General features: G+C 68.3%; 45 protein-coding genes and 5 pseudogenes. 29 read left to right on the top strand and 21 right to left on the bottom strand.

What is annotated here, in order from left to right; translation table 11 throughout:
* Positions 1–298 precede the first annotated feature (298 nt).
* On the top strand, positions 299–1,225 hold the full coding sequence (locus E6R62_RS32230) for an ADP-ribosylglycohydrolase family protein (RefSeq protein WP_136217017.1): 927 nt from the start codon (positions 299–301) through the stop codon (positions 1,223–1,225).
* Between the two features lie 278 nt (positions 1,226–1,503).
* Here the strand turns inward: E6R62_RS32230 and E6R62_RS32220 are convergent, their stop codons facing one another.
* Positions 1,504–2,436 carry an acyl-CoA thioester hydrolase/BAAT C-terminal domain-containing protein gene (locus E6R62_RS32220; protein WP_136217016.1) on the bottom strand — a complete coding sequence of 311 codons (933 nt, stop codon included), beginning with the start codon at positions 2,434–2,436 and terminating at the stop codon, positions 1,504–1,506.
* A gap of 318 nt (positions 2,437–2,754) precedes the next feature.
* Positions 2,755–3,249 carry a DinB family protein gene (locus tag E6R62_RS32215; RefSeq protein WP_136217015.1) on the bottom strand — a complete coding sequence of 165 codons (495 nt, stop codon included), beginning with the start codon at positions 3,247–3,249 and terminating at the stop codon, positions 2,755–2,757.
* Positions 3,250–3,460: 211 nt separating this feature from the next.
* Here E6R62_RS32215 and E6R62_RS32210 point away from each other — a divergent pair.
* Both E6R62_RS32210 and E6R62_RS41940 read left to right on the top strand, forming a co-directional pair.
* Positions 3,461–4,252 (top strand): annotated as a pseudogene (locus E6R62_RS32210) (EF-Tu/IF-2/RF-3 family GTPase); the annotation flags it as partial.
* Positions 4,253–4,840: 588 nt separating this feature from the next.
* Entirely contained in the window at positions 4,841–4,975 is a 135-nt protein-coding gene (locus E6R62_RS41940; RefSeq protein WP_276615675.1) for a hypothetical protein, read from the top strand.
* 217 nt (positions 4,976–5,192) lie between these two features.
* Here the strand turns inward: E6R62_RS41940 and E6R62_RS32205 are convergent, their stop codons facing one another.
* Positions 5,193–5,954: a metallophosphoesterase gene (locus E6R62_RS32205; protein ID WP_136217013.1), complete on the bottom strand. Its 762-nt coding sequence runs from the start codon at positions 5,952–5,954 to the stop codon at positions 5,193–5,195.
* A gap of 923 nt (positions 5,955–6,877) precedes the next feature.
* On the opposite strand from E6R62_RS32205, the gene E6R62_RS32200 reads away from it, so the two are divergent.
* Both E6R62_RS32200 and E6R62_RS32195 read left to right on the top strand, forming a co-directional pair.
* Positions 6,878–7,147, top strand: a complete 270-nt coding sequence (locus E6R62_RS32200; RefSeq protein WP_240802022.1) for a hypothetical protein — start codon at positions 6,878–6,880, stop codon at positions 7,145–7,147.
* A 270-nt stretch (positions 7,148–7,417) separates the two neighbouring features.
* The gene (locus E6R62_RS32195) at positions 7,418–8,542 is read left to right on the top strand and encodes a hypothetical protein (protein ID WP_136217012.1); all 1,125 of its coding nucleotides are present in this window, start codon (positions 7,418–7,420) and stop codon (positions 8,540–8,542) included.
* 170 nt (positions 8,543–8,712) lie between these two features.
* Here the strand turns inward: E6R62_RS32195 and E6R62_RS32190 are convergent, their stop codons facing one another.
* Positions 8,713–8,991 carry a hypothetical protein gene (locus tag E6R62_RS32190; RefSeq protein ID WP_136217011.1) on the bottom strand — a complete coding sequence of 93 codons (279 nt, stop codon included), beginning with the start codon at positions 8,989–8,991 and terminating at the stop codon, positions 8,713–8,715.
* Between the two features lie 174 nt (positions 8,992–9,165).
* Here E6R62_RS32190 and E6R62_RS32185 point away from each other — a divergent pair, with 174 nt between their 5' ends.
* Both E6R62_RS32185 and E6R62_RS32180 read left to right on the top strand, forming a co-directional pair.
* Positions 9,166–10,227 (top strand): 5-methyltetrahydropteroyltriglutamate--homocysteine methyltransferase, encoded by a 1,062-nt coding sequence (locus E6R62_RS32185; protein ID WP_136217010.1) that lies wholly within the window; start codon positions 9,166–9,168, stop codon positions 10,225–10,227.
* Between the two features lie 59 nt (positions 10,228–10,286).
* Positions 10,287–11,167, top strand: a protein-coding gene (locus tag E6R62_RS32180; protein WP_240802021.1) for an IS5 family transposase whose coding sequence is annotated in 2 segments (ribosomal slippage) — positions 10,287–10,661 and positions 10,664–11,167 — 879 coding nt in all. Because the reading frame shifts where the segments join, the coding sequence is not laid out codon by codon here.
* 199 nt (positions 11,168–11,366) lie between these two features.
* Here the strand turns inward: E6R62_RS32180 and E6R62_RS32175 are convergent.
* A complete protein-coding gene (locus E6R62_RS32175; RefSeq protein WP_240802024.1) occupies positions 11,367–12,995 on the bottom strand; it encodes an RICIN domain-containing protein in 1,629 nt (542 codons plus the stop codon).
* A 490-nt stretch (positions 12,996–13,485) separates the two neighbouring features.
* Here E6R62_RS32175 and E6R62_RS32170 point away from each other — a divergent pair, with 490 nt between their 5' ends.
* Positions 13,486–13,755: a hypothetical protein gene (locus tag E6R62_RS32170; protein WP_136217008.1), complete on the top strand. Its 270-nt coding sequence runs from the start codon at positions 13,486–13,488 to the stop codon at positions 13,753–13,755.
* 448 nt (positions 13,756–14,203) lie between these two features.
* Here the strand turns inward: E6R62_RS32170 and E6R62_RS32165 are convergent, their stop codons facing one another.
* Together E6R62_RS32165 and E6R62_RS32160 are read right to left on the bottom strand one after the other, a co-directional pair.
* On the bottom strand, positions 14,204–15,283 hold the full coding sequence (locus E6R62_RS32165) for a nitronate monooxygenase family protein (RefSeq protein WP_136217007.1): 1,080 nt from the start codon (positions 15,281–15,283) through the stop codon (positions 14,204–14,206).
* Positions 15,280–15,900 carry a flavodoxin family protein gene (locus E6R62_RS32160; protein ID WP_136217006.1) on the bottom strand — a complete coding sequence of 207 codons (621 nt, stop codon included), beginning with the start codon at positions 15,898–15,900 and terminating at the stop codon, positions 15,280–15,282. Before E6R62_RS32160 ends, E6R62_RS32165 begins: the two co-directional genes overlap by 4 nt.
* A gap of 123 nt (positions 15,901–16,023) precedes the next feature.
* On the opposite strand from E6R62_RS32160, the gene E6R62_RS32155 reads away from it, so the two are divergent.
* A complete protein-coding gene (locus E6R62_RS32155; protein WP_136217005.1) occupies positions 16,024–16,617 on the top strand; it encodes a TetR/AcrR family transcriptional regulator in 594 nt (197 codons plus the stop codon).
* Positions 16,618–16,634: 17 nt separating this feature from the next.
* On the opposite strand, the pseudogene E6R62_RS41410 reads toward E6R62_RS32155, so the two are convergent.
* Positions 16,635–16,757 (bottom strand): annotated as a pseudogene (locus E6R62_RS41410) (IS6 family transposase); the annotation flags it as partial.
* A 42-nt stretch (positions 16,758–16,799) separates the two neighbouring features.
* On the opposite strand from E6R62_RS41410, the gene E6R62_RS32145 reads away from it, so the two are divergent.
* The 4 genes and pseudogenes from E6R62_RS32145 to E6R62_RS32125 all read left to right on the top strand — a co-directional run bounded on the left by E6R62_RS32145 (position 16,800) and on the right by E6R62_RS32125 (position 19,619).
* Positions 16,800–17,069, top strand: a complete 270-nt coding sequence (locus E6R62_RS32145) for a DUF6233 domain-containing protein (RefSeq protein ID WP_136217004.1) — start codon at positions 16,800–16,802, stop codon at positions 17,067–17,069.
* 169 nt (positions 17,070–17,238) lie between these two features.
* Positions 17,239–17,472: a hypothetical protein gene (locus E6R62_RS32140; protein WP_136217003.1), complete on the top strand. Its 234-nt coding sequence runs from the start codon at positions 17,239–17,241 to the stop codon at positions 17,470–17,472.
* A gap of 61 nt (positions 17,473–17,533) precedes the next feature.
* A pseudogene (locus E6R62_RS41405) lies at positions 17,534–18,350 on the top strand (IS5 family transposase); the annotation flags it as partial.
* A 201-nt stretch (positions 18,351–18,551) separates the two neighbouring features.
* Positions 18,552–19,619 (top strand): IS110 family transposase, encoded by a 1,068-nt coding sequence (locus E6R62_RS32125; protein ID WP_136217001.1) that lies wholly within the window; start codon positions 18,552–18,554, stop codon positions 19,617–19,619.
* Between the two features lie 121 nt (positions 19,620–19,740).
* On the opposite strand, the gene E6R62_RS32120 is transcribed toward E6R62_RS32125, so the two are convergent.
* The gene (locus E6R62_RS32120) at positions 19,741–20,262 is read right to left on the bottom strand and encodes a hypothetical protein (RefSeq protein WP_136217000.1); all 522 of its coding nucleotides are present in this window, start codon (positions 20,260–20,262) and stop codon (positions 19,741–19,743) included.
* 621 nt (positions 20,263–20,883) lie between these two features.
* Between E6R62_RS32120 and E6R62_RS41400 the strand changes: the two are divergent.
* Positions 20,884–21,416 (top strand): annotated as a pseudogene (locus E6R62_RS41400) (DDE-type integrase/transposase/recombinase); the annotation flags it as partial.
* Positions 21,417–21,435: 19 nt separating this feature from the next.
* Here the strand turns inward: E6R62_RS41400 and E6R62_RS32105 are convergent.
* Both E6R62_RS32105 and E6R62_RS32100 read right to left on the bottom strand, forming a co-directional pair.
* Positions 21,436–21,837, bottom strand: a complete 402-nt coding sequence (locus tag E6R62_RS32105; RefSeq protein WP_206308912.1) for a hypothetical protein — start codon at positions 21,835–21,837, stop codon at positions 21,436–21,438.
* Positions 21,838–22,271: 434 nt separating this feature from the next.
* Positions 22,272–22,475, bottom strand: a complete 204-nt coding sequence (locus E6R62_RS32100) for a DUF6087 family protein (RefSeq protein ID WP_206308911.1) — start codon at positions 22,473–22,475, stop codon at positions 22,272–22,274.
* A gap of 54 nt (positions 22,476–22,529) precedes the next feature.
* On the opposite strand from E6R62_RS32100, the gene E6R62_RS32095 reads away from it, so the two are divergent.
* Entirely contained in the window at positions 22,530–22,859 is a 330-nt protein-coding gene (locus E6R62_RS32095) for a hypothetical protein (RefSeq protein WP_136216999.1), read from the top strand.
* Between the two features lie 9 nt (positions 22,860–22,868).
* Here the strand turns inward: E6R62_RS32095 and E6R62_RS32090 are convergent, their stop codons facing one another.
* Positions 22,869–24,050 (bottom strand): MFS transporter, encoded by a 1,182-nt coding sequence (locus tag E6R62_RS32090; protein ID WP_136216998.1) that lies wholly within the window; start codon positions 24,048–24,050, stop codon positions 22,869–22,871.
* 56 nt (positions 24,051–24,106) lie between these two features.
* On the opposite strand from E6R62_RS32090, the gene E6R62_RS32085 reads away from it, so the two are divergent.
* The gene (locus E6R62_RS32085; RefSeq protein WP_136216997.1) at positions 24,107–25,513 is read left to right on the top strand and encodes a PLP-dependent aminotransferase family protein; all 1,407 of its coding nucleotides are present in this window, start codon (positions 24,107–24,109) and stop codon (positions 25,511–25,513) included.
* A 76-nt stretch (positions 25,514–25,589) separates the two neighbouring features.
* Positions 25,590–25,808 carry a maleylpyruvate isomerase N-terminal domain-containing protein gene (locus tag E6R62_RS32080; RefSeq protein WP_136216996.1) on the top strand — a complete coding sequence of 73 codons (219 nt, stop codon included), beginning with the start codon at positions 25,590–25,592 and terminating at the stop codon, positions 25,806–25,808.
* A 206-nt stretch (positions 25,809–26,014) separates the two neighbouring features.
* Here the strand turns inward: E6R62_RS32080 and E6R62_RS32075 are convergent, their stop codons facing one another.
* Positions 26,015–26,914, bottom strand: a complete 900-nt coding sequence (locus E6R62_RS32075) for a LysR family transcriptional regulator (RefSeq protein ID WP_136216995.1) — start codon at positions 26,912–26,914, stop codon at positions 26,015–26,017.
* A 222-nt stretch (positions 26,915–27,136) separates the two neighbouring features.
* Between E6R62_RS32075 and E6R62_RS32070 the strand changes: the two genes are divergently transcribed.
* Together E6R62_RS32070 and E6R62_RS32065 are read left to right on the top strand one after the other, a co-directional pair.
* Positions 27,137–28,030, top strand: a complete 894-nt coding sequence (locus tag E6R62_RS32070) for a ketopantoate reductase family protein (protein WP_136216994.1) — start codon at positions 27,137–27,139, stop codon at positions 28,028–28,030.
* Positions 28,030–28,713, top strand: coding sequence for a DUF6817 domain-containing protein (locus tag E6R62_RS32065; protein WP_206308910.1), 684 nt, complete (start codon positions 28,030–28,032; stop codon positions 28,711–28,713). The genes E6R62_RS32070 and E6R62_RS32065 overlap by 1 nt, the downstream gene beginning before the upstream one ends.
* A gap of 207 nt (positions 28,714–28,920) precedes the next feature.
* On the opposite strand, the gene E6R62_RS32060 is transcribed toward E6R62_RS32065, so the two are convergent.
* The 3 genes and pseudogenes from E6R62_RS32060 to E6R62_RS41395 all read right to left on the bottom strand — a co-directional run.
* Positions 28,921–29,214 carry a hypothetical protein gene (locus E6R62_RS32060; RefSeq protein WP_136216993.1) on the bottom strand — a complete coding sequence of 98 codons (294 nt, stop codon included), beginning with the start codon at positions 29,212–29,214 and terminating at the stop codon, positions 28,921–28,923.
* Positions 29,215–29,904: 690 nt separating this feature from the next.
* On the bottom strand, positions 29,905–30,192 hold the full coding sequence (locus tag E6R62_RS32055) for a chaplin (protein WP_136216992.1): 288 nt from the start codon (positions 30,190–30,192) through the stop codon (positions 29,905–29,907).
* A gap of 144 nt (positions 30,193–30,336) precedes the next feature.
* Positions 30,337–30,526, bottom strand: a pseudogene (locus E6R62_RS41395) (leucine zipper domain-containing protein); the annotation flags it as partial.
* Between the two features lie 1,748 nt (positions 30,527–32,274).
* Here E6R62_RS41395 and E6R62_RS39945 point away from each other — a divergent pair.
* The 3 genes from E6R62_RS39945 (at position 32,275) to E6R62_RS32040 (ending at position 34,228) form a co-directional block, all read left to right on the top strand.
* Entirely contained in the window at positions 32,275–32,445 is a 171-nt protein-coding gene (locus E6R62_RS39945; protein ID WP_168714249.1) for a hypothetical protein, read from the top strand.
* Positions 32,446–32,640: 195 nt separating this feature from the next.
* The gene (locus E6R62_RS32045; RefSeq protein ID WP_136216991.1) at positions 32,641–33,072 is read left to right on the top strand and encodes a hypothetical protein; all 432 of its coding nucleotides are present in this window, start codon (positions 32,641–32,643) and stop codon (positions 33,070–33,072) included.
* 901 nt (positions 33,073–33,973) lie between these two features.
* A complete protein-coding gene (locus tag E6R62_RS32040; RefSeq protein WP_136216990.1) occupies positions 33,974–34,228 on the top strand; it encodes a hypothetical protein in 255 nt (84 codons plus the stop codon).
* A 224-nt stretch (positions 34,229–34,452) separates the two neighbouring features.
* On the opposite strand, the gene E6R62_RS32035 is transcribed toward E6R62_RS32040, so the two are convergent.
* The gene (locus tag E6R62_RS32035; protein ID WP_136216989.1) at positions 34,453–34,959 is read right to left on the bottom strand and encodes a MarR family winged helix-turn-helix transcriptional regulator; all 507 of its coding nucleotides are present in this window, start codon (positions 34,957–34,959) and stop codon (positions 34,453–34,455) included.
* A gap of 234 nt (positions 34,960–35,193) precedes the next feature.
* Between E6R62_RS32035 and E6R62_RS32030 the strand changes: the two genes are divergently transcribed.
* Together E6R62_RS32030 and E6R62_RS32025 are read left to right on the top strand one after the other, a co-directional pair.
* Positions 35,194–36,099, top strand: a complete 906-nt coding sequence (locus E6R62_RS32030) for an NADP-dependent oxidoreductase (protein ID WP_168714248.1) — start codon at positions 35,194–35,196, stop codon at positions 36,097–36,099.
* A gap of 486 nt (positions 36,100–36,585) precedes the next feature.
* The gene (locus tag E6R62_RS32025; protein ID WP_240802023.1) at positions 36,586–37,056 is read left to right on the top strand and encodes a cupin domain-containing protein; all 471 of its coding nucleotides are present in this window, start codon (positions 36,586–36,588) and stop codon (positions 37,054–37,056) included.
* Between the two features lie 152 nt (positions 37,057–37,208).
* Here the strand turns inward: E6R62_RS32025 and E6R62_RS32020 are convergent, their stop codons facing one another.
* Both E6R62_RS32020 and E6R62_RS32015 read right to left on the bottom strand, forming a co-directional pair.
* Complete coding sequence (locus E6R62_RS32020; RefSeq protein ID WP_136216987.1) at positions 37,209–38,174, bottom strand: alpha/beta hydrolase; 966 nt, start codon at positions 38,172–38,174, stop codon at positions 37,209–37,211.
* Positions 38,175–38,608: 434 nt separating this feature from the next.
* Positions 38,609–39,679 carry an alkene reductase gene (locus tag E6R62_RS32015; RefSeq protein WP_136216986.1) on the bottom strand — a complete coding sequence of 357 codons (1,071 nt, stop codon included), beginning with the start codon at positions 39,677–39,679 and terminating at the stop codon, positions 38,609–38,611.
* 217 nt (positions 39,680–39,896) lie between these two features.
* On the opposite strand from E6R62_RS32015, the gene E6R62_RS32010 reads away from it, so the two are divergent.
* The 4 genes from E6R62_RS32010 (at position 39,897) to E6R62_RS32000 (ending at position 42,756) form a co-directional block, all read left to right on the top strand.
* On the top strand, positions 39,897–40,421 hold the full coding sequence (locus E6R62_RS32010; RefSeq protein WP_136216985.1) for a MarR family winged helix-turn-helix transcriptional regulator: 525 nt from the start codon (positions 39,897–39,899) through the stop codon (positions 40,419–40,421).
* A 383-nt stretch (positions 40,422–40,804) separates the two neighbouring features.
* Entirely contained in the window at positions 40,805–40,903 is a 99-nt protein-coding gene (locus E6R62_RS42275) for a DUF6233 domain-containing protein (RefSeq protein ID WP_368773879.1), read from the top strand.
* Positions 40,904–41,388: 485 nt separating this feature from the next.
* The gene (locus tag E6R62_RS32005; RefSeq protein ID WP_136216984.1) at positions 41,389–41,769 is read left to right on the top strand and encodes a peptidase inhibitor family I36 protein; all 381 of its coding nucleotides are present in this window, start codon (positions 41,389–41,391) and stop codon (positions 41,767–41,769) included.
* An 84-nt stretch (positions 41,770–41,853) separates the two neighbouring features.
* Positions 41,854–42,756, top strand: a complete 903-nt coding sequence (locus E6R62_RS32000) for a hypothetical protein (RefSeq protein WP_136216983.1) — start codon at positions 41,854–41,856, stop codon at positions 42,754–42,756.
* Between the two features lie 46 nt (positions 42,757–42,802).
* Here E6R62_RS32000 and E6R62_RS31995 read toward each other — a convergent pair whose 3' ends face one another.
* Positions 42,803–43,096, bottom strand: a complete 294-nt coding sequence (locus tag E6R62_RS31995; protein WP_136216982.1) for a hypothetical protein — start codon at positions 43,094–43,096, stop codon at positions 42,803–42,805.
* Positions 43,097–43,231: 135 nt separating this feature from the next.
* Here E6R62_RS31995 and E6R62_RS31990 point away from each other — a divergent pair, with 135 nt between their 5' ends.
* On the top strand, positions 43,232–44,110 hold the full coding sequence (locus tag E6R62_RS31990; RefSeq protein WP_136216981.1) for a helix-turn-helix transcriptional regulator: 879 nt from the start codon (positions 43,232–43,234) through the stop codon (positions 44,108–44,110).
* A 19-nt stretch (positions 44,111–44,129) separates the two neighbouring features.
* Here E6R62_RS31990 and E6R62_RS31985 read toward each other — a convergent pair whose 3' ends face one another.
* Positions 44,130–44,375 carry a hypothetical protein gene (locus E6R62_RS31985; protein WP_136216980.1) on the bottom strand — a complete coding sequence of 82 codons (246 nt, stop codon included), beginning with the start codon at positions 44,373–44,375 and terminating at the stop codon, positions 44,130–44,132.
* Positions 44,376–44,557: the final 182 nt, after the last annotated feature.

Here is a 44,557-nt window from a genome sequence, read left to right as displayed (position 1 = left end):
AGGCCGGCCCCTGACAGCACTCGGTATCAGCGGAGCCAGCAACTCCCACTCGGCATCGGTCAGTTCATGGCGACGGATCACGAAAACATGATCCACCATCGAACGATTTTTTGAAGACGGACCCTAGTTCAGAGAAGGTCACTTGACCTCGAGATGGGGCCGTCAACCGTGGATCGGTCGTCGGCCTCGTCAGGGCTCAGGGCTCCTTCACGTCGCTTGTGCGGGCAACGATTCGGTTCGGGGAGCCGGAGAAGGAATAGGCCTGTGCGGCCGTCGGCGCAACGCAGATAGCCTGCGCGTGAAGCGGATTCAGTGGGCCGCTGGGGCGGTCGTCGGCTCAGCGGTGGGTGACGCTCTGGGCGGCCCCTTCGGGTTCGGTCACCCCGGTGCATTCTCCGCGCGGTTTCCCGCGCCTGGTGCCGGTGGCGAGATGTCTGGAGGCGGTGGTTGGGATCCCGGCGAGGCCACTGACGACACGCAGATGGCCGTCCTGGTCGCGGAGTCGCTGTTGGAGCGGGGCGGGCTGGATCGGCCGGACATCTTCGCCCGCTTCCAGCGGTGGGCGGTATCAGAGCCTAAGGACATCGGCTTGCAGACCGAAGACGTCCTGACCAACGGCATGCCCCGGGACCTCGCCGCCACGATCCACCTCCAGGTCAACCAACGAGCAGCGGGAAACGGCTCCTTGATGCGGGCATCGACCTCCGCAGTCCACTTCGCGGCCGCCGGCCAAGAAGCCACCATGGACGCGGCCCGCCGGATCGCCGCCCTCACCCACGGGGACCGCGCGGCCTGGGAAGGCACCGCGATCTTCCACGAACTCATCCGTGTCACGTTCGAGGACACCGACCCCCTCGCCGCGCTCCCGGACATCCTGGCTCTTGTCCACCCCGACCACCGCGGCCGCTACGACACCGTCCTCGCGCCCGACTGGCACCCCGATCAGGCGACCGAGTTCAACGGCGCCGTCTGGCCCTGTCTGGGCTCCGCCGTCTGGGCCCTGCGCACCACCACCAGCTTCGAATACGCGATACGCGCAGCGATCGACCTGGGCGGTGACACGGACACCGTCGCCGCGGTGACCGGAGGCATCGCTGGGGCGTATTACGGGCTCGACGCGATCCCCGCCCGCTGGACCCAGCCGCTCCATGTCCCCCTCCCAGGATTCGACGGACGAGTGCTGTACCTGCCCGACCTGCTCCACCTTGCACTCCGCCTCGGATAGGGGCGGTCGATGAGACAGGTTTGATAGCCCGCAGCAATGCCGTCGGGGCCCTCGTCTAGCAGCAGACGATGGCTGATCATCGTCCCCTGGAGTCTGATTACCCCTGCGGGGTGGGTCGGGGCGTCGGCAGCCCCAGCAGAACCGGGCCGCCGGGCGCTGCCGCGTCGAATTGGCCGATCTTGATTCGGCCCCGGCGAGGCTGATGCGGGGCCCTTCGATCTCGCCGAGCCATGCTTCGTGCTCGGCTTCGCTGATCCGGTCCGGGAGGTTGTCGCGGATCAGGCCCCGCCCTCGGGCTCGACGTCATCACCGCGCTGCACTGGCGTCGCCGAGAGACGACCACCGTCCGGGCCGTGATCTTCACCGCCGAGCACGTCGAGGATGTGGGGCCAGGCTGCTTTGCCCAGGAGCACGTCAGCTTCAGGTGTGCCCCCGTACTTGAAGTGCGGGGACGCCGATGCCGGGCTCTCGCCAGGAAGGCGTGGTCGGTGGCCGGCGTCGGCACGGGCGATCAGACGCACGGTCGCCCCGGCCGCGCGTCGACGCTGAGCTAGCTGTTCGGCGAAGGGAAGCGACGGCCACATCGCGTCGTCGCCGCCCGCGACCAAGACCAGATCGGCTCTGGCCGCTTCCACGGGGATCTCCGCGGGCGGAAGCGAGTGAGCGAAGGTCCGCTCGCTCAGTTCGTACCATCCGCGGATGGCGACGGGGCCGCTGTCCGACTCCGTGGGAGTCCAGGAATCGTCCATCGGGACAAAAGGCAGGGGCCGCTCCTTCCAGGTCCAGGACGAGCGATACGGATGGTGCGCCCCGTCGTGGCCAGGGCCGACGTTGCACCAGACCCGTGAAGTGGGCGACAGGGCGATGGCCACGTCCACGCGCGGGTCGTGCACCGCCGTGAGCAAAGCGGCTTCAGCACCCTTGGAGGTGCCGAGGATTCCGATGCGTTGCGCTCCGTCCAGTTGAAGGAAGTCGACGGCGGCGGTGAAACTCTCCAGGGGAACTTCGCAAATTCCCGGAGACTGCCCGGGTCCGCCGAACCAGCGGATCGCCAAGGCTGTGAAGCCTTGCTGAGCGAGGATGCGCGCTCGCTCACGTTCGATGCGCCCGCTGGATCCTGCCAGGACCAGAACGCCGACGTTACTGCCACGAGCTGGGGCGGTCAGAACGCCTTCCCAAGGATCGGCCAGCTCGCGCTCAGTGATGTCCACGCGCTCCCCCTGTCGTCACAACTCTCAGAAACCCAGCCCAGAACGCGGGGTGCGCCCCCCCAGCTGATGGCTTGGCCACCTTCCTCCCGCCACCAGGCCAGCACCTGGGGATGCAATGGAACCCTCGTGTTGACTTCGAGCACCTTGCCTGGCGCTGCCAGGGAGCGTAGGGCGTGACGATATTCCTCCTCGAAGTCGTACGGGTCATACGCTTCCCGTCTGCGGGCCAGTAGCGGACCGGGTAGTCGATGTGAGCCGAGTTCGGGTCTGTTTGAGACCCCAAGTAGGGAGAGTGTGGGGCACTTGAGGAGCGCAAGATCAAGTCTGCGGGTGGGTTCCGGTGGTGCCGTCGATGAGTTCACGCACGATGTCCATGTGACCCGCATGCCGGGCAGTGTCCTCAAGCATCTGGATGAGGACCCAGCGCAAGGACACCTTGTTGCCATTCCAAGCCGTGCCCAGGTCGTCAAGGTCCAGCTCAGCGATCGTCGCGTCCGCGGCTGCCCGAGCCCGTCCGTAGAAGTCCACGATCTGTTTGGTGGTTTCATTCGTGGTCACGAGCATGTCTTCGGTGAAGGGATCGAACCAGAACGGCTCGGTCTCGCGTCCGAAGGTCGTGCAGAACCACCCGTACTCGACGGTCGCCAGATGTTTCACCAGGCTCAGTAGATTCGTCCCTGATGGAGTCATCGGCCGCCGTAGTGCGTCATCGTCCAGCCTGTCGAGCTTCCAGAGGACCGCATCGCGGTGCCGGTCGAGGCTGGCGTGCAGACTCTGCTTCTCACCCCCGATGAACGGTACATGCTGGATCATGTACGGAACGTAGCAGCGTAGTCTGACAACAGCTCAGCGGTACTACGACCGGGCACAGGTCGAGGTCTGCAGTTTGTGGAGTAGGTGGGCCACTGCGTTCGGGTCGTCGAGGGTGGCGTGTGCGGCGGGGTTGCGGGCCAGGAGGGCGGCCACCTGCCGTCCTCGCCGCCGTATCCGCGCTGGCCGCCCTGACTGCCTGTGGACCCTCCGAGTCGTGGTCTTCCTGAACAAGTGCGACGTGGTCGACGACGAGGAACAGCTCGCGCAGGTGGAGACGGAGGTCCGGGAACTGCTCGCCGAGTACGACTTCGATAATGACGCGCCTGTCGTCCGCGGCTCTGCGCTCAAGGCCCTGGAGGGCGATGAGGAGTGGGAGGCCAAGGTCATCGAGCTGGCCGAAGCTCTGGATGCGTACGTTCCCGAGCCGGAGCCGGCTGTCGACCAGCCATTCCGGATGCCGGTCGAGGACGTCTCCTCGATCTCCGGTCGCGGCACCGTGGTCACCGGCCGAATCGAGCACGGCGTCGTCAAGGTGGGAGAGGAGGTCGAGATCGTCGGGATCAAGGACACGGTCAAGGTGGCGTGTACCGGTGTCGAAAGGTCCGGCAAGGTGCTGGATGAGGGACGAGCGGGCGAGAAGTGCCAGGTGCTGCTGCGGGGCGTCAAGCCCGAGGACATCCAGCGGGGCCAGGTCCTGGCCCAGCCCCACACGATCAAGCCGCACACACAGTTCGCGGCCGCGGTCTACATGCTGAGCACGGAGGAGGGCGGCCGCTACACACCCTTCTTCGGGAACTATCGCCCGCAGTTCCACTTCCACACCGCAGATGTCACCGGCGTCGCCGATCTGCCCACCGGCGTCGAGATCGTAAGGCCCGGCGACAACGCCACCCTGGAGGTTAGGTTGCTTCAACCGGTCGCGATGGAGCCCGGGCTGCGCTTCGTGATCCGTGAGGATGGCCGGATCGTGGGTGCCGGCGTGGTGGCCAGGATCGTCAAGTAACCGACGGGCAGTGCGGGCCGGCCGCGGCGCGGCCGTGGCCGGCCCCCGGCAATGTCCCAGCCTGATGCACGACCCAACTGCCCTGTGCAGCCTCAGATGCGGGATCAACCCTTACGTATGCAGAGTCAGCCGCCCCGGGGCATCTGCCGCAGGCGGGGTCACCACAGGGACGGGACGTGCCTGTGCGGCCACTGGTGGGCGGGTTCGGTGCCATCCCAGCCGCCCATGGGCCGGCCGGGTTCTCCCTCGATCGCGGTCAGGGGCGCGCCCGGGGTGGGCCTGGTCGAGGTGGGCCCGGCCGGCCTCGTGGAGGGTGTCGAGGGGCTCGTGGGGGGCGGCGGCGGGGCCCGGGCGCAGGGACAGGCCGCACCGGGCGTGGAGGAAGGCGCTCTGGGCCAGGGCGAACAGGTGGCTCATGCGCTACCCAACGTCGGGCGTTCGCGGCGGGCACTGTTCCCGCGCCCGCGCCCGCGCCGCCCGGCCCGGCCCGCCGGGCCAGGAAGCCGCCCGTCTTGCCCGTCGCCGCGATCGGGGACCCGGCGCTGTCCGAGGTGCCGGCCGCATTGGGCGGCGGCGCGGGCGGGCGGGATGGACGCCGGCATCGTCAACCGCGAACTGTCCAATGCACTCACGGCGATCGGTTGGCAGGGCCAGGGCCTGGATCGGCGGCGCCCCGACGATCGGGATCGGGCGGTGGCCGGCACCGCCCGGCCTGTCCGGTGATCGTCCGGACCGGCGCTACCCGCCGGGTGAACGGGGTGCCGGCCTGCGCTTCCAGGGCGCCTTGCAAGCCAACCAGATCAACTCACCCATTTTGTCACATGTCGGTGCCGCGCTCTGTGCCTCACGCGCGGGCGGTGAGCCGGCCTCGGGATTGGTAGGCGTCGTTGATCGTGTAGTCGGTGTTCGGTTGCCCGCTGTTGTGGTTGGGGAGCGGGTGTCACGGGCTGTGGTCGCGTCCGTCCCGTGGGGCGAAGGCGGTGAGGGCGTCGGCGTCGGTCGCGCGAGCGTGCAGGAAGTAGTCGGCCCACTCGGTGATTTCGGGGTAGGACGAGTTCTGGCTGAGCTGGGTGGCTGCGGCTTGGAGGTCGAAGTGCGTGGTGCGGAGTTCGACGCCCGGTCCCAGGAGGGCCCAGTGTGCTCCGGTTCGTCCGTAGGGCATGCCGATGCTGCCGGGGTTGATCACGAGTCGGCCGTGGGCGAGGCGGACGAACGGCATGTGTGTGTGGCCGCAGACCACGGTGCGGGTGTCGGTATCGAGTCCGTCGAAGGCTTCCTCCCAGCGGTCGAGGCGGGAGTCGACCAGGACGACCTCCTCGTCATCACGAGGGGTGGCGTGGCAGAACAGCACCTTTCCCAGGCCGTTCACGGACAGGGAGAGTGATCGTGGAAGCGAGCTGAGAAGGTCGAGATGGTCCTCGCGGAGCTGTTCGGCTGCCCAGGGGGCGATCGGATCGGGGATCGTTTCGCGTTGCCCCCGGCGGTATTCGAGGAGTTCGCGGTCGGCGTTGCCGCTGATCCAGATGACGCGGTCGCCGAGGCTGGTCAGCAGGTCGAGGACCTGGGCCGGTTGCGGGCCGGCGGTGATGTCGCCGGTGAGCACGATGTGATCGGCGGTGCTGACGTCTGGTTCGGCGAGTACTGCCTCCAGGGCCGGCAGGACTCCGTGAATGTCGGACAGGACGGCTACTCGGTTCAGCATGGTCACCACTGTGGGGCGAAGGCAGCCGAGTGACGTGATCTTTCGCCCGGCGCGTAGTTCGAGGGGGCCGTTCAGCGTGTGTGGTCGCCGGGTGCGTAGTTTTTCCAGGGGCTCCGGCCTCAGCGGTGATGCGGGTGGTGCTCTTGTCGTGGTAGCCCAGTGACTGGGCGATGACGGGCGCCGGCGGCTGGAGGACGAGCTGGCGGATGGCCGAGGTACGGCCCTTCTCGGCCGGGACGCCGAGTTTGCGGAGGGCGTCGCGCAAAGTGCCTGGGTTCATCGGCTGGCTCGGGCGGCGGCCGGGGAAGAGCCAGGGTGAATCCTGGTTGATGGCAGGGGTATTGCCGGGCAGGTCCTGGAGGCAGTCGAGCAGGAGGGCGGCCACCGGCTCGGGGACGGGGGTGGGAGCTCGTGGCCGAGCTGATGCGGGCATACATGCTCTCCCGCCAGCATCTGCCCTACGCCAGCAGCAGAAGCTCCCACTGGCTCTTCCCCGGCCGCCATCCCGGACAGCCGATGAACCCGGTCAGCCTCCAAGCCCATCTGCGTGAAATCGGCGTCCCGCCACAGCGCGGCAGAGCCTCCGCGATCCAGCTACCTGTCCCTTCGCCGTAGCCATACGAGAACAGGGCCGATTTCGCTGCTGCGGCCAGTGCATTCCGAGCTCGGCGAGGGGCAGGCAGCCGGCGGGCACGGGTCGAGCTTGTGGGTCCCCCGTCGAGTGTGGCGCTGGACAGCGGGCGGGTCGCCGTCGCGCACCGCACGGTGCGCGTCTGCCGGCCCCGCACCGGCTGACTCCCGCGCCGCCGGATCACCGGCTGCACCCGCCCCGGGGGTTCTTCATCCCTTCGAAAGGCGGCCGGCGCATCACCGCCCGGACTCCGGCTTGGTGGTGGTTGGGTGTGGGGGTGGATGCGTGGTGGGTGGATCGGCGTGTGGACGGGGTGGAGCCGAGCGATCGGGATCCGGGGCCGAAGCCAGGGCACGCCTATGTGGAGCTGGTGGGCGGCCCCCTGGACGGGATGCTGCTTGACGTGACGGGCTGGCCCCCTCAGGAGGTCGTGGACGGGGCGGTGTTGATGTCGGAGCACGGCGCGTTCGGGCCGTCCGGCCGATCCGACTACGAGTCGGCCGACGCGGACGCCTGCGCGGGCGGTGTGGGCCGGTTCGTGTGGCGGGGCGACGTCCCGTAGGCGCAGGCGCTTGTCCGGGTGCTGGGCGTCTTCGAGGAGTGGCATGCCCCTGGCGGGGTTCCGGCTTTGGTTGCGGGTGCTGGCTTGGGCCGGGTTTGGGGGCGGCCGGGCGCCGTGAGTGTGACCGGCGTGTGCGCCCCGGCGTACGGGAGCACGACCGCCATACACGTATGGCATATGCCGCTGTGTTTGATCTTCGGGGGCTAGGTTCGGTTGCGGCGTCTCCGGTTTTGGGGGCGTTTCCCAGTTTCGTGAGGGATGTGGTTGTCGATGCCTTTTACTGCTGAGCAGCGTCTGGAGCGGCTCACGGCTTCGCTGTCCGGAACGCCCCGGGTGCAGGGCAAGGAGAGTCGGGCTGAGCGGCGGCTGCGGATGAACCGGCCCGCAAACATCCTGGTCGGGGTGCTGCTGCATGCCGCTGCCCGCCTGGGCGAGGGCCTGCCTCTCACCGACCTGGAACAGAGCCTGATCGACCGTGTGGGCAAGCTCGTGCCCGCAAAGGAGTTGCCCCTCTTCGGGAAGGCGTACCGCGAGGCCTGCGCCAACGGTCCCATCGCCATTCTCCCTGAGGCGATCACCAGCCTGCCCCTGGAGACCGGCTACACCAAGGCCGACCTGGCCGCCGCCATGCCCGCGCTGGTCAAGGAAGTCACCGCCCAGCCCAACGTCAGGATCATCGATGTCAGCGAGATCGATGACAGCAGCCGGATCGACACCGAGGAGTTCACCGCGGCGCTGGCCGAGTACGGCCGCGGTATCACCATCCTCACCGCCCCGCCGCTGCCCGAGGTCTCCCAGGCACCCCTGAGCGCCCGGGTGCGGATGCACAAGATGTACTGCGTGGACAACTCCAAGGAAGTGGGCAAGGACGAGGTCTACTGGGCGGTGAGCGCGGGCAGCGACACCACCAGCAAGACGTCGTTCAAAACCGCGGAGTTCGGATCTGTCCGGAGCGAGAGCTGGTACACGTTCCCCTACACCTACCGCAGCGAGACGTACCTGTTCAACGGCACCGTCGACCAGTATCTGACGGCCGAGATCCAGTGCTGGGAAGCCGACGACAGCGACGGCGGCTTCTACAACGACCTGCGCGACGCCTTGAAGGACTTCGCCGAATGGGCAGTCGGCACGTCCACCAACCTCAACGAGGCCGGCGACGACCATGCGCAGAAGTCCGCTGGCTGGGCTGCATGGCTCGCCATCGGCACGGGCCTGCTCAACGCGATCCTGGGATGGCTCACCAACGACGACGACCTGGTGTGTGAGCGGTCCTTCGGCTTCAGCCGCGCCGCCCTGATCAAACTGAGCAACAGGACCAACGGCGAGGACTCGTGGAGGTTCGACGGCGGCGGGGGCGGCGATCACTGGCTCTACCTGCGCACCGCGATCGACTGAGCCACCAGCCGTACACTGCCCCCTCCCTCCGACAGCTCAACGACTCCGCTGAGATCCCCTACCCGTTTCTCAACGTCAGCCGCGAGATGTTGCAGGTCAACGCGTCGACGGTTCCGGCGGATCTGCCGGAACCGTCGACGCGCTGGTGTGATGAGGGGGTCGGCTCCGGCTCAGGAGCTGGTTTCGAGGATGCGTTTGAGGGTCCCGAGTTCGGTGTCGAGCAGGGCGGCCTGCTCGTCGAAGAAGGCGTCGGTGAAGGATTCGGCGCCGGCGCCGGCGCCGGTGCCGTTGGCGACCACGCGGGCGGGGACCTGCCAGGATGCCTGGTCCTCGACGCAGTCGTGGTCGAGGATGCCGAGTTCGGTGTTGCCGCGGATGCGGAGCCTGGCGGGGCCGTGTGGGGTGGTCATCAGCCACCAGTCCGGCTCGTCGGTGGGGGGTCGGGGCAAACCTGCTCACCTGGTCTCCCCACCCCAGGGCGCTGCTCTGGGACGGAACGTCAGGTCAGCGCAGTCGCCTGTCAGCCGGCCGCGGTCAACCCGGTGACCGGGCCGCCCCCGGTTTCGGTGACCCGGCCCGCGCGCCCCGGTCGAAGGGCGGGCGGGCAACCTAGGTTCGTGGACATGAACATTCCCACCGAACCGATCGGCAGCATCCCCCGGCCGCGCTACGTGCTCGACGGTCTCCAGGACTTCGCGGCGGGGCGGATCGACCAGGACGAGCTCGACCGTCTCCTGGAGAAGGCCCTCAGCGAGACGGTCACGCGGCTGGAGGCCACCGGCTCCCCCGTTGTGGTGGACGGCGACCAGGCCAAGCCCAGCGCTCTCACCTACCCCCTGACGGGCGTGGGCCTCGCCCCGGACGGCGTGGTCATCCCGTTCGACGACGGCCACACCCGGCAACTGCCCAGGCTCACCTCCGGGCCCTTCCGGTACGGGGTCTATGCGGTGTCGTACCTGGCGAAGGCCATGAAGATCACCAGCCGTCCGGTGAAGCAGAGCGTCGTCGCTCCGTCCGCGCTGACCCTGCTGTACCCGGACGACGGCATCTCCGGCTACTCCCGGGAGGCATTCCTCAAGGACCTCATCGACGAGGCGGAGACCGACATCCGCAAGTGCCTGGAGGCGGGCGCAGCCAGTGTGCAGATGGACTGCTCGCTGACACGGTTGGCCTTGAAGCTGGACCCGAGCAAGGCTCTGCTCAGGGACTTCGTCGCCTGCGACAACCAGGTTCTCGGCCGGTTCAGCGCGGCCGACCGGGCCCGCATCGGCGTCCACACCTGCCCGGGCGCGGACCAGGACTCCACCCACAGCCTCGACGTGGACTACACCGAACTGCTGCCCGACCTGTTCACGCTGAAGGCCGGGAACTTCTACCTCCAGATGGCGAGCGAGGCGGACCCGCGCCGCGTCCTGCACGTCGTCGCGGACTCATCGACCGAAGACCAGCGGGTCTTCGTCGGCGTGACCGACCCGCTCGACCCCCGGGTCGAGACCGCGGAAGAGGTGTGCGACCGTGTGCTGATGGCGGCCGAATTCGTCCCTTCCGAGCGCCTCGGCACCTGCGACGACGCCGGCTTCGCCTCCTGGGCCGATGACACTTCGACCTCCCGCGACGTGGCATTCGCCAAGATCGAGGCCCGCGTGCGCGGCACCCGCATGGCCGCGGAGAAGCTCGGGCTCTGAGTTGCCCTGGACAGCGGAACGCGGTGTAGCACTAGGGTCCGTCTTCAAAAGATCGTTCGATGGTGGATCATGTTTTCGTGATCCGTCGCCATGAACTGACTGATGCCGAGTGGGAGTTGCTGGCTCCGCTGATACCGAGTGCTGGCAGGGGCCGGCCTCGGGCGGAGGACCGTCGGGTGATCAACGGGATGGTCTACAAGATCCGGACCGGGGTTTCCTGGCGTGACCTGCCGGAACGTTACGGCCCGTGGAAAACGGTCTACACCCGCTTCCGCCGCTACGCCATCGACGGAGTGTTCACCCGGGCACTGCAGCAGATCCAGGCCCGGGCCGACGCTGCTGGTGACATCGACTGGCTGGTCCAGATCGACTCCACCATTGTTCGCGCCCACCAGCACGCCGCCGCCACCGGCCGAAAAGGGGGAAACACCGGACGGACGAACCGGACGATCACGCCCTCGGCCGATCCCGAGGAGGCCTGACCACCAAAATCCATCTCGCCTGCGACGGCCGCGGCCGGCCCCTGGCCGTACTGCTGACCCCGGGGCAACGGCACGACGGCGTCTGCGCGAGACCTCTGCTCGAACGCATCCGAATACCCCGCACCGGCCCCGGCCGCCCCCGCTGCCGACCGGACCACGTCATCGCCGACAAGGCCTACAGCTCCCGCGGGTTCCGCGCCTACCTGCGACGACGCGGCATCAGACACACGATCCCGGAGAAGAACGACCAGAAGCAGCACCGCCGCAACCGAGGCCGGCGAGGCGGTCGGCCCACAGGCTTCGACCGTGAGATCTACCGCCGCCGCAACACCGTCGAACGCTGCTTCAACAGGCTCAAGGGCTTCCGCGGCATCGCCACCCGCTACGAGAAAACCGCCACCTCCTACGAAGCAGCGGTCACACTCGCATCACTTCTGCTCTGGGCAAGATCGATTTGAAGACGGACCCTAATACTCCAGCCGCATTTGGTCGCGATCAAGTGATGGTTCTGCCGAGGTTTTTGATCCAGCACGAAGGCCCGGACCGCTCAGCGGTCCGGGCCTTCGCCATCTCCTGGTTTCAGTTCGGCTGCCTCCCGCCCGATGCCCGTTTTTGCGCCGTGAGCCGAGATTGCCGGCGTCGACCGGCTGGGTGTGGCTACTTGAGCGGCGTGCCGCCCGAGTTGTGGTTGGCGATCGTCTTGTTGATCAGGTTCCTGCCGTCGGTCTCGGGCGTGGTCTGTTCCGACCAGCCGGCGCCGAACAGGAGGGCGCCGACGTGTGCGTTCGCCACCTGGTCCATGTGCGAGAAGAACCAGTCGACCTTGTCGTCCTTGAAGTGGCCGGGGGTGTTGTTCCCCGCCATGTTGCCCAGGGGGATCTGCCACAGGACCACCGGCTTGCCCACGGACTCGGACATCGTCTTGTAGAACGTGAGGGCAGCGAAGCCCTTCTGGTCGTTCCAGAAGGTGTCACGGCTGCCGTGGGCGGGCAGCGCGTACCAGCCCGCGTCGCGGTCGGTCACGTCGGAGACCAGGAAGTCGGCGTTCGATGCCCCGAGGTCCGCGTAGTCCTTGGTGCACTTCGCGGTGTTCTGCTGCCAGTCGAAGCAGGTCAGGTGCAGTCCCACCCCGGCGTTCGGCGCGTACTTGTGCGCCATCGAGATCAGGCACTGGGCCAGGCCGGAGGCGCTGTTCTCCTGCGATCCGCAGTCCGTCGGGTTCGCCGCCTTGACCTGCGCGGGCACCTGGTGGAGGTTGCCGAGCGACCGGGCGAAGCCCCAGAAGTCGGGCTCGATGTCGATCATGTCCGGCGAGGTGCCGATCTTCTGCAGGAAGAAGCGGTAGTCGTTCAGGTACTTGGTGAGCAGGTCGGCCCGGTTGATGGCGACGACCTCGCCAGGACCGTCGCCCTGGCCCGCCGCGTCTCCGAGGTCACGCAGCGAGTACCAGGTGAAGAGGGTCTTCTGCGGGCGCGGCTTGCCCTGGTACGTCGCCTTGGACGCGCGGTCCTTGTACACGGTCACCTGGGTGCCGGGCGCCGTGGTGTTGCCGGTCCAGCAGCCCCACCAGCCCGACCACTCGGACTTGCAGCGCGAGGCCGTGTAGGCGTCGGACGAGGGCGCGGGCTGGCTGTGGATGTAGGCGTACCGCACGTCGAACGGCGCGGCGTTCGCCGTAGCGTCCTCCATCATGCCGCCGAGGAGCACCGTGCTGCTCCCCATGAGCCGCTTCGCCGAGCTGCCGCCGGGCGTGGCGCTGCTGCCGGAGTTCCCCGCGTTCCTGGTGCCGCCGGCGCTACCGGCCGGTACGAGCTGCCACTGCTGCTGGGGGCCGTTCCAGTCGTGGTACTGGGCGATGCGGCTCCCGTCGGTCTTGGAGCCGCCAGGGACCTCGACGGCCTTGCCGCTGTGGCGGTTGATCAGACGCACGTAGCCGTCCGACGACTTCTCTAGGTGGAACTGCTGGTTGGCGCCGTTCAGGTCGCGCCACTGCACCAGCTCGGAGCCCTCGGTCGTCGACCAGTTGTAGTCGTCCAGCACCTTGCCGGAGTTCCGGTTCTGCAGCCGGTAGTTCCCGTCACCCGAGTCGATGAACTTCCACTGCTGGTTGGTCGCGCCGCTACGGCTCCACTGCGCCAGCGGAGCACCGTCGTTCGTGGCGAAGCCGTAGCCGTCCAGCGCCTTGCCGGTGCTGCGGTTGACCAGCGTGTACCAGGAGTTCGTGTTCACGTCGGTTCCCGCCGAGGCCGTGTTGACCACGACCACGGAGCCGCCCACGACCGCCAGGCCGACGGCTGCCCAGAAACCCCGGCGCTGGTACAGCCGACGGCGGCGATGCGTCTGCCGCTCCCCCGGAACGGCCGAGCGGGACGACGTGCGACCACGGCGGGCTCGGCCGCCGGGCGACGCCTCCGACGACGTGGATGGGCGAGGGAACATGTCGATGCTCTCTTTCAGCCGTTGCTCTGGCCGGACCGACTGTCCGGACACCACCCAGTTGTCACCGCCCCCGGGAAGGTTGCCCCTGACCGCGAAGTTTTTTCGGGCACCGCGCGCCGGCCGGCGATCAACGGGGAACCAGTACTCCAGCCGTAGACCGTGATCTTGTGGGCGGGGCTGGGATCGGGCGACGGAGCTTGTTGCCGCCGCCGGTTGGGCCGGGCCTCACTTTGCTCACAGATCATGATCTACGGCTGGAGTATTAGAAGGCGGCCTGCGCATCACCGCCCGGGCCTTGGCCGGGTGGTGGTTGGGTGTGGGGGTGGATGCGTGGTGGGTGGATCGGCGTGTGGACGGGGCGGAGCCGAATGAGCGGGACCCGGGGCCGAAACCGGGGCACGTCTACGTCGAGCTGGTGGGCGGCCCCTTGGACGGCATGCTGCTCGACGTCACCGGGTGGGAGCCGCAGGAGGTTGTGGACGGGGCGATGTTGATGTCGGAGCACGGCGCGTTCGGGCCGTCCGGCCGGTCCGACTACGAGCCGGTCGAAGCGGACCCCGCCGGGGGCGGTGTCGGCCGGTTCCTGTGGCGCGGCGACGTCCGGTAGCCGCGCGGCCCCGGCCGGGTGGGCTGCGATGCCACCGCGCGGGCGCCACCACGGCGGCCGTTCCCGCCGGCTGCGCCCGATAGGCCGGCGGTACGAGCGGTATGGGCACCGCAGGGCCGCTCATGGATGCGATCGTGCCGTGGTACCTCGGCCCGGAAGTCGAGACCGGCCGGTCGGGTGGGCGGCGGGCCGGTGCCCACGAGGCGACATCCTGGCGCCCTGGGTAGCGAACAGATGCGGACGGATGGGTGAGCGAGCCTGTCCGCTTCCCGCCCGTGGCTGGCTCGTTGGGCTGGTCATGACGACCCGGAAGGTCCCGGCGGTGGCCGGGCAGGCGGCCACGCGCAGCAAGTACACGCTGCTGTTGGACCAGGACGACGCGCTCACCCTCGATGAGATCGGCAACGCCTACCCGAGGTCCACCGCCCGACCGGCAACGGCGAGGCCGTCAGCTCTTCAGCAGCCTGTCCGCCTCGTTGACGAGGTCGGCGAGGTACGAGCCCGCCGTCGGTGACCCCTGGGCCAGGGCTGCCGTCTGGCCGGCCCATAGGTTCACGTACTCGGACCGGCCCTGCGCCCCCGCAGCCCAGCGGATCGGCTGCATCAGGGCGTTCTGTACGGGATACGGCGGTACGTGGTCCTCGTGGGCTGCCATGTCGCGGACGAAGCGGTTCGGGATGCCCCGGGCTGTGCGGCCCGAGAACAGGCGGGTGAGGACCGTCGTACGGGCCCCGGGGGTGCCGAGCGTCTCCTTGTGGACCGCGCTCGCTCCCGACTCCTGGCAGGCGAGGAAGCCGGTGCCGATCTGGACCGCGTCCGCGCCGAGAGCAAGGGCTGCGCTGACACCGCGGCCGTCGGCGATCCCACCCGCGGCGACTACAGGCACCGCGACGGCGTCCACCACCTGCGGGACCAGCGAGAACGTGCCCACCAGGGACTCTCGCACGGGGCGCAGGAAGGCTCCCCGGTGGCCGCCCGCGTCGTTGCCGGAGGCAACGATCGCGTCCACGCCCGAGATCTCCAGCGCGATGGCCTCGTCGACTGTGGTTGCCGTACCGATCAGCGCGATGCCGAGCCTCCGGGCTTCCTCGACCAGACGTCGGGGCGGCAGCCCCATCACGAGGCTGATGACCGGTGGGGCGGCGGCGAGCAGGGCATCCACCTGCGCGTCGAAGTCCGGCCACGCGGCCACGTCGGCGGCGGTGGGGGCGGGGACGCCGAGTTCCTCGTAGTACGGGCGCAGCCGCGCCACATGAGGGGCCAGGTCCATGTCGGACGGCTGGAGTTCGGATTCACCATCGAGCGGAACCCACAGGTTCACCGCGAACGGCCGGTCTGTGCCCGTTTTCAGCCGTGCTACCAGATCCCCGATCTCCTCGGGGAGGAGGATGTGGGCCCCGTACGAGCCGAGCCCGCCGCCCTCCGACACTGCCACGGCCAGCTCGACGGAGGAGAGTCCGCCGCCGAACGGCCCTTGGATGATAGGCAGTTCGATACCCAGGAGCTCGCCGAGACGTCCCGGCCTCATCCTGTCACCGCCGAAACGAGCTCGGCCTCGCGACCCAGGGCCTGACGAAGCGCGGCCCGTGCAACGCGCTCTCCCAGGTGCCGGGCAGTGCGCAGGTCGGCCCTGCCGGGCGCCTGCTCCGGACCGAGGTCGGAGGGCGACTGCGCCATCGCGCCGACGAAGCCGGCGAGCCGGTTGAGGTCCTCAGGGGTTCCCTCGGAGGAGTAGATCCATCCGGGCGCCAGGCCCCGCGGCACCCAGGTCATGCCGTGCTGGGCGGCGAAGACGGTCATCGACAGCAGGGCGTTGTCCTTGTTGCCGTTGACCCCGGCGGAGTTGGTGAAGCCAGCCGCAAGCTTGTCCTGCCAGCCCCGCTCGGCCCAGACCGGCGCGCTCGCCTCGGCGAAGTGCTGGAAGACCGCAGAGGTCGAGCCCATGTAGGTGGGGGAGCCGAAGACGATCGCCTCGGCCGCGCCGAGGGCGGTCCACAGGCTCTCGTCGAGGACCGCCACATCTCGCAGATCGGTGCGGACTCCGGGCACGGAGTCCGCACCCTCGGCGACAGCGGCGGCCTGACGGGCGGTGTGCCCGTACCCGCTGTGATAGGCGATGACGACGGTGGTCGGGGGTACAGCCATGGGGCAGCCTCCTGGAGCGCGGCGAGCCGATTGCCTGCCGACCCCCGAATACTAGACGACCGGTCAACTAAAAATCCACGGCAGGAACTCTTCGGATAGTTGACCGCCCGTATAGTGACTGTCATGGGACGCAACAGCACGGCACGCGAACGGCTCCTTGCAGCCACCGGCGAACTCATGCGCAGCCACGGCTACAACAGTCTCGGCGTCGCCGAGATCTGCACCCGTGCCGAGGTGAAGAAGGGCAGCTTCTACCACTTCTTCGAGTCCAAGCAGGCCCTCACCGTCGAGGTCGTCGACGCCTACTGGCAGGGCGAGCGAAGTTGCTGGGCTGGGGAGCTGTCCGCTCCCACTCCCGCCCTCGACCGGCTGCGGCGGCTGTTCGACGCCATAGCGGCTGTCCAGCGACGCATGAAAGAGGACTCCGGCACGATCGACGGCTGCCTCCTGGGCAACCTCGCCCTGGAGCTAAGCACCCGGGAGCCGGACATCCAGGCCCGCCTGAAGGAGATCTTCGACGAACAGATCCAACTGGTCGCCACCGTTCTCAGGGACGCGGCAGCCGAGGGTGCGATCCCGGCGGACCGGGCTTCGGTGGGAACCGCCCGGGCCCTCGTCGCCCAGCTGGAGGGCATGGTTCTCTTCGCCAAGCTCAAGAACGATCCCGCAGTGCTCGACGACCTCTGGCCGCACACGCTGATGCTGCTCGGTGCCTGACTTAGGCGCTGCGACTGGGAGTGCCCCGCCCGGTTGTTGATCCCCTTGCAGGAGCGGTGCTCCACCGAGGGCATCACCTCACGGTGCGCTGCACCGTGAGACCGGGTGCGTCCGCAGGTGGGAAGGCGACTCCACCGCGGGCCCGCGCCCGCCAGCCGGCCACGGCCCTCGGCGCGACGTCGATGAACAGATCCAGGTGGAGCAGACCATCCGGCCTGGAGGCAGCCCTAACGGAGGAGGAGAGCCGTCTGCCCCCTCTGCCCCCTCCGGACTGGAAGGTCGATGCCATACGGACGGCCACCGGGCGGCGGGCCCTACTCGTCCACGTCGGCATATGCGGAATGGGCAAGGGCAAGCCCATCAATCGCGACCAGGCCCGCCGCATGCTGGCCGACGGCGTCGACCCTTGCCCCTACTGCTCCCCGGACGCCTCCCTCGGCATGCCCGGCTAGGGGCCCGTGCGACGACGCGGAAACGCTGAGCGGCTCCCGGCCCGCCGGCGGTGACCGCGACGGGCAATGCCGACATCGCGACCGCCGGTCGAGGACCCGAAAGCCGAGGTTCCGGCCGGGACCACCCGCCACAGACCCCAACCCGCCTGCGCCGACCAGGAGCCCCGCCGTGCCGCCGTTCGTCACCGCCATTCAGTTCGTTCCCGGAGGCCCGCGCGTGACCGGCTACTGGGAGACCGAGCCGCCCGCGGCCCGGAAGTGGGTCGAGTGGTTCGGCCTCTACGGCGTCCCCGGCACCAGCACCGTGATCACGCTGGTCGAGCAGCGCCCCGACAGCAGCGAGCGCTCCCTCAAGCGGTGGCCGGACGAACCGCCTGCCGGGTCGGACCACCGGATCGCGTAGCCGTCACACGGCGCCGTCCACCGCAGCGGCGTGGGCCAGCTCGCCATGCGCTCGTACGGCAGATCACCGGCAGGTAATCGACGGGATTCTGCACAGGGTTCGGACCGGGGTGCAGTGGCGTTACCTTCCGGAACGGTTCGGGCCGTGGAAGACGGTCTACGAACGGCACCGGTTGTGGTCGGCGGATGGGACATGGGAGCGTCTGCTCCAGCGGGTCCAGGCCGCAGCGGACGCGGCGGGTGAGATCGACTGGGACGTGTCGGTCGACTCCACCATCGTGCGGTCGCATCAGCACGCGGCAGGCGCCCGCTTCGACCCACCGCCGGCCCCCGCCTCCCAGGGGGCGGAAGTCCCAGAACACCAGGACGAAACGCCGTGGCAGAGCCTGCACGCCCGCCTGGTGGAGGTGGTGCGGGAGGTGAGGGCCTTGGCCGCTCGCGCGGCGGCTCACTACAAAAATCCACATGAGCGCGGACGGCCGCTGCCGCCCACTTTCCTTGATCGTCACACCCGACCAGCGGGCGGACCGCACGCAGTTCGAATCGGTGCTGGAGAAAATCCGCGTCCCGAGGTCCGGGCCGGGCAGGCTCCGCAAGAAGCCGGACAGCGTCGCCGCCGAGAAGGCCTACAGCAATGGACCGTGCCGCGAGTACCTGCGACACCGGGGCATCTCGCACACGATCCCGGAGAAGACCGACAGCCAGGCCGCCCGCCGGCGCAAATGCTCACACGGTGGGAGGCCACCTGGCTTCGATGCGGAGCGGTACAAGAAACAAGACACCGTCGAACGGGCCATCAACCGGCTCAAGCACGCCCGAGCCGTCGCCACCCGCTACGACTGTGAGGATGTTTGGGTGCCGCTCCGGGTGGTGGCCTGACCCGCGTTACGACTGGCCCTGGTGCCTTGCGTTTGATCTGTCGGCCACTGTCTGGGGCGGTACTCGCTGCCGCTGGACCGGCGGGCGTGTCCCGATAGGGGCCTTCGCGAGAGGCACCGTCACAGTCCTGACCGCCCTGACCGATCCAGCGACGGCCGCCCCGCTTCCCATGGCTGCAGGAGACAGGTGACCGTGACCAGGATGACCCAGCCCGCCCCGCTGAACCAAGGCAACCCCGACATCGTGCTGGGTGTCGACACGCACAAGGACGTCCACGTTGCCGCCGTGGTCACGACCGCCGGCGCCTTCGTCGAGAGCCGGAGCTTTCAGACGACCGCCGAGGGATACGAACAGTTACTGGAGTGGGCCCGGACACTGGGCCACCTCAGCCAAGCGGGGGTGGAGTGCACGGGCTCATACGGCGCCGCACTCAACCGGTATCTGCGTGGTCAGGGCATCACCGTCTTCGAGGTGAACCAGCCCGACAAGGCAACCCGCCGACGCCGTGGCAAAAGCGACATCGTTGATGCCGAGGCTGCAGCCCGCGCAGTGATCACCGGCAGGGCGACCGCGACCGCGAAGGCCGGCGACGGGCCCGTGGAGGTGCTCAGGCTGTTCAAGATGGCCAAGGGTTCCGCGATCAAGTCCCGGGCTCAGGCGATCAACCAGCTCAAGGCCGTTCTCGTGGCCACCGATCCCGAGCTCCGCGAGTCTCTGGCCGGCCTGAGCAACCCCAAACTGATACGCGCCTGCGCTGGGCTCGGCAGCTCAGCCTCCGGAACGGCAGGCGCCGCCGCCCACACGCTCAAACTGCTGGCCCGGCGGATCCAGCACCTCACCGAGGAGATCGAAGATCTCACCACGCGGATCAGGGACGTCATCACGCAGCACAATCCGCAGCTCCTGGCCTGCTACGGCGTCGGCCCTGACAGCGCCGCGACCCTTCTGATCGCAGCAGGCGACAACCCCGAACGCCTCCGCAGCGAGGCCTCGTTCGCAGCACTCTGCGGCGTCAGCCCAGTAGAAGCCTCCTCCGGGAAAACCCAGCGTCGGCGCCTCAACCGGGGCGGAAACCGGCAGGCCAACTCCGCCCTCTACACCATCGTGCTGGCCCGTCTCCGCTGGGACACCCGCACCCGCGGCTACATCGACAGGCGCGTCTCTGAAGGCAAGACCCGCCGCGAAGCACTCCGCTGCCTCAAACGCTACGTCGCACGCGAGATCCACCAGCTCATCACCCGCACCACCACCCACGTCCTGGCGGCTTGACATCCATAGGGGCATCAAGCGCGGCTACGTCTACCTCGGCACCGCAACCGCCGCCGCCCTCGTCATCTGGCTCCGATCGTGACCGTCTGCGCCGGAGAGGTGTCCACACAGAGATGCGTGATCAGAAGATGGCCCAGGCTTCGCTCGGAAGCCGGTGATAGGGGTCGTCCAGGACATCGGCGGGAAGGAAGACGGGGCGTGTGCGCAAGCTATCGGCGGCTCGCTGAACGCACAGGACTACTCCGAGAGTCAACGATCCCGCCTCCGCTCGGGGCATGTAGAACAGCTCCGTAAAGGGTTCCCGGCTCTCGGCACGCTCGAACAGCCACTGCTCCAGCTCGGAGGGAACCTGGCCGACCACGGCCGCCCCGTCCGCCAGAACTTGTGGTCCCCGCAGCGCATCGACCGAGACGCCGCACAAGCACTCATCGGCCGCGAAGTAAAGCTTCACCCCCACATCGGGGTAGGTGTGGCATGCGGTGCCCCACTGCGGGTCGTGCTGGCGCACATCTGCGCGGATGCCGCCGAGCGCAACAGATGTCTCGCCCGAACTCATTCCGAACCGCAGTGGGCCCACGCTCACGAACGGATCGAGGACCCACTGCTGTCGTTCGTTGTCCGGCAGGACGTCCCACAAGCTCATGGGACGCAGCCTACGACGAGTCGTCTGCTCGAGATCCGGGCTCTCCTGGCCTCTTCAGTCCGAGTCCGCACGATCGGCCGGACAGCTCCTAGCTAGGGGAGCGTGCTGGGGGTAGCCGTCCCCGGCAAGGTATTCGAGCAGTCGTGGGAAGGGGGAGGTGGAAGTGCTGAACCGGGATGTGCCCGCATCGATAGCCGTGGCTTCCACCGGCGGGGTGCTTCTCGCGCGCTGGTGGTCGACCTCGGCGTACCGCGCGAGGCGAGACCACGGTGCGGATCCGCCTGCCGGAACGGTCAGCCGGGCATTACGGTCGGAAACGAAGACCTCCGTGTGCGGTGCGGAGCCTAGACATTTCCACCACACCGGAGCTCTTCGCCATGATCAAGACCAGGCAGCGTTGACAACGCTCGTGATCAATACACCTACGCCATGCCGATGATGCGGGCGAGTTCCCGGCCCAATGTTGTGAGGGCGAGGTACTCGGGGCAATGAGAGAGGGGAGTAATCCGACCGCTTGGGCGAGCGTCGGCGTCCGTGTGAAACTGCCGCACCCGCAGCCCTGAGGCGTCGATCCACCGGCGCATCGCTTCGGCCAGATCGTTGGCCTCTTTCGTTTTGCTAGGTCTGGACCGCCTGGCCTGGCTGGACCGGCCCGCCGGAGAGCCGATCCGCCGCTACGAACACCACAGGCCGGGCGACCTCGTCCACGTCGACATCAAGAAACTCGGCAACATCCCCGACAGCGGCGGGATGGCGCGTGGTGGGCCGAACCGTAGGCGACCGGAACCGGCAGGCCATCACCGGCCAGCGCAGGAGCAGCACGCCAGTGATCGGTTACTCCTACATCCACTCCGCCGTCGACGACCACTCACGCCTGGCTACAGCGAAGTTCTGGCCGACGAACGGCAGGAGACCGTTGCCGGGTTCTGGCAGCGGGCCAACGCATTCTTCCTGCCCACGCCATTACCGTCGAACGCGTCCTGACCGACAACGGCTCCTGCTGCAAGTACAAGCTCTTCACCCAAACCCTCACCGCGGCCGGCATCGCCCACCAACGCATCCGGCCCTACCGGCCACAGATTAACGGCAAGGTCGAACGCTTCAACCGCACCCTCCTGGACGAGTGGGCCTACCAGCGGCCCTACACCTCCAACACCATGACCGCGGTTCAGCTCAGGACCGGCCTCCCACCCTGGTTTCCTCGAGTAGTACGCCAGCTGACCAGAACTGTTCGCCTGCCCGACGGCGTCGGGCGTAGGCAATAGTGAGAGCGGCGACCAGGGGCCCCCAGGCCAGCAGGGGGGCGTAGCAGACGTCCATGATCACTCCCGCCGTACCGTGCGGGAATTCGGGGCTGTCCAGTGGCCCTCCTGGCACCAGCGTGACCGCGGCGCACAGCCCCGTCACCGCAACGGCGCCTACTGCGGCGGGTATGGCCACGGCAAGCGGTGGGATGCGGCGGCCACCCAGCCGCGGAACCCAGCGCGGCACCCGTTCGCCCCAAGGCTTCACCAGGCCGAGCGTCAGGCAGGCGGCGGCCTGCGAGACCACCGACAGGATCAGCACGTAGACCATGGTCGGGGGCCCTGCGTAGAGAGAACCGAGTCGTCCGGTGAAACCGACATCTACTCCGAACCCCAGGGAGAGCCGCCACACACACGAAGGCATTGTGCAAAGCACCGTCGCCCACGCCGCGCACACCGCCCATCGAGGGGCGGTGATCTGGGCATCTGACGACGGGAACTGACTAGGCATCATGGACTCCGGTGTGAGCGAGGCGAACCAACCGGTTCACGATGTCACCGCGCGGCATGCAGCGGCATCATCCGCCAAGAGGGGAGCAGCTCCCCCGCAAGTGGGACCTCACCTCAATCCCAAGGACGATTTCAAGTCGGCGTGATCTCTTTGGCTTGCTGGTCACGGTGGCGTGACGATAACTGGCGACCATGCGATACACGCATCGAAGATTCGTTGGCCGGTTCTCTCCTACGAACCACAACTCTTGACGACTACACCGGCGTCAGGTCGTCAACGAGCCCGATGGTCACCCACCGCAAGCCGTCCCACTCTTCGATCGCGCGTGGCGCGTCCGGTTCGACATGGGCCCCGCGATGCGGGCTCGATGTGAGCGGCACCGCACGCAGCTTCCCTTTCGACTGGGCCCGACGTTCCTCGCGCCGTCGCGCCCATTCCTCCAACGGCTCCTCGTACATCACAGCATCGTGGCGTAGACACGCCGCACGGTGACCAGCACCCCGGGGCGCCCCATGAAGGCCCCACCCCCCCAGGCCTACTGGGAGGTCCAATATGACGGCTGCAAGGTGGCCCAGAAGACCGAGAGCGAGATCGGCTGCAGCGGCATGGACGACGGGGGCCAGCACTTCACACAGGAGCAGATACGCGCCCGGGACGACAGCGCCGGCGTAGACAACCAGTTCGGCGACCTGGAGGCCGATACCCCGTACTGGATGCGTGCCTGGCAGCTGGTACTGGAGAAGGCCGCCCTGTCGCGGGCCCAGCTGTGCGAGGGCGTACGCAACGGCGTCCCCGACAACTGCATTCCGCTCGGGACGGTTGGCAGGCTCCACCGCGAGTGATCGTGTCGGTCATGCGCGGGAGCCGGTGGTAACGCCGTCGCGCCAGGCCGGGACGAGGGCGGTGAGCGTCAGCATGGCGGTGAGAGCGAAGGCTACTGGGTAGCCGGTCTGGCCCGTGAGTACTCCGAACCCGACGGCCCCGACACCCATGCCCGCGTCGTAGGCGAAGTTCCACAGGGCGCTGACGGTGCCGTAGCCGGAGGTAGGGACACGCGCGTACATCAGCGTCAGTGTGGCGTTCTGGGTGACTCCGAAGCCGACCCCGAACAGGGCCACACCGGCGACAACGGCGACCGGGCTGTGGGTCAAAGAGGTGAGCAGCGTTCCTGCGGCCGAGACGGCCAGGGCTGGCAGGACGAGTGAGGCCGGTCCGTGCCGGTCGCCGTGTCGGCCCGCGCCCCAGCGGGCCACGGTTGATGCCGCGGATTGGACGAACAGTGCCCCGGCGACGACTCCAGTGGAAGCTGGCGGGACGGCAAGGGGGAGGAAGGTGACGATGATTCCGGCAGCGAGCGCAGTAGCCGAGAAGAGGACGGCGGGCCGCAGAAGAGCGGCCGTTCGCAACCCAGCCAGCACCCCGATCGACCGTCCCGAGGTCGGCTCGCGGTGCGGCAGGCCCGGAACCGAGACGATCGCGGCCAGCGCGGCCACGGCGCTGGCGATGCCGACCGGTCCGTACCCCACGCGCGCCACCAGCCAGACACCCAGCGGCAGGGCCACCAGCGACGGCACCCCGGACACGATGCCGACCAGTGCCAGCCCCTCACCGCGGCGCTCGGGCGGGATCAGCGACGCCGTCATAGCACCACCGGCGACGACCGTAAGCGCGAAGCCCAGGCCGCGCAGGACACAGACCGCCGTGATCCACACCGTGCTCCCGGAGGCGGTCAGCACGAGCGCGGGTGCACCGAGAAGGACCAGCCCTACCGCCAACGCCAGGCGGTAGCCGAAGCGGGCAACGAACCGGGGAGTGGCCAGCTCACCTCCGACAGTGGCCAGCATCAGCGCCCCTGTCGCGAGTCCTGCGGGAGTGCCGTTGCCTCCACTTGACGCCTCGGCATAGAGAGGGACGACCGACAGCAGCAGGTAGAAGCTCGTCGAGGCACCGATGATCGAGACGAAACGCAACAGCAGGGGCCGCGTCACCACAGGTGGCCGCGCACCGGCTTGCTCAGTGTGTGGGTTGCTCATCCTGGTCATACGACGAAGCTAAAAGGCCGAGCGGATCACCAGTAAGATCCAATTTCATGCCTCTAGAGTGGTCCGGTCTGTCACCTGATCTGCTGCTGGTCATCGACCGGGAAAGCGGCGAGCCGCTGCGATACCAGCTGGAACTCCGGCTGCGGGACGCGATCCGGACCGGGCGGCTGCAGATCGGCGAACGCCTGCCGTCCTCCCGTGAACTCGCTCGGATACTCGGGCTATCGCGCGGGCTGGTGCAGGAGTGCTACGCCCAGCTCCAGGCCGAGGGATACCTCGCGACACGCGTCGGCTCAGCCACCCGGGTCGCCGCCGGCGCAGGCGTACCCTCGGAGCCCACGCCACCGCCCTCGGCACCTCCACTCCTGGTGGCCGACTTCAAGTGGGGCGTCCCGGACCTGAGCAGCTTCCCGCTTGCCGACTGGCTGTGGGCCACTCGCGAAGCGGCACGCACCATGCCGAGAGCGGCGCTCGACTACGGAGACCCGCGCGGAAGTGCGGTACTGCGCCAAGTCATGGCCGGATATCTGCGGCGGGTGCGCGCCGCCGCAGCGGATCCGGACCGGATCGTGATCTGCTCCGGCTACGCGCAGGGCCTCACTCTGGCCCTGTCCGCCTTGGCCAGGACAGGTGTCCGTACGGTGGCGTACGAGGACCCAGGCTCACCGGTCACGATCTCCTCTGCCGCGTCCCGGGCGGGCGTGTCTGCGATCCCGGTGCCGGTTGACGAGCGCGGGATCGACGTGCAGGCACTCGCCGCGACCGACGCCCGCGCCGTCGTCATGACCCCTGCGCACCAATGGCCCACCGGTGTCACTCTGGCACCCGAGCGGCGGCTCGCAATGATCGAGTGGGCCAGGAGCCGGGACGCCGTCGTCATTGAGGACGACTACGACGCCGAATTCCGGTACGACCGGGAGTCGGTGGGCGCACTGCAGGGGCTCGCCGCCGATCGAGTGATTTCCATAGGCACCGTCAGCAAATCCCTCGCGCCCGCGCTGCGCATCGGGTGGATGCTCTGCCCGCCCGCGCTCACCGAGACGATCACCGAGCACAAGCAGCTGAGCGACCGCGGGTCGCCCACTCTCGATCAGCTCACCCTCGCGAGAATGATCGAGTCCGGCCGCTTCGACCGGCACCTGCGCCGCATGCGCACGACTTATGCGGCACGGCGCGCGACCCTGGTGGCGGCGATCGCTGAACACGCCCCCGAGGTCAGGGTGACCGGCCTCGCGGCAGGCTTCCACGCGGTCGCGCACCTCGATGGACCGGCCGACGAGCAGGGCCTCATCGACGCCGCATACACCCGCTCCGTCGGTCTCTACGGAATGAGCACCTGCCGCTCCTCGCATGCGACAGAGCCGGTACAACTGGTCCTGGGGTTCGGCAATGTCAGCGAACGCGCCATCACTGCAGGCATCACGGCGGTCGGCGGCCTGCTCAGGGGCCGGTAGCCCACATCACAGGTCCGTCCGAAGCTCGGTGACACCAGGCCGAACTCCTCGCCAACTCGTCACCTACGGTGAGGACATGCTCGACATCATTGAGGAAGTCACCCGCTCCGGCCGGATCACCAGCACCCTCGACGCGTTGACCGACACGGATGTGCGTGAACCCTCGGCGTTGCCTGGCTGGACCCGCGGTCACGTCATCACTCGCCTTGCGTTGGTGATCAGGCCGATCGTGTTGTGGCGCACGCGTAGGACGCGCAGCGCTGTGAGTGCATGGAAGGTTAATCATCCTCGCTGAACTCTGACACCGGCGGTGCGGTTGTCCGAGGCCCCCTGTCGGGTGACCGATGAGTCCCCCGGTGGGGCTCCTCCGGACTTCGCCCCCTCTACTGGCCCGTGGGCTTTCCCTGCCGGGCGCTCCTTGGTGTCTCGGTCGGCCGGTCGACGGTGGCAGCGGGAGCGATCGTCTTGGCCGGCGGCTGACGTGACCTGCCGGCTGCGGCTTCACTTTCCCCCCTGGCGGGCGCAGTGGTGGGTGACGGTGTCGGCGAAGGCGCGGGCCAGTGGGGAGAGAGCGTCCCAGCGGCGGACGGCCCAGCCCGCGGTGAGCGCGGGGAGGGCGGGGATCGGGATCAGCCGCAGGTCAGGGTGGCCGGGGCCGGTCCACTCGGGCAGGGTCGGAACGACCGCGTGACCGAGCCCGAGCTCGGCCAGCAGGATCGCGGTGTCCCAGTCGGTGACGCTGGTGTCGAAGATCGGCCGGATGCCCGATTCGGCGAGCCGTGAGCCGAGCTGGATACGAGCGGTCGAGTTCTCGGGCAGGCCAATGAGCCGGGCATTTTGCAGGTCGGCGGGTTCGATGAAGGACTTGGCGGCGAGCGGGTCGCCAGCCGCAACGGCGAGTGACCAGGACAGATGGACGACGGGGCGCTGCTCCACGGCGCTGCCCGCCGGCCGCAGGGTGATCCAGGCGAGGTCCACCGCACCGATGGCGAGCGCGTCGAAGCAACCGCGGCTGGAGGTCTCGGTCTGGAATTCGAGGCTGGCTCGCGGGAAGCGCCGGCGGAAGTCGACCACGGCGGCGGCCATGAAGTGCCGGACGGTCGTGGCACCGGTGGTGACCCGTACCGATCCGCCCTCCGCGCGGGCGAGTTCCTCGATCCGGCGCACGGCCTGGTCGATGCGTCCCAGGCCCTCGGTCACCGCCGCGTGCAGCAGCCGCCCCGCCGGGGTCGGCGCAATCCCGCGCGGGTGGCGTTCGAGCAGGCTGAGTCCCAGCTCCCGCTCGAGTCGCTTCACGTGCTGGCTGACGGCCGACTGCGTACAGCCCAGGTCACGGGCGGCACCGCTGAGCGAACCGGTTCGGCAGACCACGGCAAAGACACGGAGATCGTCAAGTGTCACAGACCCAAGCTTAAGCTGGGGTATTCCCCAGCAAATCCGAGGATTGACTTGCATCGCGCCAGGTTTGATCATCGTTCCGGGCCCAGGGCGGCAACCCGCCCACTGTCTCTTCCGCGATCCGGACGCGGTCCTGAACGTGGGCGGGTGCCGACCCGCCATGGGCCCGACCCGGCTTCCCGGCCCCGGCCTCTCGACTCATTGGTTTCCCGGACAGGAGCACACATGAGCACAACCAGGACGACCGCGGCGGTTCTCGGCCCAGGCGGCGTCGGCGGCCTGGTCGGCGCGCTGCTCGCACGTGCCGGACACCGCGTCGTCTGCCTGGCGGGGGAACAGACCGTGGCCGTGCTGCGCGAGGACGGGCTGCGCGTCGAGAGCAACCGGTACGGACAGTTCACCGCAGCGGTGGAGTCCGACACCGAGTTGCGCGAGCCGGTAGACGCCGTCTTCGTGACGGTCAAGCAGACCGCGCTCGCCGAGGCGCTCGACCGCATCCCGGCCGAGGTGCTCGGCACGGCGGTCGTGGTACCGCTGCTCAACGGCCTCGACCATCTCGCCGTGCTCCGCGAGCGCTTCCCCTCTGCCCGGGTCGTCGCGGGCACCATCCGGGTCGAGGCCACCCGCACGGCGCCCGGCCGCATCGCTCACACCAGCCCGTTTGCCGACCTCGAACTCGCCGCCCCCGTGGATGACTTCGTGGAGCTGCTGCGACAGGCCGGTCTGGGCGTGACCGTACGCGAGGACGAGAGCGCGATGCTCTGGGACAAGCTGGCCTTCCTCGCCCCGTTCGCCCTGCTGACCAGCCGCCACCAGGCCGACGTCGGTGCCGTCCGTGATTGGCACCGGCCCGAGCTGCTCACCGTCCTCGACGAGATCGCGGCCGTAGCCCGCGCCGTCGGCGCGCCGGTGACCGCCGAGGGGCTGCTGTCCTTCTTCGACCGCGTACCGGGGACGATGAGGTCCTCGATGCAGCGCGATGCCGAGGCCGGCCGTCCGCTCGAACTCGACGCCATCGGCGGAGCCGTCCTACGCGCCGGAGCCGCACACGGCATCGCCATCCCAGCCACCGCCCGACTGGTGGCCGAGGTGGCACAGTCCGCAAAGCGGGTGGCCTGATGGAGCGGCCCGCTCCGGCGCGATGGTCCCGGGCCGAGGAGTTCCTGTCCGCCCGCGGCGCCGCCCGGACGGCCCATCCGGGCGGAACGCTCCTGGACCACCTGCACCGCGTCGCCCGCCTGCTCTCCGCCTGGGGCGCCGACCTCGACGTCCAGCTCGCGGGGCTGTGTCACGCCGCCTACGGAACGGACGGATTCGACGAGTCGCTCCTGGGCACCACCGAGCGCGGGGTGCTCGCCGAACTGATCGGCGACCGCGCGGAGGCCCTGGTGTACCTGTACGCGAGCTGCGACCGGGCGGCCGTCTACCCGCGCCTGGGCAACGGGTTTCCAGTGGTCTTCCATGACCGCTTCACGGGCCGGGAACACACTCCGGCCGAGGCGGACGTACGCGCCATCGCGGAGATCACGGCCGCCAACGAGCTCGACGTGCTGGCCCACAACGTGGGGCTGGCCGAACGCCACGGCCCGGCACTGTACGGCCTGTTCACCCGCTCACGCGATCTGCTGTCCGCGCCCGCATGGAACGCCTGCGCCGAGCAGCTGGGCCGGTACGCCTCCGAGCCGGGGATCGTGATCAGCGGCCTGGACCACCTGGTGCTGACCCCCGCGCAGGTGGGTGACCAGCGTCCGCAGACGCGGCAGGTCGGGCAGCAGGACACCCGCTCCTACGCTCAGCCGTGAGAACCCGAGCGCAGCGAGTACTGGCGCCGTGGGGCCAGCTCGGCCGGAAGGATCCGGCCGAACCCGGACAGGCTCCCTGCCGCCCTACCGTGCCCAGTCGATGCCGAGGGTGGCCCGGCGTTCGCGCTGCTGGTCGGGGAGGGCAGGCTGCAGCCGCTGGGTGGGCGGTCGGCAAGGCCGGGCGCAATTGTCGGCGACAGCCCGCCGCTACAGGATTCCCAGCGAGCCGCTGCTGCCGCCGAGGAGACCGCCTCTGTTGCCGCCGCCGAGGAGTCCGCCGAGGATGCCGTTGCTGCCGCGGCTGGGGCCGTTGCTGAGGACGCCGTTGTTGTTGTGGGTGCCGAGGAGGCCGTCGACGACACGTTCGACGACGCCGTCGGAGGGGGCCGCGATGCGGGCGTCAGGGTTGGTGGGTGCCGCCGCTGCGGTGGTGACGGTGAGACCGAGGATGCAGGCGGTCGTGAGGGCGGTGGCGAGGGCGTGCTTGGCAGTGTTGTTCATGCCGTTCCAACGATCTTTCCTCTGCCGGAGACACTCCGGCTTACCGAGGATGCCCCCATACGGGCACGCCCGGAGGTGCAGACGAACGCCGCGCGGGCGCAGTGCGTCTTCGTCCGAGGGTGGGTACCGGAGGGCTGGCGCCATCTGACGGTGGCGCCGGCCCCCCCGGGCCGCCGGGCGGTTCATCAGCGGACGCTCGCCCATGGAGGAAGGCGAGCGCAGCGAGCTACGGCGCTGCGGGCCCGGCGCCGAGAGCAATGAGATCAGGGGCGGCCTAGGACCGACGGGCCCTCTGACTGTCCGTGTGGTGCCCGCGTCGCGCCCAGGAAGACCTGACGAGGGGGTCAGGGGCGCGGCCGCCCCAATGGTGGTGGCTTGCGTTCAGTTTCACCACGGCACGCGGGCAATAGTCAAGATCGAATAGGGGCTCCGGCCCGTTCCGAACGCTTGACGCCCAGGTCAGCCCTGACCCACGCCTCCAACCGCATACGGCAAACGGCTCCCCCTCCCCGAGGGCGGAGCCGTCTCGCCCATCGCGGAAACTGCAGCGCACAGCCCGGTACGGGAGCCGGGCCGCCCTTGGACGACGTGAGGGGAGGCCGATCAGTACCGGGCTGTGCGCTGCGGCTGGTTCACATGGCGGTCTGGGGTGGCGGCGTGAAGTGCGCCGGGTCCAGGGCCTGGTGTTTGTCAGTATTCGCCGTGCTGCTGGTCCTTGTAGTGGTCCTTGTCGCCGCCGCTCTTGTTGATGCAGACGTTGCCGAAGGCGGGGTTGAGGAGGCCGACGACGTTGACGGTGTTGCCGCAGATGTTGACGGGGATGTGGATGGGGACCTGGACGACGTTGCCGGACAGGACGCCGGGGGAGCCGATGGCGGCGCCTTCGGCAGTGGCGTCCGCGGCCGCCAGGCCGGCGCCGCCGGCGAGGATGGCGGCGGCTGAGGCGGTAACGGCTACGGCCTTTGTGATACGCGACATCAAAATCTCCTAGTGAATGTGGACCTGCCGCAGGAGTACGGCACGTGCGCCCCTTCAAACAGCACGGCAGGGAGCTGGTTACGGCAGTTGCGCCGGATCGGTGACCCGGGCCACCTCTTCAGTCGTGCCAGCAGGGCGGGGCGCGGTTCGGCGGGGTCTGTGGTGCGGGCGCAAGGACCCGGTCGCTCATGCCTGCCTCACCGAGGGCGCGGTGACGGGCGGCCCACGTTCGCCGGTGGTGGGTGAGGCCTGGAAGCGTTCGACGGTCCGGCGCAGCGGCCGCCCGTCCTCGACCTCGCAGCGCGGCAAGGCACAGCCGTCCGGTCTCGGTCATGGCGGGGTTATGGTGTGCCGCGAGGGCCTTTCCGGCCGGTGTAGATGTCGCACTCCACACGAACCCGGAAGGCCCTCACCCATTCGAGATTCCTCAGCCGCGACCTGCATCACCCGTCCACAACCTCTCCGGACAGAAACACACGCCACATCATGGCCACGTGGCGCACAGGCCACACCACATGGCCTCTTCCGGTACCCCGGAATCGAGGCGCCTCCTGCCCGGGTCGAGCGCGCCAAGCCCCTCAAGGCCCTGTCTCCTCGCCGCGCCCCCGCCGGACCGGGCTCCCATCTTTTGGCTCGGTTACTGGTTTTCGAGGGCCAGGGAAGCAGCACAGGGCAACGCCTCGTGCTGTCCGGCAAGGGGCGTTGGGCGCAAGGGGCGTTGTGGGTGTCAACGGCTGCGGCCCGGGGAGCACCCCTCGTCTCCGAGGCGGGTGAGTCACCCAAATAGGGGTGACCACCGGCTGCCCTCCACCGATGCCGGCACCCGTAATTCGGTGGAAGGGGGCCCGCGCCGGGCGTCCGCTGGTGTGGTGAGTCCGTAGGTGCACGGCCGATAGCGGCACAGCTCCCCGCTGCGCGCTGCGTCTCTGGGTCCCGGGCGCGGCAAATCCACGGTCTGTCCGGGCGGGCGTGGAGGGCCGATGGTGTCTTTGTGGTGTGTGAACCGTTAGAGCTACGCCGGAGCGGTTCGCCTACCCGGGCCGTCCCGCTCCGGCCCTCGACATGGTCTGTCCGGAGACGCCTCACGAACACCGATCCGCTCCCCAAGCGCCGATGCCATCACGGACCCGGCCCCCAGCTTCTTCTCGGCCGCCACCACGTCTGGGCCGTCCGTCCCTGGAGGTGTCGGAATGCTCTGAGTGCTGCGTAGGCGTCCTGGATAGGCGACGGCCGGAGTGGCGCTCTGCGAGGGGCGACCGATGAGGGGTTCGCACCACCCCGCTGTGCCCCCATGGCTTCCGGTGTCAGCGTCGGGCGTCAACGCGCCTCCGTGCTGGTCACACAGGACGCCGAACGCTGTGCTTTTGCTGCGGGACGCCGGCTGGGCGCGGCTAGGGTCGGGCGCAGTCCGCGCCGATAGGGCGTGCGCGGGCAAGGCCCGGTGACCAGAGCGCTCTGGCGGCAGTAACACCGGGCCGCCCACCCACCCCCTGCGACCGGACAGCCGTCGGCGTTGCCACGCCTGGTGCACGTGCTGTTCGGCTTGTCGCACGATCCAGTGCTCAGCCGCCATGATCCCGGTCCTCCCGCCCTGGAGGTCGGCCACCACGTCGTCCTCTCGACGGTGGCCGGCTGTTCAGGGCCGCAACTGTCGGAGTCGGGGATTCGGCGTTGCGGCGGACGCTGGGCCGGCCTGCCGCAGGAACTCCACACGTTTGCGTGCAAGCCAGCAGGCGTGGGGGTGGACGCGGGTCGGGAGCCGGGCGCCGTCGATACCGCGCTCGATCAGCCAAGGGCGGCTGGCGCGGCGAGCGCCGACGCGCGGCGAAGCCCCTGCGGCCAACTCGGCGGGGGCGCCCACCATCCGGTGGTGGCCCGGCGGCACGTGCGTGTGGTGAGGGCATCGACACCCGTGCTCCGCAACGGTCCGGTGCGGTAGCGCGCCCGGAGCGGGCGGGGCCGCCGTCGAGTGCCGACGCGGGTGAAGCCGTCGTGTGCGCCGCCGCCTCTGGTGCCGGTGGATGTGGTCACTGGCTTCCGGTGGCGTGTGTGAAGTGCTGTTCGCCAGTCAAGACTTCTCGCATGTTCGTGGACCCTGACCAGCTTGTTGATGCCATCGCTGCCGCCGTGCGCGAAGGAGATGATCATCGTATCGGTCTCCTTCTTGACCGGTTCAAAGTCGTGGCGGAGCTTTCCCACCTGATCCGGCTTCGCCACCGGCTTGGCGGAGCGGGCGCTGTGCGTGGTTCGTGACCGCCCGACGTCGATCGGCCGCCGGGCGCCAGAGTGCCGCCCGCTATCTCCCCGGAGGCGTCTTTGGGGATGCGGATGCCGGCGTTCGCTTGCGCGGGTCGACGCATGGGAAGCCGGGTGCGCGGGATCGCCGATGCCCCTGTCCGGGCGTGGTGTTGGGCGTAGCGTGATGGGGCAGTGGGCGCGGAGGATGCGATGAACGCACGTGAGGATCGTGGGGGCGGGGGAGCGGACTTGCTCGGCACCTATCTGGAGGGCCTGCGGGCACGGATCGGTGCGAGGGGGTTCGAGGCGGTCATCCGGGCTGCTGACGCGACGTGCGTGCTGTTGGCCGACGGGCATCCTGCTGTCTTGGCCGGCCCCGACGGCGAGGCTGACGGGTTCGGTTCCGACTTGCAGCGTGAGTACCTGGCATTGCTGGCCGTGCTGATCACCGGCCGTAGTGACCACCGCCTGGTGCGCCTGCCATGCGTGGACGGGCTGCCGGGTTGGGCGGTGGTCGAGGACCACGTCGCGGACGACGGGGCCGCGTTGGACGCGCTGTGCCGGCAGATCACGGTCCGGGCCCGTGCGGCCGCCCAGAGCGCGCTCGCGCTGGAAAGCCTGTGGGATGCTCCCGGTTACTGACCTTGAAGGCGGGTTGTCGTAGGGGAACGCGGCCCACAGGTAGATCTCAAGGAGGCCGGCGCGGTTGTGCAGCTTGCCCGGTTTCCCTCGCCCCACTCCGAAGCGGTACGCGTACCCGCCCGCCGACCGTGGCGACGCCATCGGGGCCACCGTGGCACGTTGCGGGGAGCGTCCCATCTCTGGGGTGTCGACTGTGCGCCGTGTCGGGCGGCGGTCCGGCCTCCCTTGGAGGTGGGGAGGCCGGACCGCTCAGGGTGTGCTGTGCGGCTGGTTCAGAGGATCGCGTGCTCGGTCGGCTTCGGCACTGTGGCTGTCGGCAGGTCGCGAGCCGGTCGTGCTCAGTACTCGCCGTGCTGGTCCTTGTGGTGCTCCGACGTGAAGTGGTCTCCCTTGTCATCACACGCAGACAGAGCTGTCTCCCTCGGCGATGCGGCCGAGCACTCCCGCGTTGATGTGTGGGGTGACGGCGGAGGATCAGGTGCCGCGAGACACCGCCCTGCGGCGAGTAGCGAATTCACGCGAAGGCGTCGCCGGCAAACCGTGCGGACTGCATCCGGCGCTGAAGCGCAGCGGTAAGGCCGTCATCGCCACGGTCGCGCAGCGAGCCAGGGCTTCGTTCGGCTGACCTGACTCTGCTGCCGCCGGTGCACTGATCGCCATGAGCCCTCGCCAACTTGAAACCGCAGGTCAAAGGGCTGGTGTGACCCGCTCCCGGGATACTCACGCTGGTCGTCGGCGGCAGTCTGCGGAGCCGCCCTCCGCAGCTTCGACGCACCCCGCTTCGACAACGAGCCGGGCTCCTACATCAACAAGAAGACATACATGCCTGTCGTGGACGGCCGCCCCTTCGCTGACCTGCAATCCCAAGGCGTCGAGGTACTCGTCAACGTCGCCCACGTCCTTGCACACCAACACATGGCACTCAACGACCACGACATCCCCTTGGCCCAACCTCCTGATCATCGACGGCATCCGCACTGCCACCGAACACGTCGACCGCCTGCAGATCATCGTCACCGACAACGACTCCCCTCCGATCGAGGGCATCCACCGGGCGCTGGAGCTGTCTGACACAGACCGACTCGTCCCTATGTCCCATGCCGAACCCGGTGATGAGCAGCCTGCAGACCCGCCAGCAGAGGAAGCCGGCGCATGACGACCGCAGCGGGGCGGGACAGGAACACCCTCTCCCGCCCCGCTGCGCGTCGTACGGCTACGCCCACCGCATCCCGACCTTGACAGCTGCTCCACCCGCTCCGGCGTCAGCGTGGCGGCCCGGCGGCGCTGGTTGTCGACCCGCGTCCCGAGCTTCAGCGCCACCGGCGGGTGGGGGTGTGGGTTTCGGCGAGGTCGAGGCGGATAGCCGCTGGCCGACGGAGCTCAAGCGTTGGTGTCAGGGGGCCCGTCGGTGAGGTGCTGGAGGTTGGTGACGAGGCGGTCCAACAGGTGGGTGAGTTGGTTGTGTTCTTCGTGGGTGAAGCCGGTGAGGGCTTCGGCGTCGATGCCTGAGCGGATGGCTTGGACGTCGGTTTGGATGGTGCGGGCTTTGTCGGTGAGGTGGACCAGGGCGCGGCGGGCGTCGGCGGGGTCGGGTGTGCGGGTGATGAGGCCGTCGCGTTCCATGCGGCGGAGGTTGACGGCCATGGTGGGTTGTTCGACTCCGGTGCGGCGGGCGAGTTCGCTTTGGGTCTGACCGTCGGTGGCGTAGAGGGCGAGGAGGGCGGGGAGCTGGCCGGTGGTGACGCCAAGGGCGGTGAGGCGGTGGGAGATGGCCTGGCCCAGTAGACGTGCGGCGTGGGGCACGGTGTAGCAGACCATTGCCTCCGCCTCTGAGCCGGCCCCTGGGCCGGTCGGGGGGGCGGGGTTGCTGTTCGTGCGTGCCGCCATGGTCGCCTTCCTGAGTCGCGTGATGATCGGGTTGCCTTGACATCATTCCATAGCCGTCTATGCTCAAACGAGAAAGCATAGACGGCTATGGATTGGGGGCTGGGCCTCCAGCGCTGGCGATCGGCGATCTCCCGCAGGTCCGCTCCGGGCCGTCGTCAAATGCAGAGAGGTGTTGTCATGCATGCCTTCGCGATCGACTCTTTCGGACAGGCTCCGCAGCTTAAGGATGTACCGGTGCCCGAGCCGGGCCCGGGTGAGGTGCAGATCAAGGTCCGAGCGGCTGCGGTTAACCCGATCGACTGGAAGGTGGCAGCGGGCGCGCTGGCGCGTCCGGGCGCCGACTTCCCCTTCCCCTACACCCTCGGTTTCGACCTTGCCGGGCAGGTCACCGCTGCCGGTGAGGGCGCGGCGTTCGCGGTGGGGCAGGAAGTGTTCGGGATGCGGCGGCCCGAGACGGCGGCTGAGCACCCCCATGGCTCCTATGCCGAGTACATGACCGCGTCCGCGGACACCGTCGCCCTGGCTGTGCGGCCGGACGGCATGGACGCGGCGTCGGCGGCGGCACTGCCGATGACCGGGGGCACCGCCCTGGCCCTGACCCACTGGCTGGACCTCTCCGAGGGCGAGACGCTCCTGGTGGTCGGCGCGACCGGGGGAGTGGGCTCCTACGTCCTGCAGCTGGCCGCCGCCCGCGGTGTGCATGTGATCGCGGTCGCCGCCGGTGAGGACCACGACTACGCCCGCGGGCTCGGCGCGGCCGAGGTGATCGACTACCGCACCAGCGACGTCGCCGACACCGTCCGCGCCGCACACCCTGACGGCGCGGATGCCGTCCTCGACCTCGTGGACAGCCGCGATGTCGTCATGGAGAAGATCGCGCCGCTGGTGCGTGACGGCGGCCGGCTGGCCACCACCGTCTTCGCCGCCAACCCCGATGCCCTGGCCACCCGGGGCGTACGGGCGATCAACTTCATCTACCAGGCCACCGACCAGGACATGGCCGAACTGGCCGACCTGGCCACCTCGGGCGCCTTGAAGGTCGCGGAGACGACCACCTTCAAGCTGGCCGCCATGGACGAGGCGTACGCCGCCTCCACCGGCGGCCACGTCCGCGGGAAGCTCGTCATCACCACCGGCTGACCACCCGGCCGACGGGCGGCGGCGGGCAATCCGACATTCCGCGGTGCTTTCCCACCCCCGCACCGGCCCGTGACACTCACCACCCCCTTCCCCCTGTGAAAGGTGCGATCGTTACTCACCCGCCATCGCCCTGCTGATCCTGCTCACCCCCTTCACCGGCCAGCCCTACCTCACCACCGGTCTCCTGACGACCGTGCTGCTGATCCTGTCCCTGGTGACCGTATCCCGGCAGCCCTTCCCTTCTGGGCACTGATTGACCCTGCGGGGCGGCTGCGGCAGGGGTGGCGTGGGAAGACAGCGAATGCCGCACCGGCTCGGCCGGTGCGGCATTCGTATGGCTGTGTCGGTGTACGGGTGAATGTGACGAGTACGCGGACACCGGGCGGGGCGGAGTGTGGGGCGCCACGATGGGATTAGTGGCAGATGAGAGCGCGCCGGGCCGCAGGTTTCCGGGGAGCGGCCAGCTGGCTGGGAGCTGAGGTGACGATGATGAGCATGCCCTACCTCGCGCAGGAAGATCAGCAGCAGACTCTGGAGTGGCTGCACGGCGGTACGTTCTCCGTGCTGCTGGACGGGCAGGCGACGGACGGGCAGCTCACGGTGGGTCGTTTCCGTGTCGGCAAGGGGGAGGCGCCGCCCTTCCACCTGCACACTCGGGAGGACGAGGTGTTCATGCTCATCGCCGGCACCGCCCTGCTGTGGGCCGGGGAGGAGGAGATGGAACTGGGGGAAGGCGGAATCGTCTACCTGCCCCGCAATTTGCCCCACGGCTATCGCATCACCTCCGATACGGCTGACCTCCTCATGATCACCACTCCGGCCGGTATCGAGGGCATGTTCCGTCACGCCGGACGCGACATCACCACTGCGCGCCCCGACGGCTTCGCGATCTCCCCGGAGAAGCTCGCCGAGGCCGCCGACCTCCACGGCCAGATCATCGTCGGACCGCCCCGGTGACACTCCTACGGCCCCGCTGCGCCGAGACCTCGCGCGGCGCGCCTCGATCACGGGACCCCGACTCCTGGCTCCACGGCTTGGGTGATCGGGCTGGCGGCGTCGGGGTGTGACGGTGGGCCGGGTGGGCCGGGTGGGCGGGAAAGCCGTAGAGGTCAGGCTTCGGTCATGAGGTGCCAGTCGATGATCTCCGCTGCGGCCCGGTCGATGAGTTCGGGGTCGTCGTAGAACTGGATGTGCGCGTCGATCGGGCCCAGGTGGCGGAGCTCGTGGGGGCCGGGCATCGCGTCCAGGAGGGCTTGGACGTGCGGGGGAGGGGTGGCCGACTTGTCGCCCACCACCACGAGGGCGGGGGTGTGGAGCTGTTTGACGGCTTGGTCTGCGCGGTGCGCCCAGAGGGTTTCCTCGCTCATCTTTGCGATGCGGTTCTCCCATAGGCCGTGGAAGCGCCAGGCCGGTCCGCGGTCGGCCCAGCGGATGTAGAACTGGTAGGTGGGCTGCGCGGGCAGGAGCCGGTCCGGCTCCTCTGCGGTTCCGACGATGGGGATGTAGTCGGCCTCGCCGGTCGCCTCGTACCTCTCTCGAGCGGCGCGCCCGCTTTCGATGCGTTCGGCCGCGGTGGTCCGGCCCTGGAACAAGACCTCGAAGAAGGCGTCGATCGCCGTCGGGTAGAGGAAGTGACCCGACACCAGCGACAGGCGTCGGATGCGGGGGTCGGCCACGGCGGCGTCGATGGCCCAGTTCGCGCCCTGGCAGATGCCCAGGACGGACAGCCGGCCGGTATCGACATCTGGCCGGTCGGACACATAGTCGACGGCGGCCCGCACATCCTGGGCCTTGGCCGTGGGGTTCTCGAACTGGCGGGGCTGCCCGCCGCTCTCGCCGAAGTGCCGGGGATCGAAGACCAGTGCCGCGACCCCGCGAGAGGCGAGGCGCGTTGCGTACTGCTTGGGTGATTGTTCCTTGACGGAGGCGACCGGGCCGACGACGACCGCCACTGGCGGCCTGTCGCCCGACACCGGCGTGGTGGGGCGGTAAAGGCGGCCCACCACGGTCTCATCGTGGCTGGCAAACTCCACCCGCTCGATCGTGTACAAGGCTCTGGCTGCTGGACAGGCCATGGTGTGCTCCTCGGCGCCGGGACTGCGGCGCGGGCTGAGAATCCGAGGTTACATCTGGTCCCGACCTGCTGGACCAGACGTTCCCCAGCGCTCGCCCGGCCGCCGTTCGGAACGTAGACGGGTGCCCCGGCCCCGGGTCCGGGGCAACGGGATGGCTCCTGTTGGCTCGTTCTTCGTACCGCCGGTGGCCGCAGCGGCGGGTTCGTCACCGTGGGTACGAGTGACGATCCGCTCCGTGGCCGCCGCCAGGACGACATGAGGGTCCAGGTGTCGTAGTGGGCGCTCCGATACGGGTGCACTAGGAGTCGAAGGGGCCCTTGCCCTGTGGGAGACGGGTGCTAGGCGATGGAGAGGGAGAACGCGCTGATCCGGCCTGGTCCTGCCTGGTCCGCGTCAGGTGTGGGGACCGTTGTGCGCTTCCCGCGTTCGGTATGTCAGACGGTGAGGGTGGGGTAGTCGGTGTAGCCGCGCTCGTCGCCGCCGTAGAAGGTGGCGGGGTCGGGGGTATTGTAGGGCCCGTTCGCGGCGAGGCGGGCGGGCAGGTCGGGGTTGGCCAGGAACAGCGCGCCGAAGGCGATCATGTCTGCCGTGCCGTCCTCGATCAGTTCCAGCGCGTTGGGGCCGGTGGTGTCGGGGTGGGTGAAGGGGTTGAGGATGAAGGCGGCCTGCCATTCCTTGCGCAGCTGGAGCGTGAGGTCGCGGTGCGGGCCTTCGAGTATGTGCAGGTAGGCCAGGCCGAGCGGGGCCAGCTGCTTGACCAGCGCCGCGTAGGTCGCGGCGAGGCCGTCCTCGGCGATGTCGTTGTAGGGGTTGCCGGGCGAGATGCGGTAGCCGACCCTTTCGCCTCCGATCGCCTCGGCCACGGCGGCGGCGACCTCGACGCCGAAGCGGATGCGGCCCTCGACGGAGCCGCCCCAGCCGTCGGTGCGCTGGTTGGCGTTAGGGGCGAGGAACTGGTGGATCAGGTAGCCGTTCGCACCGTGGATCTCCACCCCGTCGAAGCCCGCGGCTATCGCGTTGCGGGCCGCAGCGGCGAAGTCGGCGATCGTCTCGCTGATCTCGGCCTCACTGAGCTCCTTGGGAGTGACGAAGTCCTTGGGACCCTCGTGGGTGAACACCTGCCCCTTGGCCGCCACCGCCGAAGGCGCCACGGGGTGCAGTCCGTCGGGCAGCAGAGCGGGGTGGCTGATACGGCCGGTGTGCATCAGCTGGGCGAAGATCACGCCGCCCTCACGGTGAACCGCCTCGGTCACCTTCCGCCAGGCCGCCACCTGCTCCTCGGAGTGCAGGCCCGGAGTGTCGGGGTAGCCCTGGCCCACCGCCGAGGGCTGGGTGCCCTCGGTGATGATCAGCCCGGCGCCCGCCCGCTGCGCGTAGTAGGTCTCCATTTCGGCCGTCGCGCTAGCACCCGGACCGTAAGCCCGGCTGCGGGTCATCGGCGCCATGGCAACGCGGTTGGCCAGTCGCACGGATCCCAGGTCGATCGGGTCGAATGCAGTAGTCATGTCGTTCCTTCACCAACGAGGGCGCCCGGCACGATCCGTGGCGCATTTACTGTCCGAACAACTAAAGCATAGAGACGTGGATTTCCCGAGGTTGTAGTGACTCGCATCACACTGGGAACGTACAGGTAAAGCGAGGTATCGAAGAAGTGTGGGCTCTGTCATGGCAGACTGGCCCTGTCACTGCTCGGGCAAGTTTTCTCGGAAAGAGTGCGCAGTCATGACACATCCTGGCAAGGCCGACGCCCGGGCGGCAGACCCGGCGGCGGTGAGCGCGGCGACCGTGCCGGTGCCGGCATCCGCCCACGCGGGCCCGATCAGCCACACCATCTTCCGCGTGGCCCGCCTGCACCGCATGATCGCCGGGCAGCTCCTGCGCCGCGTCGGCCTCTACCCGGGCCAGGAACTGGTGATGATGCAGCTGTGGGAACTCGGCCCCCAACGACAGACCGACCTCGTACGTCTGATCGACTCCGACGCCGCCACCATGACTCGCACCGTCCAGCGCCTCGAGAACGCTGGCTTCGTACGCCGCAGCCCCTCGCCCACCGACAAGCGAGCCGTCATCGTCGAACCCACCGCTGCCAGCCTCGCCCTGCGCCGTGAAGTCGAACGGACCTGGGCGGAACTCGAAGCCGCCGCTACCGGTGACCTCAGCGCCGACGAGCGCACCACAACCCTGGACGTACTGCAGCGACTGGAGCAAAACCTGGCCCGGAGCGCGGCCGTGCTTGAGGAGTTTTAAGGCCAACGTGTTTTGAATCCACTGCCGGAGCCGGAGCATAGCCACGACGTTGAGCATCACCGCTCGAATCCTCGGCGTGCTCGGATGCCTCCCGAAGTGGTGAACATCTGCTGTCCGTTCTCGTGGACAAAGCCAGAGCCCGGTCCGCCGCCTGTCGCCGCGGGACGGTGGGTAGCCGGCCCGGCGAGGTCCCGAGCAGAAGACTCGTTGAACCGTCTGCGATTGCTCCTGACCTGGAAGTCCCTTCAGGAACCGATATGCGGGGAGACCTCACGGGCTCCGCCGCCCGCCCCGGCGGGCTGGCTGATTGAGCACGGCATCGGGGTCGACCTCCAGGCCGTGGGGGTCCACGTCCACGACTGCTGGGATAGCAGAAACGTTGCCTGCCCGCCGACCGGGATACCGCCCGACGAGCCCTCGCCGATCGGGTGGAAGCCTGCACGTCCTGTCGGCCAGACGCCGCTCTCGGCATGCTGGTCTGACCTCCCCCGCTGGCGTGTCATGGCGGTCTTTTACTGCAGTGTGCTCCACGTGAAAGGCAGGGCTGGAGCGTCACAGGAGACGATTCACCGAAGCAGTCATTGCCTGAGGAACCTCATGAAGACGAGCGTCGCGAGACTGACCACAACGAGAACGGTTGCCCCGGTCAATAGAAGACGGTGTCGACGTAGTGACGCCCCTCTCGCCATGCCACGCTCGACGAGGGCGGTTGGCCTGTTCGAACCCTCCAGCCTCCTCTCTCATTGCGCGCGAAATGTCGCCTTCATTCTCATTCACTGCAAATTCTTCCTTCGCTCTGAACTGCCTGGAAAATCTACTCCACGGTAAAGGAGTGGAGGGTGTTTTGTCTGCTTCGACCTCCCATCTTGACAAGATCATTTTCCGCCACTAAGATCAACTCGAATTTTAGATTCCGCTCGTATTCGAATTTGCGGCGCGGATTTCAGGTGGTATCGAAGGGGAAGAAATGCGTATCAGGCACGGCTTGGCCGTCCTTGCTGCCGCCGTCGGAATGACGCTCGGAGCAGTAGTGCCCGCTCAGGCTGACGCGTGCCCTTCTGGCCTGTTCTGCTTGTACTACAACTCGAACATCCAGGGGGCGAATGCGAATTACAACTGGAGTGACTCCGACCTGGCCGGCGACACGTTCATGCCGCTGTCCGGTGCGGGTGCGGGTGAACCCGTCAAGAACAATGCCGCGTCGGCCAAGAACTACCAGGTGAACGCCTATGTTCGGGTTTACTACAACTCTGGCTACTCTGGTCCGTACGACCAGTTCTCTCCTGGGCAGAGCAAGAACCTCGTGAACACGCGCAACGAGAACGCCTCGCTGTATTTCTGGCTGTAATTGTCCGTCAAAGTAATAGGCACCCCATATCCATGTAAACAGGATATGGGGTGCCTATTTTTGATCGTTTACTGAAGGGTTCCGATGAAGTCGTCGATCCGCCCTGCGCGCTTGCGTGCTGTCGGATTGCTGGGGTGCATGATGGTGACACTGTCTGGCTGCTCTGGCGCCGGTTCCTCAGCTTCTGATAGCGACCCCAGTCGCCCCGGCGCAGTGATCAACGTCCCGATGCAGAAACTGAATGACAGTAAGGAGCTGCGACTCCCTTTGGATGAGTACCTCCTGTCAGCGGAAGATCTTCGTACGGTATTGCGCGCCCGTGGAGTGATACTGACAGACTGCATGAAGAAGTTGGGTGTGCAATACGACGATGCAGCAGGTGTAAATCCCGTCAACCTCACGAATAATGAAAGGAGATACGGATTGGCCGATGCCGCAGAGGCGGAGCACTCAGGTTATCGCAAGCAGGGCATGGAACATCCCCCACCGAAAGATCTCTCGCCTGAGGAACTGCAACTGCTGAATGGCACTGGTGATGCAAGCCGCAGCGCTCAAGTTCCGAAAGGAGGGTGCGTGGGAGAGGTTCAAAGGAGAATGCCCGAACAGGCTGCACAAGGCTATTTTGGCAAAGCACAGGACCTCAGCGTGCGGAGTTACGTGCAGTCTCAGAAGGATCCTGCAGTTCTGGCAGTGAATAAGAAATGGTCATCCTGCATGAAAGAGGCTGGATACGAGTACCCTGATCCAATTTCGGCTATCAACGACCCTGCCTTCAAGACTCCTGAACCGGGGAAGGTTGAGATGGGGGTTGCGCTAGCGGACGTACGATGCAAGAGGGAGGAAAATGTAATCGGTGTATGGTCCACTGTCGAGAGTGCGTACCAAAAAGCGCTCATCAGTGAAAGCGCGGACGACCTGAAGGAAGCCAAGCGATACAAGGGTGAAATCATTAAAATCGCCGAAGCGGTGCTGTCGGGTAAGCAGTAGGAGGGGTCTTCGCCTCTGGCTTATCCGAGTTCCAGGCGCGGGCCGCCTATTTGTACCGAGTGAGGGCGTCGACGACGCCCCGCTCGAACGCCGAACCCGACGCCCTGCGCGGCCGCGACCAGGCTGGGGCGGCCGGTTGCGGGGCCGGCGTCACGCCCAGCTTGGCGAGGCGGGTCTGCTGCTCGGTGCCGAGCTGCTTCCAGTCGCGGCGTTCCCCGGGCCTGCCCGGCGGCTCCGCTCGGTGCGGGAGGAGGCGGACCAGGAGCGGTGGTGAGCAGGCTTTTCGGGCAGATAGGTGGAAGAGCATGGCGTCCGGGTGAACACTGCCCTGGCTGTGCACGCGGCAGCGTTCGTGGAACGTGATACTCGCGGGCGGGGCTCGTTGATCATTACCCTACGGCGGATGTGCTCGCGCGGGCCCCGCCGTGGTGTTTCCGCGGCTGGTCGATGGGTTGGAGCCGGAGGTAGACGGTCCGTGGCGGTGAGTGGGAACCCCACGGTCAGGAGGCGCCGGCTGGGCGCGGAGCTGCGCCGGCTGCGCCTGGCCAGCGGTCTGACGAGTACGCAGGTGGCCGAGCGGCTGTTGATCTCCCAGCCCAAGATCAGTCTCGTGGAGAACGGTCACCGCGTCATCAAGCCTCGTGATGTGCGGGACCTGTGCGGCCTCTACGGGGTCACAGACCCGCAGATGGTGGACTCGTTGATGCGGATGGCCAGGGAAGCGGAACGCCAGGGCTGGTGGGTCGCCTGCGGCGAGGTCCCCTACGCCGTCTACATCGCCCTGGAGACCGAGGCCTCCTCGATCCGCTCCTACGAGCCTCTGATGGTCCCCGGCCTGCTGCAAACCCCCGCCTACGCGGCCGCCGTCATCGCGGAAACGATCCCTCCGCCCACCCCCGAACAGGTCGCGGTACGCCGTGAAATCCGGATGCGCCGCCAATCCCGCGCCCACCACCCCGCCCGGTCCTTGCGCTTACGGGTCGTGCTGGACGAGTCGGCCCTGCGCCGTGTGGTCGGCAGCCCGGAGATCATGCGCGAACAACTCAAGTACCTGAACCACCTCGCCACGCAGCCGCACATCACCGTGCAGGTCCTCCCACACGAAGCGGGAGCCCACCCGGGCATCTCGGGACAGTTCTCCATCCTCCACTTCGAGGCGGACGCTCCCGGGGCGGGGACGGTGTATCTGGAACGGTTCACCAGCGACCTCTACCTGGAGAAACGATCCGACATCGAGCACTACGGCGTCATGTACGACCACCTTCAAGCCCAGGCCCTGAACCCGGACAGCAGCCGCCGCTTCATCACCCGCGCCACCGAGGAGCTCCCGGCCGCGCTTGCCGGCCGGCCGTGATCGCCGCACCGGCCGCTGGTCACCGCGTGGCGTACAGCCGCTCGCGCAGGCACAGAAGGACGGCGGTGTCCGCGCCTTCGGCCACGGCGGCCGGCAACGCGCCGATGGGGACGTCGTTGCCGTCGCGGACCGCCCGCACGATCTGCTCGACCGTCTCGCCTGCCGACGTGTCGGTGCCTGCCGGACCGGCCGTGACCGAAGCCTGACCGGCGGCGGAACAACACCACAACTCGCCCGGCACCAGCCGCTCAATCAGATCCGTCATGCACGGTCCAACGAACGATCACGCCATAAAAAGACAGTGAGCCTTTTCCAACCTGCCTTAGAGCTCGTAACACGATCATGATTCGGGTTTGTTGAGGCGCCGCCAGCAGATGAGGCTGCAGGCGAGGGAGACGAAGGCGTCGTGGAGTTCGGTGCGGCGTTCCCAGCGGACGGCGAGTCGTT

Origin of the sequence: Streptomyces sp. A1136 (assembly GCF_004795055.1) — a bacterium.
In the GTDB taxonomy this organism is placed as follows: Bacteria; Actinomycetota; Actinomycetes; order Streptomycetales; family Streptomycetaceae; genus Streptomyces.
This window is presented reverse-complemented; position numbering and strand designations above follow the sequence as displayed.

Bases quoted from the DNA above. Each gene is read 5' to 3' on its own strand.
- E6R62_RS32145 (WP_136217004.1), top strand. From the start codon at position 16,800: ATGAACAGATCCAGGTGGAGCAGACCATCCGGCCTGGAGGCAGCCCTA.
- E6R62_RS32020 (WP_136216987.1), bottom strand. From the start codon at position 38,174: ATGGCCTGTCCAGCAGCCAGAGCCTTGTACACGATCGAGCGGGTGGAG.
- E6R62_RS32000 (WP_136216983.1), top strand. From the start codon at position 41,854: ATGAAGTCGTCGATCCGCCCTGCGCGCTTGCGTGCTGTCGGATTGCTG.
- E6R62_RS32215 (WP_136217015.1), bottom strand. From the start codon at position 3,249: ATGATCCAGCATGTACCGTTCATCGGGGGTGAGAAGCAGAGTCTGCAC.
- E6R62_RS39945 (WP_168714249.1), top strand. From the start codon at position 32,275: ATGTTCGTGGACCCTGACCAGCTTGTTGATGCCATCGCTGCCGCCGTG.
- E6R62_RS32165 (WP_136217007.1), bottom strand. From the start codon at position 15,283: ATGAGGCCGGGACGTCTCGGCGAGCTCCTGGGTATCGAACTGCCTATC.
- E6R62_RS32205 (WP_136217013.1), bottom strand. From the start codon at position 5,954: ATGCTGAACCGAGTAGCCGTCCTGTCCGACATTCACGGAGTCCTGCCG.
- E6R62_RS32185 (WP_136217010.1), top strand. From the start codon at position 9,166: ATGAACATTCCCACCGAACCGATCGGCAGCATCCCCCGGCCGCGCTAC.
- E6R62_RS32195 (WP_136217012.1), top strand. From the start codon at position 7,418: ATGCCTTTTACTGCTGAGCAGCGTCTGGAGCGGCTCACGGCTTCGCTG.
- E6R62_RS32015 (WP_136216986.1), bottom strand. From the start codon at position 39,679: ATGACTACTGCATTCGACCCGATCGACCTGGGATCCGTGCGACTGGCC.
- E6R62_RS32065 (WP_206308910.1), top strand. From the start codon at position 28,030: ATGGAGCGGCCCGCTCCGGCGCGATGGTCCCGGGCCGAGGAGTTCCTG.
- E6R62_RS32160 (WP_136217006.1), bottom strand. From the start codon at position 15,900: ATGGCTGTACCCCCGACCACCGTCGTCATCGCCTATCACAGCGGGTAC.
- E6R62_RS32070 (WP_136216994.1), top strand. From the start codon at position 27,137: ATGAGCACAACCAGGACGACCGCGGCGGTTCTCGGCCCAGGCGGCGTC.
- E6R62_RS32155 (WP_136217005.1), top strand. From the start codon at position 16,024: ATGGGACGCAACAGCACGGCACGCGAACGGCTCCTTGCAGCCACCGGC.
- E6R62_RS32045 (WP_136216991.1), top strand. From the start codon at position 32,641: ATGAACGCACGTGAGGATCGTGGGGGCGGGGGAGCGGACTTGCTCGGC.
- E6R62_RS32005 (WP_136216984.1), top strand. From the start codon at position 41,389: ATGCGTATCAGGCACGGCTTGGCCGTCCTTGCTGCCGCCGTCGGAATG.
- E6R62_RS32125 (WP_136217001.1), top strand. From the start codon at position 18,552: ATGACCCAGCCCGCCCCGCTGAACCAAGGCAACCCCGACATCGTGCTG.
- E6R62_RS32010 (WP_136216985.1), top strand. From the start codon at position 39,897: ATGACACATCCTGGCAAGGCCGACGCCCGGGCGGCAGACCCGGCGGCG.
- E6R62_RS31985 (WP_136216980.1), bottom strand. From the start codon at position 44,375: ATGACGGATCTGATTGAGCGGCTGGTGCCGGGCGAGTTGTGGTGTTGT.
- E6R62_RS32085 (WP_136216997.1), top strand. From the start codon at position 24,107: ATGCCTCTAGAGTGGTCCGGTCTGTCACCTGATCTGCTGCTGGTCATC.
- E6R62_RS41940 (WP_276615675.1), top strand. From the start codon at position 4,841: ATGGACGCCGGCATCGTCAACCGCGAACTGTCCAATGCACTCACGGCG.
- E6R62_RS32120 (WP_136217000.1), bottom strand. From the start codon at position 20,262: ATGAGCTTGTGGGACGTCCTGCCGGACAACGAACGACAGCAGTGGGTC.
- E6R62_RS32105 (WP_206308912.1), bottom strand. From the start codon at position 21,837: ATGGTCTACGTGCTGATCCTGTCGGTGGTCTCGCAGGCCGCCGCCTGC.
- E6R62_RS32055 (WP_136216992.1), bottom strand. From the start codon at position 30,192: ATGTCGCGTATCACAAAGGCCGTAGCCGTTACCGCCTCAGCCGCCGCC.
- E6R62_RS32095 (WP_136216999.1), top strand. From the start codon at position 22,530: ATGAAGGCCCCACCCCCCCAGGCCTACTGGGAGGTCCAATATGACGGC.
- E6R62_RS32090 (WP_136216998.1), bottom strand. From the start codon at position 24,050: ATGAGCAACCCACACACTGAGCAAGCCGGTGCGCGGCCACCTGTGGTG.
- E6R62_RS32035 (WP_136216989.1), bottom strand. From the start codon at position 34,959: ATGGCGGCACGCACGAACAGCAACCCCGCCCCCCCGACCGGCCCAGGG.
- E6R62_RS32060 (WP_136216993.1), bottom strand. From the start codon at position 29,214: ATGAACAACACTGCCAAGCACGCCCTCGCCACCGCCCTCACGACCGCC.
- E6R62_RS32025 (WP_240802023.1), top strand. From the start codon at position 36,586: ATGATGAGCATGCCCTACCTCGCGCAGGAAGATCAGCAGCAGACTCTG.
- E6R62_RS32080 (WP_136216996.1), top strand. From the start codon at position 25,590: ATGCTCGACATCATTGAGGAAGTCACCCGCTCCGGCCGGATCACCAGC.
- E6R62_RS32100 (WP_206308911.1), bottom strand. From the start codon at position 22,475: ATGTACGAGGAGCCGTTGGAGGAATGGGCGCGACGGCGCGAGGAACGT.